Genomic DNA, 57,671 nt, shown 5'->3' with positions numbered 1-57,671 from the left:
TATGTTATTTATGTTATTGAAGCCTAAAACCGCAAAAGAAAAGTTGGCGGAGGGCAATGACAAACAGGGCATATCGCCTTATAAGAATGGGGTATACATGCTCCTTATAGCAATTATGATCTTTAGCGGAATCATGTTTGTTCAGTATTTTTCTGTGGTTCCATTGTATTATAAGAATATTCACTTCTTATCTGAAGATATCATAGGCCTTATCCTTTTCTTGAATGGAGCTATCATCGTATTCTTGGAAATGCCTTTGGTGGGATGGCTGGAGAAAATCAAAATTTCAAAAACCATGGCTATATTTTGGAGTATGATTTTCTTAGCGCTAAGCTTTGTGGTACTGAATATGAGTTCCTGGGTAGGAGTTTTGGTCATAGGAATGATCCTCATGACTATTGGAGAGATGATTGGTTCGCCTTTTGCGAATTCCCTAGCTTTGGAAATGTCTCCCAAAGGTCGAAAAGGCACTTATATGGCATTGTTTAGCATGAGTTTTTCACTTTCTCACATATTTGGACATAATGGGGGAATGAACCTAGCCAATGAGTTTGGTTATGATATGACCTGGTATATTATGTTTGTAGCCTTGCTCATGGTGGGAGGCATGAGTCTTTGGTTGCATAAATTGGTTCGAAATAGGTACATTTGAATATGAAAAACATCCTATTGCTTTGGCTCGTATTGAGTCTTGCGGCCTGCCAACATACCACCGAAAAAGAACCCATTACCTCAACTCCTGAAAAGAAAGAGAAAACATTTCCTGTATTGGAACCCAACCGATATAATGTTGGGTTCCTTATTATGGAAGGGGTTTACAATACAGAGCTTACGGCTCCTTTCGATATCTTTCAACATACCATTTTTAGAAAGAACATCAAACCTATGAATGTGTTTACTGTTGCCGATACCGATGATCCCATCGTTACTTTCGAAGGTATGCGAATTCTACCCGATTTCAATTACAAAACCGATAGTCTTCCCAAGATTGACATTTTGGTGGTTCCCAGTGCCGAACATCATTTAGACACCGATTTGGAAAATGAGGAGATGATCGCCTTTGTTCAAAAAGTGGACAAAGAGGCCCAGTTCGTCACGTCTCATTGCGATGGAGCCTTTGTATTGGCCAAAGCGGGATTACTAGACGGATCCGTTTCTACCACCTTTCCTAGCGATATCGATGCCATGCGTGAAATGTTTCCCGATTTGGACGTGAGGAAAGATGTTTTGTTTGTACATGACGGAAAGTACATCACCTCAGCCGGAGGGGCTAAAAGTTTTGAAGCCGCCTTATATCTATGTGAATACCTATACGGAAAGGAAATAACACAGTCGTTGGCAGGAGGACTGGTGATCGATTGGAACTTGGACGATGTCCCTCACTTGGTGATAGCAGAAGACTAAACGGACTTCACCTCGTTTTTGGAAACAATCTGTGAGAGGACAATTTGCGTTTTACATTCACCATAGGTGATTAATTGATCGATGAATATTTCCAAGTGTTTTTGGTTTTTCAAGATCACTTCCATCACAATATTTTCGTTCCCAGTGACTCGATAACAGTTAATAACCTCATCGTAGGTCTTCACCTTCGCTAAAAAGGGTTTTAGTTTTCCCATAAATGCTCTTAACGTAACGATGGCTTTTAGTTGATAACCGCTTTCAAAAGGAGAAACATCGGCATAATATCCTTGTATTAAACCCGCATCTTCCATCTTACGAATTCGCTCTGCTACAGCTGGGGAACTAATGCCTACTTTACGTCCAATTTCGGCATTGGATTGTCTAGCATTTTGTTGTAAACAACTAAGGATTTGCCAGTTGAGGGAGTCAATCTTCATTTTTGAAATATTTTAACGCAAATTAACACATTTTTAAACCAAAAGAACAATTCTTCTTTAAAACTTAAAGATTTATGTCCTTATTTGTTACTAAATTTGATACAATTGCTAGAAGAAGACTTTATTTATTATGTTACCCAGCGTTCCAAATCACCTACCGCAATCGCCTTTATATCAAAAGGCTATAGAGATTTTTACCCTATCCCGACGAATTTCTCACTATTACGTGGACGATCTTAACCAGCTTCAACAAAATGGAGCGGAAAATCCGAATATCTATTTTACGGGTGATATCGTACAACAATCGGTTTCCTTAGCACCGGAAATCTTGAAGGCCGAAAATCATTCGCATACCAAAGATAAGCACAAATATGCGGCTTCCATTACACGTTTAACCAATCGTTTGTACAAAAACTGTGAACGTTTGGAGAGAACACACAGTAACGGAAGGGATTTTCTACCCATTCTCAGGGCAGAATTGAAAAAATTCCGCAAACTGCAACGAAGCTGGATGCTTAGCTTGTAGCGCTATTTCAAACCATTTACAAATTCGGTGAATTCACGATCGTTCCTAAAACGTTGGAACGCATCCTCACCGTCTATGTACTTACGTTCCGAAAGTCCTTTTTCCTTGGCTGAATACAGATGCTCCAACATTTTGGTTTTATCGTTGAGCAAAGCATAGTCCTTCGCCAAGAGAAATTGTGGATAGGGCGCTTCTGGCGAAAATATTTCCAATAAGCGATGACAGTAAATCGCTTTTTCAACATCCTTTTCTATCAATTTGTTGTTAGCGGTTTCTATGGCCGCAGCGAACAACATATTCTCTACCCGTGCGCCTAATTGTTTCAAAGCGGCGTCTGAGGCTTCCGAATAATCCTCACGCAACTTCTGAACTTCCTTTTCCCACCACTTCCACTTCTTGGGCAGGGTCTTGGCACTAATTTCACGTTGGAATCGATCGAAGAACACCATTTTAACGCGTTCCTCTTCCCCTTCAATAGTTCCTCTCAGCTTTTCTTGTCTTTTGTACTCCTTGCTCTTCTTTAAACGCGCTATTCTTTGGGTAATGCTATCCAGATTGTAGTAGCGTCCAAAATTTCGCTTTAGTCGCTCATATTCTTCCACAGCCTTGGGGAAATCGGAGTTTCCCTCTGCCCGTTTTCCATCCAAATACCATTCTTCATATAGAAGTTGAATCAGTGCATCATTTTTCGGCTTTCGGTTCTTTTTATACGCCTGTAATTCTAGAAATCCAATGGCCTTGGCCAATTGTGAAGGTTCTGGCCATTTATGGGGATCATCGTTGGTAAACAACTCATTCTCCAAATTCATCTTCTGTAGAAACACCTGTGTATTGTACATTTCATGGTAGTTCATATCCAATGCCCCCACCAAGCCTACATAAGAAAATGAATGCGAAGGATTGGGTGTATGATCCGGTGTAGGTGATAAACCAGCACCGCAAGCGATCACACCTTCAATCTTATTGGTAAGCACCGCAACAGTAGAAGCCAATCGCGAACCGCCTGAAAACCCGGCCGTATACACTTGGTTCTCATCAATATTGAAGGTACTAAATACCGTATTAAACAAGCGATTGATGATATCGAAGTTGTTCTTGATGTGATTCCGCGTCTGATTGGAACAGATCAATATATGATTGTATCGCTCCGCTGCCTCCACAAACAAGCTCACCCCTTGTTTTCCCTGAGCGCTCGGATCGAATATGAATATGGCCGACGATAAGGTATTGGGATCGTAATTCTTGGGTAAGTACAGCGCGTAGCTTTCATCTGTCCCACTTACCGGAACATTGTCTATTACCTTCCCTTTTTCAAAGACCTGTTCTTGGGAAAACCCGTACAATCCATGAAATAAAAGTAGGACTACTATTATTTTTTTCATCGGTATCACAGAACCAAAGTACTATATTTATGCTAGAAACAATCACTAGTTACCTATCTAGTTGACTTACTTCTTAAATTCCAGATTCAAACTTTCTAAGCAACTTCATGTATGGTCACTTACTTAACAATTCTTAGTTGAGTCCTTTTAAAAATTCGATAAATTCGGGATCGTTCTTATACGCTTGGAAAGCCTCTTCATTCTCAATATACTTTCTTTTGGTAAGTCCTTTTTCCTTTGCTAAATAAAGGTGTTCAAACATTTTCTCCTTGTTATTAGCTAAGGCATAATCCTTAGCCAATAGAAACTGTGGATATACTTTTTCAGGTTGCATGGTCTCCAATAAATGATGGCAATAGAGGGCTTTTTTCATATTCTTATCACGTAAACCTACTTGGGCATTTTCCACAACAGCAACGAATAACATATTTTCTATTCGGGCTCCTAATTCCCTTAATACCAATTTATCTGACTCGGAATATTTTTTTCTGAATTTTTCAAGTTCCTTTTTCCACCACTTGAATCTTGTAGATTGTGATACTGCATTGAGTTCCTTTTTTATTCGATCTAAAAACACATTTTTCACCTTATCCTCCTCCGTCTGGATATCGGCTCTTAATTTCTCTTCTGTTTTGAAAGACTCTTTGCTTCGCAATGACTTAATCTTTGCTGTTATAGAGTCTAAATCATAGTATCGTGAAAAATTACGCCTAAGCCGTTCATAAACCTCCACTGCCTTAGAGCACTCTCCTCTATTCTCGGCTTCTTGTCCATCTCTGTACCATTCTTCATATAAGCTCTTAATTATCGCCTTGCTTTTAGGCTTTCTGTTTTTTTTATAGGCTTGTAATTCTAGAAAACCAATGGCTTTTGATAATTGTTTGGGTTCTGGCCATTTGTGCGGATCTCCATTGGTAAACAATTCATTTTCTAAATTAATCCTTCCTAAATAGGCTGTAGCATTATACATTTCATGATAGTTCATATCTAGAGTCCCCACGAGGCCTACATAAGAAAACGTATGAGATGGATTGGGTGTTTCTGGTGCATTAGGGGAAAAACCGGCACCACAGCCAATGACGCCTTCTATTTGGTTCGTTAGTACTGCAACCGTAGTTGCCAATCGAGAACCTCCTGAAAAACCAGCCGTATATATCTGCTTTTCATCAATAGAAAATGTGCTAAAAACTGTATCGAAAAGCCTGTTGATGACATCGAAATTGTCCTTATTAAAATTTTGTGTGAAATTAGAAGATACTAAGATATGGTTATAGCGTTCCGAAGCTTGTATAAATTGCTCTACGCCAAATTTCCCACGCGCTGTTGGTTCAAAAATAAAGATGACGGAAGATAAGGTGTTTGGCTCATAAGAGGACGGCAAATACAACGCAAAGGTTTCCTCTGTTCCGGGTACCGAAATGGAATCTATTACCTTTTCTTTCTCAAAAACTGTTTTTTGGGCAAATACACCCGACAAGCCCAAAAATAATAGGGCGACTACCATAATTCTTTTCATCAATAGCATAAGACCTAAAGTAGCCCATTCGTAATATAAAAAAATGTTAATTAACTAACTAGTTGGCTTACTTCTTAAATTCGGGATTCGAATTTCCGAATCAACTTCATGTACCTTTTTAGTTCTTCCCCAACTTTGGCTCTCAGTAGATAAAGACCAATCATATTGGGAACCAACATGGCAAAGATCATAGCATCGCTAAAAAGAGTGACAGATCCCAATGTAATAGCGGCACCCACAACGGTAAACATGCAGAAGATTAATTTATAAGTGTATTCCTTTTTCTTACTATTCCCAAACAAATAACTCCAAGCCTGATAACCGTAATAAGACCATGAAATCATGGAAGAAAAAGCAAAGAGAATTACGGCGACCGACAATACATAGGGAAACCAAGAAACTCCACTTTCTAGGGCTGCCGCAGTAAGCAAAACCCCTTCCTCATCACTAAGTACAACCCCCGTGGTAATTTGACCCGTGATGATTAATGCTAAAGCAGTCATGGTGCATACCATCACCGTATCTATAAAAGGTTCAAGGAGTGCAACCAATCCTTCACTCGCGGGATATTTTGTTTTTACAGCACTATGTGCAATGGCCGAACTCCCTATCCCAGCTTCGTTGCTAAAGGCTGCTCTACGAAAACCTTGTATAAGCACTCCTACAAATCCACCGGTAATTCCTTGCGGATTAAAAGCACCATCCCATATCGACTTAAGCGCACTTGGGATTTCACTAAAATTTATACCCAAAATGGTGAGCACGGCCAATAAATAAATAACCACCATAACAGGAACCACTTTGTCTGTTACCTTGGCTATTTTCTTGATTCCGCCTATAATAACGACTCCCACCAATATGGCCATAACCAAACCGAACAACCATCCTTTTCCATGTATGAAACTACCTTGCCCGCCAGTTACATGTTCAAATAGTTTAAATGCTTGGTTTACTTGAAACATATTTCCTCCGCCAAAGGACCCTCCTATACACATGATGGAAAACACTATTGCCAGGACCTTTCCCAGTCCGGCTAAGTTCTTCTCTTTGAGCCCATTTTTTAAATAGTACATCGGGCCTCCAAAAATGGTCCCGTTGGCATCGGACTCCCTATACTTTACTCCCAAGGTGCACTCTACAAACTTAGAGGCCATGCCGAGAACACCCACCAAAACCATCCACAAAGTGGCCCCTGCACCCCCTATGGAAAGTGCTATAGCCACCCCAGCAATGTTCCCCAGCCCTACAGTCGCAGATACCGCTGCGGTTAATGCCTGAAAATGGCTCACCTCTCCCTCCCCTTCAACCCGAATGGTCGCTGGATGATCTTCATCACGGTAGTGATCTGAAGATAAGACAGAAACTTTTCCACCTTCTTCCAACGCATCGTACTTACCGCGTACCACCCTAATCGCAGTAATAAAACCTCTAATGTTAATCCCTTTAAAATACGCGGTGAAATACCCTGCTCCCAATAGTAATACAATTAATACCCATGGGATTCCGGTGGTATCCGTCAGGGGAATTTCCGCGAAGATTGCATTGGTAAACCAACTTGTGGCTTCACTGAACTGCTCGTTTATTTTTTGATCGAATGTTTGTTGGGAACTTAGGAAAATGTGCATATAAATCTTTTTCCCAAAAGTGTAGTAAAAGCGAACACCGTAAAAGGTTACTCATTGCTTAAAAATAGAAAGCACCATGGTTAACCATAGTAAAAACAGTGGTTTTAAAGGGTGGCATAGTCTTCCAGACCATGCTCTTTGGCAAAGGCAATTAATTGTTCTTTACCCTGGGCTCCACTTATATTCAGTATTTTCTTTATCTGATGAATATGAGTTTGAAGACCATCCACACTAATATGCATAGCCTCGGCAAGTTCGTTATAGGACTTATCATTTCCATAGGAGGCTAAATTTCCCAAAACCTCTTTCTGGCGTAGCGAAAGTTCAACTTTGTTGGCATCCTGTAAAGCCTTCAGTTCTTTTTTTAATGTTTTTATAGTATCCAAATGGCTTTCATTGGCCAAATCCAACCTTTCTATAGTGGCTCCCAAAGCCTGATTTTCTTCTTCCAGCTTTTGAGCCAAGGACTGTTGTTGTTCCTTTTCGGTGAGAAATTTCCAACTGTAGAGCAAAATAGAAAACAGTAAAATAAACAGGAACTTAAAAGAAATGGCCGTCATACTTCCTATCTGTGCCCAAAAATCCTGATTGATCACCTCCAGGGCCCTATCCTGAGGAATAATACGGTGGGTAACAGCTACAAGAATCAACAGGAACAATACCACGGTAGGTAAGTACATAAATCGCATGTTCCGGGAAGAGAACGCATTGTTCAACTCATATAACAAAGAAAAGGCTACCAAAATAGAAATCGGAATGTCTATTAACCAAATAAAATTATTACTGATGCTTTCATTATTGTAGGATGTTGCCACAAAGACAAAAGCAATCATTCCCAACACCACCGCATAAAGCCCTATAAACTCTTTTACACTAAAACGGTTCACAAGGCGCACCAGTGGGCTGCGTTTCTTTGCATGTTCAATAGAAGGAAGTGAAAGAATGATAAACAAGGAATTGGCCAAAGAGATACATACGCCCCAGTAAATAATAAACTTGCTAACCGCCTGCCATCCCAAACCTATGGTTAATATGGCATTCACCAATGCACCTACACCCCAAGCGAAAATGGCCAGTCCAAACCATTTAATTCCCTGAATCTCGGAGGTGGTATCCCTGCGCCGTTTTTCTTTGATGAAAATTCGCTGAATGACCACGGCCGTGATTAAACAAACCACAGCGGTAACAGTATATTCGATTATCGTGTGCACAATTCAGTAACTGAATAGCTAAAGATAATCGAAAATTTCTTCAGATAATTGCAAATAAAAGAGGACTGGGAACAGCCTTACATATTACGACGATACTGCCCTCCTACTTCGAACAACGCATTGGTGATCTGACCCAAAGAAGCATATTTACAAACCTCCATCAAAGCTTCAAAAATGTTCTGATTATTGATCGACTTCTTCTGAAGGTCTTTCAACAAATCAGCAACTTTTGTCTCGTGATGCGTATTAAGGCCCTCTACCACTTCAATTTGGTACTGTTTCTCCTCTTCGGTGGCACGAATTACCTCAGCTGGTAATACCGTAGGTGACCCTTTACTGCTTAAGAAAGTATTCACACCAATGATAGGGAATTCACCCGTGTGCTTCAAGGTTTCGTAGTATAAACTCTCTTCCTGAATCTTACTGCGCTGGTACATAGTTTCCATGGCGCCCAATACACCACCACGTTCGGTGATGCGATCGAATTCCTCCAATACGGCTTCTTCTACCAAGTCGGTCAACTCTTCGATGATGAAGGATCCTTGGATCGGATTCTCGTTCTTCGCCAATCCCAATTCCTTATTGATGATTAACTGAATCGCCATCGCACGACGTACACTTTCTTCGGTAGGTGTAGTAATGGCTTCATCATAAGCATTGGTATGTAGTGAATTACAGTTATCGTAGATCGCATACAATGCCTGTAAAGTAGTTCTAATATCGTTGAAATCGATCTCCTGTGCATGCAAGGAACGCCCGGAGGTCTGAATGTGATATTTCAGCATTTGTGCCCTTGGATTCGCACCGTATTTGTGTTTCAAGGCTTTGGACCAGATTCTTCTGGCAACACGACCAATCACCGAATATTCTGGATCGATTCCATTACTAAAGAAAAACGAAAGGTTAGGTCCAAATTTATTGATGTCCATTCCGCGGCTCAAGTAGTACTCCACATAGGTGAATCCGTTGGCCAAGGTAAATGCCAATTGGGTAATAGGATTGGCTCCAGCTTCGGCAATGTGATATCCACTAATTGAAACCGAATAGAAGTTTCGTACTTGCTGCTGAATGAAATACTCCTGCACATCTCCCATGAGTCGCAGGGCGAATTCCGTAGAGAAAATACAAGTGTTTTGTGCTTGGTCTTCCTTTAGGATATCTGCCTGAACAGTTCCACGCACCTGTGTTAAGGTTTCTGCCTTTATCTTTTCGTATACATCGGCTGGAAGTACCTGATCTCCTGTTACCCCCAACAACATCAATCCCAATCCATCATTTCCTTCAGGAAGATCTCCTTGGTACTGTGGACGGGTTTTTCCTTTATATAGTTTAGCAATCTTGGCTTCGATCTCTGCCTCCAATCCTTGCTCTTTGATGTACTTCTCACAATTCTGATCGATCGCAGCATTCATGAAGAAACCAAGCAACATAGGGGCCGGACCATTAATGGTCATGCTCACAGAGGTCATTGGGTGACTTAAATCGAACCCAGAGTACAGTTTCTTGGCATCGTCTAAACAGCAAATGGAAACTCCTGCGTTTCCAATCTTCCCATAAATATCAGGACGGTGTCCTGGATCATTTCCATAAAGGGTTACACTGTCGAAAGCTGTAGAAAGGCGCTTCGCTGGCATTCCCAAACTCACATAATGGAAACGGCGATTGGTTCGTTCTGGTCCTCCTTCTCCTGCAAACATCCTCGTAGGATCTTCTCCTGTCCTTTTGAAAGGATACAATCCTGAGGTAAATGGGAATTCTCCAGGTACATTTTCCTGTAGGGTCCAACGTAACAAATCACCCCAAGCCTGATACTTCGGAAGGGCCACTTTTGGAATCTGTGTATGCGAAAGGGACTCGGTATGGGTATCGATTTTAATTTCCTTGTCACGTACCTTGAAGGAATAGACAGGGTTTTTATATCGATTCACCTTTTCGTCCCAACCGGTAATGATTTCCCAATTGTAGGGATCCAAATTCATCTTCACACGGTCAAATTCCTTTTTCAGCAAATCGACCAAGGTGGAATTATCTTCAGTAATAGAAGCATTTAACACATCTTCGTCAATACCATGCTTAGTAAGGCTAAGCTTGGTATCGGTAGCAGACTCTAAGGTTTTGTAGATTCCGTAGAGCTTTTGGGCTACTTCAACTTGTTCTGTAGCACGAACATCATAGGCTCTATTGTTTTCGGATATTTCAGAAAGGTATCGGGTACGAGCAGGAGGAATCACGAATATTTTTTCGCTCATCTCGTCGGTATTCTCGAAGGTACTTTTAAGATCCGCCTCTGTCTTCTCTACCAACTCATCCATGATCGCCTTGTATAGCTGGTTCATTCCCGGATCGTTGAATTGAGAGGCAATGGTTCCGTATACGGGTAAATCATCTTGAGGGGTATCCCAAAGGTTGTGATTGCGCATGTATTGCTTTTTCACATCGCGAAGGGCATCCAAAGAACCTCTTTTGTCGAATTTATTGATCGCCACTAAATCGGCAAAATCCAACATATCGATTTTTTCCAACTGGGTTGCAGCACCAAATTCAGGAGTCATTACATATAAGGAAACATCGCTATGATCCAAGATTTCGGTATCGCTCTGTCCTATTCCTGAAGTTTCAAGAATAATAAGATCGTATTCCGCAGCCTTTAATACTTCAATGGCCTCGGCTACATATTTGGAAAGGGCCAAATTGCTCTGGCGGGTAGCCAAACTTCGCATATACACTCGTGGTGAATTGATTGCGTTCATTCGGATACGGTCTCCCAGCAAAGCTCCTCCCGTTTTTCGTTTGGAAGGATCTACCGAGATAAGTCCGATGGTCTTCTCAGGGAAATCGATGAGGAATCGGCGTACCAATTCGTCGACCAAAGAAGATTTACCAGCTCCTCCTGTTCCTGTGATACCTAATACAGGGGTGCTGATGGTTTTATTTTTTTTGTGAATAGCGTCTAAAGTATCCTTGGCCACATCTGGGAAATTCTCCGCAGAAGAGATAACACGTGCAATGGCACCTGGAACTTTTTCGGAAAGACGATCTACTTCTCCATTTAGGTTATCTCCTATCGGAAAGTCCGATTGCTGCACCAAATCGTTGATCATTCCCTGCAATCCCATCTCGCGTCCATCATCTGGAGAATAGATACGGGTGATTCCGTATTCCATAAGTTCTTCAATTTCTGAAGGAAGGATGACTCCTCCGCCTCCACCGAAGATTTTGATATGACTAGCTCCTTTTTCCTGCAGCAAGTCGTACATATACTTAAAGTACTCGTTATGTCCTCCTTGATACGAAGTCATGGCAATGGCATTGGCATCTTCCTGAATAGCCGTATTTACCACTTCCTCTACACTTCTGTCGTGCCCTAAGTGAATGACCTCTACCCCTGTAGCCTGAATGATACGACGCATGATATTAATGGCTGCATCATGACCATCGAACAGGGAAGCCGCGGTTACAATTCTTACTTTATTTTTTGGAACATAAGGCGCTTGTTGCTGCATTGATAAAATAGGTTGAATTTTGAAGTGCAAATTTACGAAATTCGCAATAAATCGGGGGTTCTATTCGGAATTTAACGAGTTGGCGATACAAGCCTCCTTCCATTGAATGCTTAGACCATCCCAGAGGCCCACCTTATGAGATTTTACGATGTCAATTAGCGAAAATAGCTTACATTTGTGGTTGGTTCCGTAATTACGTCTACCATAAATGATTCGGAAGAAAAACATCACGCACCTATTTATCGTACCGCTCATGGTACTTTTGGTGTTGCTTCCCACTGTCATAAACTCAATTCACAACCATAGTGAGGATGACGAACATCTAAACTGTAAGGAAACCGCGGCCCATATTCATGAGGGTCATTTTGAGTGTTCCCTTTGTTTTGTATTACTTACGCCTTCGGTACATACTCCCTTTGAAACTTTTGAAGTTTTTTCTACTTCTATCATCGAAGAGGGGCCCGAAAGCTTTTATCACACGTCTCATAGTTCATACGTCTTAAACTTTAGATTCCTAAGAGGCCCACCTTCCCTTTCTTAAATATTCCAATCAAATCTCGACTTAGAAGTAGCAAGCGAAACCCCCTATTTATCCTAGTCGAGTACTGTTATATTCTAAACAGAGGATAATTAAAGAGATTAATGCGTTTACGTATTTTTTTATTGGCATGTGCCTTACAGTTTGCGGCATATGGCCAACAATGTGATTTTACATTATCGGGTAAGGTTATTGACCTTCATAATAATGCACCACATGTCGGAGCTATGATTTACATCAAAGAACTTAGCAAGACGGCCATTACAAATGAAGAAGGGTATTACGAGTTCAACAGATTGTGTTCTGGCAACTATACCCTTACTATTTCTCACCCCGAATGTACTACGATAACAAGAGACATTGTTCTTAGATCGAACATGGAACGTACCTTCCGTATGGAACACCATCTCGAAGAACTTAACGAGGTAATCGTTCAGGGAACTTCTCAGTACAATAAGTTGACTTCGGTGAAGGAAGTAGGACTTTCTAATGCAGATTTGGAACGCAATAGCGGAAAATCATTGGGAGATGCCTTGAATGAAATTAGCGGTGTATCCTCACTTAATACGGGTAATACTATAGTGAAGCCCATCATTAATGGCTTACATAGTAGTAGAGTTACTATCATTAACAACGGAACCCGTTTGGAAGACCAAGAATGGGGTGTGGAACATGCCCCAAATATCGATATAAATGCATCCGACAAGGTTGTTGTGATTAAAAATGCCGCTGCATTACAATACAGTGGTGATGCCATTGGTGGTGCCATTATTTTGGAACCCAGTCGAGTAGTTGTTAAAGATACATTGTTTGGTAAAACCTTACTTACCTTGGGATCTAATGGAAGGGGTGGCGTTATTACCTCCCAACTCACCAAAGGATTTGAGAGTGGATTTTTCGGACAAGTACAAGGAACTTTACGGCGTTTTGGGGATTTTGAAGCACCCGATTATGTCTTAAGCAATACTGGGGCAGATGAGAAAAGCCTTTTCACTCGTTTTGGGGTGAATCGATTTACCTATCGTTTGGAAGGGAGCTATTCTTTCTTCAAAAACAAGATAGGAATTTTAAGAGCTTCTCATTTGGGCGGGCCTATGGACCAATTTATGGCAATTAACAGTTCAGAGCCATTAATCATTAGAGATTTCACTTATGATATCGATGTGCCCCGACAGGAAGTTACCCATCAAGTATTCAAACTTAAGGGTGATAAGAATTTCGGAGAACATTCCAATATAGCCTTCCACTACACCTACCAGCAAAACGATCGATTGGAATTCGATATCCGCCGTGGGGATGATGCGGGAAAGCCTTCTGTAGACCTTAACCTAAAGACGCATACCGTTGGCATCGACTTTAAAACAAGACTCTCCGATGGATTTAATTTCAAATCAGGTATTGTCGGTGATTATCAGGAAAATTTTCCAGACCCATCTACGGGTGTACGTCGACTCATACCAGATTATGAAAGATATCATATGGGCGCCTATGCTATTGGTGATTATGAGGCAAACGACAAATTGCTTGTTGAAGCTGGAATTCGTCTAGATTATACGCACATGGATGTATTTAAGTTCTATCGCACCTCCCTTTGGGAATTGCGAAACTATGATGAGCTTTTTCCAGAATTGGTCGTTGAAGATTTAGGGACTCAAGTACTCACCAATCCCGTACTTGATTTCACAAACGTATCTGCAACAGCAGGAGTTTCCTATGAATTTTCTGACCAAATTAGGGGATATTTTAATTATGCGTTGGCATCCAGGGCTCCTAACCCTTCTGAATTATTCAGTGAAGGGCTACACCATTCTGCTTCCCGAATTGAGCTGGGAGACTTACGATTCAACTCTGAAGTTTCGAATAAGTTTTCATTGACTCTTGAAGGAAAACTCAATGGGTTTCAATTCACCCTAAATCCATATGCCAATTTTATTGAAGACTTTGTAGTCATAGAACCCACAGAAATACAACAAACAATCCGTGGAAATTTCCAAGTTTGGGAATATCGCCAAACCGACTCCTATTTTTTGGGAGTTGATCTAGATACTTCCTTATCTCTTACGGATCATCTAAACTGGGAAAGCCAATTTTCGCTCGTAAAAGCGTATGAAGTTGATAACGACCAACCTTTAATCAACATACCTGCAACCCGATTCGCCAATAGGTTAACGTATGAAAATCCGAGCCTAAACAACTTAAAAATGGCATTGGGAGGCACCTATACATTTAGGCAAAATGAATTCCCTAACAACAATTATGATGTGTTTATACCTGAAACCGACAGTATTGAATTGTTAGATATAAGCACACCACCCGATGGATATTTTCTACTGAATTTTAGTGCTGAATATCCATTCACAATAAAAAACAAAAGCAAACTTGTCCTTGGACTGTCTGTAGAAAATCTACTGAATGAATCGTACAGAAATTACTTAAATCTATTCCGGTTTTATGCGGATGATCTAGGACGCAATATTTTATTAAACCTTAAAATCAATTATTAATTACAAAAAAGAGACTAATGAAAACTTTTAAATTTTTAACGCTATTATTATTTGCTGCTACCTTTTTCGTAGCATGTAACAATGACGACGATAATACTCCTGAAGAAGTTAACGAAGAGGAGGTTATCACAACCATGACAATTACTTTGACTCCACAGGGTGGTGGAACAGCGGTTGTTATGCAAACTCGTGATGCAGATGGTGATGGCCCAAACCCACCTGTAGTTACTGTAGTAGGTGATTTGACAGCTGGAACTACGTATGACGGAGCTGCTGTTTTCTTAAATGAAACTGAAACCCCAGCAGAGAATATAACTACGGAAATTGCTGAAGAAGACGAAGAACACCAAATTTTCTATGTTGCCGGAGCTGGATTGGATGTTACTACTGCATATTCTGACCAAGATGCCGATGGAAATCCTGTTGGATTAGCTTTCACGCTTACTGCAAATACTGCAGGTGCAGGAACACTTACGGTTATCCTTCGTCATGAGCCTACAAAGCCAAATGATGGAACTCCTTCAGATGCTGGTGGAGAAACTGATATTGCAGAAACTTTTGATGTAACCATCAACTAAGATTCGAATATTATATCTTGAAAAAACGGCTACCACGAGTTGGTAGCCGTTTTTCTTTGTCATCTATCGAAAAGAGCTTTTGGTTTAGGAAAATTCAATCCCCTATACCGATTAAGTTAGTATCTTTGGTTAAATCGATATAACAGACTTTTATGATAAAGAAATTATACTTGTTGATAGCACTCGTTTTTGTATCAACTTCCTGTGACGAGCTTCAAAATGTTGTTAGCACCTTACCCCAAGGAGATGGCGGTATTAGCGATGCCATGATCGGGAATGGTTTACGACAGGCCCTTGATTTTGGAATTGACAAGCAAGTACAAAAGCTTACCCAAAAAGACGGTTTTTATAGAAATGAATTGGTAAAAATCCTACTTCCTGAAGAATTACAGAAAGTAGACAAGGCACTTAGGGATATTGGCTTGAGTAGCTTGGCAGATGAAGGCATCAAGGCCTTGAACCGCGCCGCCGAAGATGCGGTGAAAGAAGCCACTCCCATTTTCGTAGATGCCGTAAAGGGAATTACTTTTAACGATGCCAAAAACATTCTTTTGGGTCCAGATAATTCTGCCACCAATTATTTGAAAGGAAGAACGAATACCGCACTTTACAACAAGTTTAGCCCGGTGATTCAGAATTCTTTTGGAAAGGTAGGTGCTGATCAGATTTGGACAAACATCATTAACAAATACAACACCATCCCTTTTGTGAACAAGGTAAATCCAGACCTTACCGATTATGTGACTAATGAAGCTTTGAAAGGGGTGTATACCATGATCTCAGTCGAAGAGAAGCAAATTAGGACCAAAATATCTTCAAGAACGACCGATTTGCTTAGAAAGGTGTTTGCCCTTCAGGATTAAGTATGCAAAGATTTGAAATAAGGAAAGGCTCCCAATAAGCGCGAGCCATACCAGCTAAAATATTCGCCATCGACCAAACGGACGGTGGCGTTTGTTTTTTGTTGCAATTCTTCCACATCTTTCTCTTTGAAGGGATACGGTTCTGAAGACAACAAAATGAGATCGGCCTGGTTCATATCTTCTAAGGTAACTTCGGGATAGCGCTCCTTTTCCAACACATTTTCAAATCGGTTAAGGCGTAACAGTGTATTGATAAAGGTATCCTTTCCCGCTGCCATATAGGGCTTCTTCCAGATAAGATATGCCACTCTTTTTTCAGGCTTATCTGCCATAAAAACGTCAAAATCCTTTATTGCCGAACTAATACCGTCGGTCAGTTCTCCAGCTGCTTGGGACACTCCCAGCAGTTCCCCGAGACGGGTCATCATATCCAAACTATCTTCAATACTCACCATATCGCTTACCCAAACGGGTGCGATTTCCTCGCATTTTTCTACAATCTCTTGGGTGTTTTCCTCTTTATTGCAAATAATGATGTCGGGTTGGAGATCGGCAATCTTATGGAAATGGACATTCTTGGTCCCTCCTACCACTTTTACCTCTTTTCGAAGCTCTTCGGGATGCACACAGAATTTAGTAACGCCTACGATACGATCTCTAAGGCCCAAGTGAACCAATAATTCGGTTTGAGACGGAACCAAGGAAACAATGCGTTTAGGGGTTTCGGAAAATTGAAGGGTCCTATTTAATTGATCCTTAACGCGCATGGAGTATGGCTTCCATTTGCGACTGAAGTTCTTTCGCACTGGTGCGAGCAGCTTCAGCAAAATCGGTACCATTAGACTTATAAATGATGCCGCGGGAGGAATTGATAAGCAATCCTATTTGTTCGTTCATTCCATACTTACACACTTCAGATAAACTACCTCCCTGTGCTCCTACTCCAGGCACCAGCAAAAAACTATCGGGGATGATTGTACGGATATCTGCCAAAAACTCAGCTTTGGTAGCACCTACCACATACATTAGGTTTTCTGAATTCTCCCAAGTTTTCGAGGTCTCAAGCACCTCCTTGTAAAGTTCCTTCCCTGCTACTTCCTTGGTTTGAAAATCGAAGGCGCCCGCATTGGAGGTAAGTGCCAAAAGAATGGTATGTTTATCGGTAAACTCCAAAAAGGGCTCCACGCTGTCCTTACCCATATAGGGTGCCACGGTAATAGAGTCGAACGCCAGATCTTCAAAGAAAGCCTTGGCGTACATTCTAGAAGTATTCCCTATATCGCCACGTTTCGCATCTGCGATTGTATAGACTTCGGGATATTGGGTATTGAGATACGCTATGGTTTTCTCTAAGGACTTCCACCCTTTCAATCCATACGCTTCATAAAAAGCAGTATTCGGTTTGTAGGCCACCGTCAAATCATGGGTAGCATCGATAATTGCCTTGTTGAAGGCAAAAATGGGGTCCTCTTCTTCCAACAAATGTGTTGGTATCTTTGAGAGATCAACATCAAGACCTACACAAAGAAAGGACTTCTTCTTATGAATTTCGGAAACAAGCTGTTCGGTCGTCATGAAGTAATTACTTCGAAATTAAAAGGTTTCCCCAGATTCTTTGAGCCTCTCGGTATTATCTACCAATTGCAATTCGTCTATGATCTTTTGGATATCCCCGTCTATAATATTCCCCAAATCGTATAGCGTAAGATTAATACGGTGATCAGTCACCCTTCCCTGTGGATAATTGTAGGTTCTAATTTTCGCACTACGATCCCCACTGGTCACCATAGACCCTCTTTTTGCGGCATCTTCCGCTTGTTTCTTGGCCAATTCCAGATCGTACAATCGCGAACGCAATACCTTAAAGGCTTTTTCCTTGTTTTTATGCTGGGATTTCTGGTCCTGACATTGCGCTACCAACCCCGTTGGTTCGTGCGTTAATCGTACTGCCGAATAGGTAGTGTTTACAGACTGACCTCCCGGTCCTGAGGAACAGAAATAATCGATACGAACATCTTTTGGATCTATTTCTACATCGAATTCTTCAGCCTCCGGAAATACCATCACTGTTGCAGCGCTGGTATGTACGCGCCCTTGGGTTTCGGTTTGTGGCACCCGTTGTACACGGTGTACTCCTGCTTCGAACTTTAGGGTTCCGTAAACATCTTCCCCGGTTATCTCGAATTGGATTTCCTTGAATCCACCACTGGTACCTTCGCTAAAATCGACAACGCTTACCTTCCACCCTTTGCTTTCGCAATATTTGGTGTACATCCTATGTAAATCCCCAGCAAAGATACTGGCTTCGTCTCCACCTGTTCCGGCTCGAATTTCCATAACCGCATTCTTGGCATCTTCGGGGTCTTTAGGAATCAATAAAAACTTGATTTCCTCCTCCAGTTCTGGTAAACGTTCCTTGGCTTCGTCCAACTGCATTTTGGCCATCTCTACCATTTCTGCATCGCTTCCATCCTTAATAATCTCTTCGGCTTCCTCATAATTGCCATGCAGTGTAACGTACTCATTCCGTTTATCCATAAGTAACCTCAAATCCTTATACTCCTTATTTAATTGAATATATCGTTTCTGATCGCTTATGATATCGGGTTGTATAATGAGATCGCTTACTTCGTCGAAGCGTTGTTTTATGATTTCAAGTTTTTCTAACATAGGTCCGTAATAATCGGTCAAATTTACAATAATTTCAGGTAACAAATAAGGGGATTTTGGGAGGATCGGCAGGTGAATGCTATCGTCCCGAACAGGGGCTTTACAGGTATTGTGTACCCCGCAATTCCAATTGCGAAAAGCGCAAAAACAATGTAAAAGAGGCAATCAATAAAAATCGTGCAATGTACTGGCCGGAAACAGAATCGACAAAATCGTAATAGCCTACACCCCGGAACATCTCGGCAAAAGCGAGGATAAGATGAAAAAACACGTAAATGATGGAATTCCGGCTGTTTTGCTGATTGTTATATAGGAAAGCGATTACTCCTAATAAGAACATAATACCAGAACTAAAGCAAATCGCAACAAACAACCTAACGCTACTCACGTAATTGTATAAAATATCGAGAAAGGAATACATGAGCCAGCCTATGACTAGGGTAGCGAGTATCCAAGAGGCCAGAAACCATCGATCTGGCATTCTGAACTCCAGTTTTTTAAAAATCAAAATTCCGAGAAAAATAAACGAGACTCCATTTACGATCATGGAAAGCGTTGCAAAAACATCGAGTTCGTACCAAAGCGTTAATAAGCTAGAAATACTATAGCAAACAGCAAATGCCAAAAGCAAACCGTTCTTTTTAATGGCAAAGAGTGCGATAAGCAAGAATGAAACCAAGCTTACCATCATCCGCATTCCGCGAAAATAATAGTGATCTTCGTTGGGGTGAAGCGCTAAGCTAACGCCCAAAAGCACCAATGGGATAAACACATAGATTATCCAACGATTTGGGGGTAATAACGTTGATTTCAGAAATTGGGTTATTAGTGTTACGAATTCAATATACTAATTATGATCTATTCGACCCTATTTGCTCTCCTGCTTTTTTGTCCATTATGGCATGATTCAAAAGCATGGAAAGAGCAGCTATAAGCAAGAATCTAGCGATATACACAGCGATGTCTCCATAGACGATATCGTAATATCCCAAGGCACGGAATACTTCAGAAAAAATCAATAAAAAGACAAAAAAAGTAAAGAACAGCGTTACCTTACTACTATGTTTATGGTTGTACAAAAGTGCTAAAAACCCTACTAGCGCAAGGGCCATGGACCCTAGCAGAATAAACAGATAGTGTAAGCTGTTTAAGGCGAATTCCTTAAGGATTAGCACCAATTCGTAAAGAAGATATCCATTAACTCCAATTAAAACCACAAAAGCCATTAAGAGCGCAGTGTTCATTCCCTTAATAGTAACCCTTCTTATCAAGGAGATAATGAGTACCAAGTAAGCTACTAAATTAATGATCATCGCCGCCGTGGCACTGGTTGCATCCTCATACCAAATGGTGAGGATACTGGATATTCCATAAAAGAGCATGAAAGTAACCAATACACGGTTTATCCTACCAGATTGATAATAGAGCAACAAGGTTAAAAAGAAAAAAATGATGACTCCCCGGCTCAGTCTATAAGTAAAGAAATCGCCAGTTAAATGAATATAGATGCTCACTAACAAGAAAACAATTCCGAGAATGGTAACTATTGCCTTGTAGTTTTTATGTAAAAACCCCACTCGCATTTAGCTCAAAAAACGCTGTTGTTCTATTTACGAAGATAAAACAACACAATATTTGGTGCGAAAAATAGGAATTTTCTTACAATAATTACTACGTGGAAACACTCATTTTTTAGGAGTGTCTAAAACAGTCTTCTGCTCAGGGCTTCCTTCTCTGTCTTCTTCAGTAACACATAATGCGTCAATATAGCTGCTCCAGCTATTAATAGGGCTCTGGAAACATAAATTACCATAGTTCCCATTTCAAAATAGTACCCCATGGCACTAAGTACTTCGGAAAAAACAATACAATAAATGGCGACCGTGAAGACAAAAGAATTCTTGGTACTGTAGGTGTGATTGTACAACAGTGTGAGAAATCCTGTAGCGATAAAGCTCATCGCGAACAAAAGAATAGCTACCAAATGAGCAGGGCTCAAGGTATATTCCTGTATCATGAATATCAATTGATAGAGCATATACACATTCACCAGGATGAGAATGATGGATACCGATGCGAAATAGAAATTCATTTTCTTGAAGCTCACTTTAGGGAGCAAAGCCCTGACAAACATGAAGTAAGCTACGAAATTGAGGAACATGGATAGTGTGGCGAAAAGGTCTTCCTCATACCATAAAATCGCAATTCCCGAAAGACCGTAGAAAAATAGGAAAAGCGCCAACAACGTATTTACCTGCTTCTTTCCATAAAAATACATAAAGCCAAGGAAGAGAAAACAGATTACTATTCGTGTAATCCTATACAAATAGTCATCCTCATAAAAGGCCTTTGCGTATATACAAAATGCCAACAGAATGACTGAAATAATTTTTAAAATCGGAAGATAGTTTGCTTTCGTTATACTGGGGAGCATACCTAAAAAAAGGGTTAACTAGTTAATAATCAAATGTACCATATTTTGATTTAATGGTTAATTTCTTGGAATCAGAGGCTTCTACCCTTCCAATAATTCGAGCCTCTACCCCATAGGACTTCGAAATATTAATGATATCGGAAGCGATATTTTCGTCCACATACAATTCCATACGATGCCCCATATTAAATACCTGGTACATCTCTTTCCAATCGGTACCACTTTCCTCCTGAATGAGTCGAAATAGTGGTGGCACGTCGAACATATTGTCTTTAATAACGTGCACATCGTCCACAAAGTGCAGTACTTTGGTTTGAGCTCCCCCGCTGCAATGTACCATCCCGTGGATTTGTTGTTTATTTATTTTGGAAAGTATTTCTTTTATGATCGGAGCATAGGTCCTCGTAGGCGATAGCACCAACTTACCTGCATCCAACGGACTGTCCATTACGGCATCCGTTAATTTCTTTGAACCGGAATACACCAAATCTTCTGGCACCGCAGCATCATAACTCTCCGGAAATCTTTCGGCTAATACTTTATGAAACACATCATGTCGGGCCGAAGTAAGTCCATTACTTCCCATGCCTCCATTGTATTCCGTTTCATAATTGGCCTGACCAAAAGACGCCAGCCCCACAATAACATCGCCTGCTTGAATGTTCGCATTATCTATTACATCTTCCCGCTTCATGCGAGCCGTAACGGTAGAATCTACAATGATAGTACGCACCAAATCCCCAACATCTGCGGTCTCACCTCCCGTGGAACGAATGGTCACCCCAAATTTTTCCAAATCAGAAATAAGCGCTTCCGTACCATTAATGATGGCCGAAATGACCTCTCCTGGCACCAAATTCTTATTTCTTCCTATGGTTGAAGACAAAAGGATTTCATCTACAGCACCTACACAAAGTAAGTCGTCGATGTTCATAATGAGTGCATCTTGGGCGATTCCTTTCCAAACCGATAGATCACCCGTCTCTTTCCAATACATATACGCCAAGGAAGATTTTGTTCCCGCCCCATCGGCATGCATGATCAAGCAATGATCTTCACTTCCCGTTAAATAATCGGGGACAATTTTACAGAAGGCTTTGGGAAACAGACCCTTATCTACATTTTTAATGGCATTGTGCACATCTTCTTTTCCTGCAGAAACCCCTCTTTGGGCATAGCGCTTCGAAATATCTTGGCTCATTCTGGTGTATTAGTGAGGCAAAAATACACAATGAAAAAACGTCCCGAAAATAAGGGACGTTTTTTTATTCATAAGTTGTTAGTTATTTTGTTATTCCCAATCGGGCATGAACGAATTGGTAAACAGCAACTTTCTTAATTGAAGCACATCGCTGAACACAAACTTGTAAATATTTCTCTGGGAAACGCCATCGTTTGATGTATTCATAAATATAACCGCGCCTTCGTCCGGAGAGTACCGTGCATCCAGATCATTGGTGCCTGATGGCTTATCGGTAGCCAGCTCCGTAGCGATTGCCGTATTAAAATCATATTCGAAAATCCGGCTATCCAATTGGCGGTATGATGCACTTTCAAAACCAGACACATCCCATGTATACAGCAATTTAGTACCATCTATGGAGAAATCTACTCCTCCCACAGCACCTGGTTGATTCTCAATAACCACGGCTACTTCACTATTATCGCTAGGATCTATGATAACAATTCGTGCATTATAACCGCTAGCATCGTTGGTCTTAATGGCAATAAAATCATTGGCTTCGTTGGTGTCTATCTCTGAAATGAACCTATCCGGTGCCACTTGGTATTCCAAAGAACGACCTGTTCCCGTGACATTTATGGAATACATTTTATTGAGGTTCGCATAGTAAAGTTTCTGCCCTCCATTGAACCAAGCAAAGTCTACTTCATCTTGTCTAAAACCAGCAACAGGCACTTCGTTGGTAACCCGATCTACTTCGGTTCCATCCAAATTCATCGTAAACAGATGGGTATCTGCTCCTACAGTTCTGAGGAAAGCCAATTTATTGGTTTGAAGGTTTTTTCTTGGCCTAAAACTATTTTGAGTAGAAGCCGTAAGCTGGAAGACTCCTTGATCTGGATCCCCATTTTGTTCCGATATATCATCCCCAGAAAAAATGACATTGTTATCTCCTTCCTTGCGAACAAAGAAGAAGCGTTTATCTATTAAATTTACCGTAGTAAAACTGCTCAATGCACTCTCTACGGGCGCGTTCACATCGTCCGAAGCGGTTACCTGCCAGAAATAGTTGGTCCCCACACTCAATCCCGATACCGAATAGGTCGTATCCTCAAGGTTTTCGGCCATCATGATTTCATTGGTCGTTCCGTTTCTCAGCTCGAAGGTATACACAATAGGATCTGTATCATTCATGGAAGAGTTCCAAATGAAATCCACTTGCGTATCAATTCCATTGGCATTATCTGCTGGAAATACTAATACAGGTGCCAAAGGCTCTATATTGTTCACCGAAGATTCCAAAAGCTCAAATACGACATTTATGGTTCTTCCATCCTGCACATTGGCAGGTTCAAAACCCGTGATGAAATCGTCCACCTCTGCCTGTACCGAGTAGTCCCCTACCTGCACCTGCCCAAGGGAGAAGTTCCCATTCTCATCTGTAAACACTGTGTTGGTTACCGGATTGGTGGTAATCTTTGCATTGGCAATCGGGGTATTGGACCCTTCCATAACCACCTTCCCTTCTAATGTTCCCGATCCTGTTTCGGCCAGTCCATCTTCGGAGCAAGAATTAAACACTACACAAATTCCTGCTATAAGACCTAGTATATATATAATCTTTTTCATTTCTAATTTACCTTAGTTAGAATTACCAATTCCCTCAATTTCCAATGGTGCTGTCCTCTTCTTTTTACCAAGAGAGAAACTAACACCCAAACCAAAGTTGTAATAATAATCGTCCCTTTTTCCGTTTTCCAGACCATCCAGTTCGTCTGTAAAGAGAAGGTCAGATTCAAAGAATCCACGTATTGCCCATCGGTCCGTTAGTTGTGCAATGACACCAACCCCGCCTTGTACTTTAGGCGCGGGATCTAACTTCCCAAAAGGAGATTGTGTGCTCGCGGGGTCGAAAAGTACTCCACCCCCGCCATATACAAATGGCGTAAAGTTATCGTATGGCAATACAATATATTCTAAGTTTAGATCCGTACTGAAGAACTCTTTGTCGAAATTGAAACTACTTTCAAAATTCTGATAGGTGAAATTCGCATTGATGTTGAAATGGTTGGCGAGTTTATGCGAATATCCCAGAGAGCCTCCATACGACAAGGGTTTCTTTTGATAGTCACCATTCATAATGGTTGCGAAACCCGAAGCATTCACCGTACCATAGAAATCGCGGGCACGTTGGCGTCTGCTGTACAATAACGTGGATTCTTCTAAAGCTTTTTCTTCCAAATAGGCATCTACCAGCCTTTGGTTGGTATCGCCTCCTTCTTGGGTGCTCCACAACTGGTCCATGATACCTTCTATAATTAACGATTCTACAGCCTTTTCAATAGCATCTTTCATAGCCAATTGTACGGGTTCGTTTTTCGTCATCCCCGTTTCCGCTTCCAATAATCGTTGGAAATTCACATAACGGAACAAACTGGCATCGACAGCCTGTGAAAGTATGGTTTTGGAAACGTAGACCGTTTTAAGAATTTTACCATTGGCCGTAGAAACCGCCCTTAGGTAAATGGTTATTCTATCCTGACGGTACTGGGTAGAACCACCCACTCCAAAATACCGAGCGCCTACTCCTCCCGTTACGATATTAGAATCGTAGGAAACAATTCCCCCTTCCAACAAAATCCCTGCAAATAACAAGGGAGGTAATTTGGGTTCGTTGGGATTGGTCGTTTTTCTGAACTCATCCCGAGTGGTTCGAATGATATTTCTTTCGTTCAATAAGTTGTTAAGGTTCTCCCTTTCAATGGGAGTAAACCATTTAGAATCTTCTAAGGCCTTTATAAGCATGGTCGTGGCACCCTGACTCACCGCCGTACTAAACGTACTTCCGTTTTCCACACTTTTATATTGCCCAGTCTGATCCTTAAAATTATACACCCCAACCACTACAGGTTCCTGTGGTAATGGAAAATCTTCCAGAATCTGACTTCTAGGGGTACGTTCCCCAATACGAGCGTTCTCCGGTTTATAGGGTTGGTTGAAATAGGTGCCGCAGGCCGTGAATAGCTGGCTTGCAACCAATAAATAGAATAGCTTCTTCATTAAGAATATATAGGTTGTTGTTAATTAGGAACGATGATCTGTGTCTGTTCCCCGGTGGAAGTATCCAGAATATTAATGACGAGACCTTCTCCCGAATCGAAAATCTCCAACTCTAAACTTCCAAACGTAAAGGTTCCTTCCTCGAGGCCATCTCCTAATTGACTGGAAAAAATACTTCGCTCCAATTGGTTGAGCAATTGTCTGTTTAGATCATCGGTAAATTCCTGTAAATCGGTTCGTTCGTCATTATCGTTAGGATCCGTAAAAGAATTCTGGGCGTTCGCCGCATTAAGAAGCCATTGATGATTGAATGTATCCCCTCCAAATGCGGGGTTCACGGGTTTGTACACCAATTGTTGCCCAAAGGCAGCAAAGGAAACAAACAGTATGGATAGGGTCAGGATTGTTTTCATATCTATAAATCTAATACTTTTTAACCAAACTCCTACTTTTCCTCAATTGGTTAAAGTACGTATTGGTTCTCCATATGGCAGATTGCACCATCTGGTCCAAAAAATCTGCTCTTGGGTTTACAAAAAATTGAAAGATGATGGCATCTCCTACCTGCACCTGTATTTTGGTGCTTGTGCCTAAGCCAAATACCTCATTCACCACCACGACTTCTTCACCTTCAATTTGATTCAAATTATACTGCTGCGCATAGTCTCTATAAAAATCCCTACCAGGTTTGGTTTTGGTATTTTCTACCACAATCCCTTTGAGGACCACTCCATCGGCTCCGCTGTATACCTTGTCATCCGAGATAGAGTTATTCTGTTCTACAATTTTATTTTCTACCTCAGTGTCTTTTATTTCATTCATTATAATTCGGTCTTTCCCAAGAATTCTATCATCCTTGTCGTAAATGAGTAGCAACGCAATGGTACGCGTTTGCAATTTGGCATTTACATTTAAAGTAGGAAGGCGTTTCTTTTCACCAGATCGCAATACAACACGATCGGCTTTTTCGTCTTTGGAAAGGTTGTTACCAATAGAATCGTTTTTGAATATGCTTAGAACATACCGCAACGACTTATCACCATCGGTTTTGTTGATAGCAAAGCCGGTAACATCATAAAACTCTCCGTTAGAAACAATATCGATCTTGGCCTCGATTTCGGCATTGTAAATCTGGGCGTGACACCCGGCGGAAAAGAGGGAGAAACACAATAAAGCAATGAGAATCGCAGCACGATCCATGATATCTGCTAGTTGAAGTTTCTAATAATGATGGACTGGGAATCCCCGGTCATATTGATCTTCATTTCTTCAGAAATGGAATTTTTCCCGTACAGGGTAAGGTTTTGCCCATTTCCATCCTGAATCAATTGTAAGTTGTGAACGCTACTACCACTGCTGAAGTCTACAAAGCTATGGCGATCTCCATTCTGGATCACCGTTTCGTTAATAGCTTCGGCCTTTACATTAAGGTAAATATTGTTAGCGTCTCCTCTCTGAAGAAAGTTGAAGGATACACTATTGGCATCCGTGTTTGCAGTGATTCTGTTATCATCCCCAATCTGCTCGATAAAAATTGCGCTCGACGCAGCTTGTTGTGTACTGGTTTGGGAAATTGCAGTCGAAGAAACACTTTCCCGTTCCACACTTCGTAGCAGTGCTTCGGAATTATCGGTGCGATACGTCTGCCCCAACGCAGTTCCACAAGCCATTACGCCCGCAAAGATTAATAATATGGTTAGTTTATTCCACATAGCTGCAATTATATGCTTTCTATAAATATACAAAATAATTAAAAAGGGTAAGGGCGGGAGTTCCACCCTTACACCTTTTTGTAAGGAGTTAAAAGCGACTATCCTTTTTCTTAGTTACTCTGTGTAACTACGGAACCGTTTCCGTTTCCGAGTTGCGTAACATAGCTGGAGTGTCCAGTTCCCGTTTGAGAAACTGTACTTGTGTTACCAATTCCGTCCTGATACACGTTACTGTAATTGTCATCACCAGTTTGTGCTACAGTACTGGAATTGAATAATCCATCTTGGTATACAACACTATCGTTGTTATTTCCTGTTTGGATTACTCCACTAATGTTATAATCTCCTGTTTGGTCAACATCACTATCGTTATCGTCACCGAACTGCTTTACGTCACTAAAGTTTCCGAATCCAGTTTGGTCTACTTCACTGTAGTTTCTGTTACCACTTTGGAATACGCTACTATTGTTGAGCGTTCCATCCTGTTCAACGTAACTTTCATTGTCGTCACCGGTTTGAGCAACACCAGAAGTATTGCTTGTACCGTCTTGGTCCACGTCGGAGTAGTTTCTATCTCCGTTCTGGATCACCAATGATCCGTTACCAGCTCCCACTTGCGACACATACGCTTCGTTATCGTCACCATTTTGGCCAACTCCACTTCCATTGAAGTCACCCGATTGGTAAACAAAAGCCGTATTAGAGTTCCCCATTTGAAGAACGTTGCTAGTGTTATTGGCTCCATATTGAAGGACGTCACTATCGTTATCGTCCCCTATTTGGTCAACATCGGAGTTGTTCATGTACCCAACCTGTGTCACATCGGAATCGTTACCGCTCCCGAGCTGATACACATCGCTGGTATTCATTTGCGCATAGGACACTCCTCCAATGAGAAGGGCTACCGCATATATTAGAACTTTTTTCATAGTTAGAAAGATATATTAGGTCCTGCAGATTCTTAGGCCCACAGGACCTTTAAAAATTGGTTAGTTACTTTGTGATACAGAACTGCTGTTTCCGTTACCGAACTGTCCAACAAGACTGTTGTGACTAGATCCGCTTTGGCTTACAGTACTGAAGTTAGAGTCACCAACTTGAAGCGTACGGCTAAAGTTGAATACACCACCTTGAGTAGTATACGCTTCGTTCATATCTCCTTCTTGTCTATTTTGAGCATCGTTGTCATCTCCTGTTTGAGAAATGTCTGCGATGTTATCGTTTCCTACTTGGTAGTTTCCGAAGAATCCTCCGTTAGCAAGGTTACGGTTACCGTCCTGAGAAATAGAAGACCAGTTTCTGTCTCCGTACTGTCCAGTACCAGAGTCGTTGTCGTCTCCATCCTGATCGTTAGAAGCCGTGTTCATGTTACCATCCTGACGGATACCCCAGATTAATCCAGGTCCACCACCTTGGTTACGGTTACCATCCTGATCGGAAACAGCAGAGTTATCGTCACCAGTCTGAGTAGTGATGAAGTGGTTCATGTTTCCAGTTTGGAAAGAGTTAGAGAAGTTTCCGTTACCATACTGCTGAGTAAGGTTGTCGTTGTCATCTCCAATCTGACGAACCCCGAAGTTACCTCCGTTAGCAATGTTTCCATTACCCAATTGGTCGATAACAGACCAGTTACGATCACCTTCTTGTGACGTACCAGCGTTGTTGTCATCTCCAATAGAGGATGTAGATGAGTAGTTCTCGTTACCTAACTGACGCGTACCCCAGATTAGAGAAGGACCACCACCTAAGTTACGGTTACCTTCTTGGTATACATCAGCGTCGTTATCAGCACCTACTTGATCTACATCAAAATCGTTGTCATCACCGATCTGATCTACGTCAGAGTCGTTGAATGAACCACTTTGAGTTACTTCGGAAGCGTTTCCGTCTCCAGTTTGATCTACATCAGAAAGGTTCAATAAACCTGCCTGACTTACAGAAGAACTGTTCCCGCTACCTGTTTGGGTAACTGTACTGATGTTCCCTTGTCCAAAAGCGATCGCTACACAGAAAAGAGCGGCCACTGTTAATACTAAATTTTTCATAATTCTTGTTTGTTTATTAAAATTTGGTTAATTAAATACTTATTTATTATTAGTTACTTTGAGTTACTACAGAACCGTTTCCGTTTCCAATTTGGTCTACAATACTAGAGTGAGAAGATCCTGTTTGGCTAGTGTTAGCGAAGTTGAAGTTCCCATCCTGAGTAATACGGCTGAAGTTGAACACACCGTCCTGAGTTGCAGTAGCGTCATTACCATCTCCTAACTGAGTATTCTGAGCGTCGTTGTCATCTCCCGTTTGAGAAATAGCAGCGGTGTTACCGTTACCTACTTGGAAGTTACCATAGAAAGATCCATTGGCGTCGTTACGGTTACCTACTTGTACGATGCTAGAAATGTTTCCATCTCCAAACTGACCTGTTCCAGAGTCGTTATCGTCTCCATCTTGGTCACTCGTAGCAGAGTTTCCATTTCCTTGCTGACGGGTTCCCCAAAGGAAGTTTCCGTTGTTACGGTCTCCGAACTGAGTAGTGTTTGCGAAGTTATCGTCTCCTATTTGAGTAGTAGTGTAGTCGTTCTCATCACCAATTTGGAAAATACCAAAGTTTCCTCCATTGGCCATGTTACGGTTACCTGCTTGATCGATAGCAGCAGTGTTATCAGCACCTACTTGAGCTGTACCGGCGTTGTTATCGTCTCCTACAGAAGAAGTAGTAGAGTAGTTACGCTCTCCTTGTTGTACAGTTCCCCAGTTTAAAGAAGGACCTCCTCCTAGGTTACGGTTACCTTCTTGGTACACATCTGCTTCGTTGTCTGTACCAACCTGATCCACATCGAATTGGTTGTCGTCACCAATCTGATCTACATCAGAATCATTGGTCACACCTGATTGATCAACTTCGGCAGAGTTTCCGTCTCCTGTTTGGTCTACATCAGAAAGGTTCATAAAACCACTCTGGTTAACAGCCGAGCCATTGCCATTGCCCGTCTGGGTCACAGTGCTCACATTCATTTGCCCGAACATAGTCGCTACGCACATGATGAAAGCCGCACTTAACATTAGTTTTTTCATAATTAAATTGATAAAGGTTAATAAATAATTGTTAAACAATAGATTACACATATTATAAGCCGCTCAAATTAAGCGGTAGAACGTTGTGTCGTTCATACAAAAGCGTACGAACAACCCGGGGCTGTTTGGGATAATTTATGTTGAGGAGAATGCAATCCGTTGAAGGGTTATGACTAGTTGTGATTTTGCTTTTCAACGGTCAATTGCATTTCAAAGATGTGAAAAAAAACCGTAAGTTATATACGTACTAATACGTACACATTCGGGGTCGAAAACGTTTTGTAAGAATTTACGCGTTAAAGGAATTTTGGTTGTTGGATGACCCACATTAAAAAATCGGCGAAAGGCACAAAAAGCACCTAAATTTCGAAATGTTAATTTTTTGTTAAAATTACCGTAGTTTTCTTACAATTCGAAAAATGCCGCTTTTCTGCTTGAAAATCAGATATATAAGTACTTAGCTACTCATTTTCATAGGGTTAAGGAATACCTTTCGGTGTAATTTCCTACATGTCTATAAAAAGAGAAAGCCCCGCGATTTCTCGCGGGGCCCTACAATTATTTGCCAACAATTATTAATGTGTAAACAATAGTTCCCTGTACTTGGTCAATGGCCAAATTTCGTCATCTACCAAGAGTTCTAATTTATCGCAGTGATACCTAATCTCATCAAAGTAAGGCTTCACTTTATCACAATAAGCGAAGGCGCGTTTTTCTGTATCTTCTAGCTTATTGGCTTTTTTGCGTTCGTTGATCATATCGGTGATTCCTTTATTGATCTTAGCGATGTGTCCACTTATGGCTTCGATAAGCTCCATTTGCTCACCAGCGTACTTCTTAAAGCCTTTACCATAGATATCCTTCAATCCCTGAACATTTTCAATTAAGATGTTCTGATAATGGATTCCCGTAGGAATTACGTGGTTTCTCGCTATATCACCCAATACACGCCCTTCTATCTGAATACGCATGGCGTACTCCTCTACCTCGATCTCATGGCGCGCTTCGATCTCTACCTTACTCATGATACCTAGTTCCTCGTACAATGCGATGGTTTTCTTAGACACTTGGGCCTTCAATGCCTGTGGAGTGGTTTTGTTGTTGCTCAACTTTCGCTTCGCAGCTTCCTTTTCCCAGGCTTCACCATAACCATCTCCTTCAAAACGGATGCGCTTGGAATCCTTAATATATTGTTTCAATACATTGAAGATCGCATCGTCTTTCTTCATTCCCTTGTCCTTTATAAGTGCGTCCACTTTCGATTTGAAATCGATAAGCTGCTTCGCCATGATTGCATTCAATACAGTCATAGGCTTAGCACAGTTCGCTGTAGAACCAACGGCTCTAAATTCGAACTTGTTTCCTGTAAAGGCAAATGGAGAGGTTCGGTTACGATCGGTATTATCCAATAGGATCTCCGGAATCTTCCCTACCACATTCAATTTTAATTCGGTCTTATCTTCTGGAGATAATTTTCCGTTCTTTAGTTTTTCCAATTCGTCCAATACAGCTGTTAACTGAGACCCGATGAATACAGAAATGATCGCTGGAGGTGCTTCGTTAGCTCCCAATCGGTGATCGTTACTCGCACTGGCAATGGCAGAACGCAACAATTCTTCATATTCGTTTACCGCGCTAATCGTATTGATAAAGAAGGTAAGGAACTGAAGGTTTTTCATAGGAGTACTTCCCGGGCTCAATAGGTTGACACCCGTGTTGGTCGCCAAAGACCAGTTGTTGTGCTTACCACTACCGTTGATTCCCGCGAAAGGCTTCTCGTGCAATAATACCTTAAAGCTATGTCGGTCTGCAACCTTGTTCATCACATCCATTAATAAGGAGTTGTGATCAACAGCAAGGTTGGCTTCCTCAAAAATAGGTGCCAACTCAAACTGGTTAGGAGCTACCTCATTGTGTCTCGTCTTTACAGGAATTCCCAAAAGCATACACTCGTTCTCCAAGTCTCTCATATAATTAAGGACACGGGTAGGAATGGAACCGAAATAGTGGTCATCCAATTGCTGCCCTTTTGCAGAGGCATGACCCAATAGGGTTCTTCCAGCCAAATTTAGATCCGGTCTGGATTTTGCCAACGCTTTATCAATAAGGAAATATTCCTGCTCCCATCCTAGGGTAGGATTTACCTTGGTTACATTTTTATCGAAATACTTTGCTACGGCGGTGGCTGCATGATCTACGGCCTGCAACGCACGTAACAAAGGGGTTTTGTTATCTAAAGCTTCTCCGGTATACGCAACGAATACAGTTGGGATACACAAGGTCGTTCCATAAATGAAAGCTGGGGATGTAGGATCCCAAGCGGTATATCCACGTGCCTCGAAGGTATTACGGATTCCTCCATTTGGGAAGGAAGAAGCATCTGGCTCCTGTTGTACCAATTGTCCACCTCCAAACTTTTCTAGGGCACCACCACCGCCAGTAGTTTCGAAAAAGGCATCGTGCTTTTCTGCAGTAGAACCGGTTAACGGCTGGAACCAGTGTGTATAGTGTGTCGCTCCTTTGGAAATTGCCCATTCCTTCATTCCTGTGGAAATCTGGTCGGCCACGCCACGGTCTATTTTAGAACCGTTCTCTACGGCATCGATTACACTTTTGAATGATTCCTTGGTGATGTACTGACGCATCGCCGCTTCATTGAATACATTGTCGCCAAAAATGGCGGAACGACGTTCCGCCTCATTTACCTCTACCAAAGGTCTGTTTAGGCTCTCTTTGATTGCTTGAAATCTTAATGTGGACATTTTTTATGTACTTTTTAAGGGTTTGGCTCTGAATTGATTCAGAAATTTCAATTTAACGAGGCAAAAATATACTTTTTGGAGAGATACCCCCTATTTTTTTAGGGTAAGTTATCAAAAAAGTGAAAAATTATGTTGACAACCCCCTCAAAATTGAAGATTTTCAATAATTAGTATAAAAAATTGAATTTTTAGTAGGTATTATTTGATAAAAGCAAGACTTACAAAGACTGCATAGGCAATTACTATAAGCAATCCTTTATAACGCCCTATGCTAAAACGCTTGGGCAAGAAGGCTAAAGGAATAAGAACAGCCGCAAATCCTACCATCCAGAATATATCATGCGTAAGTACCTTGACCCCATCCTGGGTTAGGACTCCAGTTTCATCCATCATGGATATAGGCTGAATAATAGCTGTGATTCCCAGTACGGAAGCAATATTGAAAATGTTGGAACCGATAAGGTTCCCCAACGAAAGTGCTTTTTCCTTTTTAAGGGCCGCAATGACCGAAGCAGCCAACTCTGGAACACTGGTTCCTACAGCAATCATGGTAACGGCAATAACCCCTTCGCTCACACCCATAGTCTGAGCCAAGTCTACAGCTCCCTTTACCAAAAGTTCACTCCCACCCCAAAGGGCCAATCCACCAATGACCAACCAAAGAAAGATCTTGACCCCCGATACTTTTGCCAAGGTATCGTCAACCTCTTCAGAAACCTCATTCTTATTTGCCTTTCGGGCTCGGGCGATTAAAATCCATAGATAGGTAATCAAAGCAAGGACCAGGGCTATTCCTTCGGTCGTATCTATTTGGTTGTCGTTGTTCAATAAAAAGTACAGGGCAATGGAGAGCAACATCATCACCGGCCAATTGAACTTATAAAAGTCTTTGTCTATGGCCAAGGGAGCAATCACGGCTGTAATACCCAAGACCAATCCAATGTTTGCAATGTTACTTCCTATGACATTCCCTAAGGAAATGGAAGAATAACCATCCATGGCGGCCTGTACACTTACCAATAGCTCCGGTGCCGAGGTGGCAAAGGAAACTACAGTGAGACCAATAACCATTCTCGAAAGATTCAACTTAAAGGAAAGGGCCACAGATGCCCTTACTAGAAATTCTCCACCTACCACCAACAGGGTAAGTCCCAATAGTATGTACAGTACACTCATAAGCTAGCGCGAATATACCATTATATATAGGTATAGAATATATCCCCCTATCCTAGATTTCAATTTTTTTTTAACAAACACACAATACATAACTACTTTAGCAGTTATTTAACTACAAAAATAGTTGTATAACTATAAAAATAGTTTTAAGTTTGCTTATCATCAATCACAAAACACGTTTCATGAATAAGATTTTAACTGTACTCTTGGTTACGGCCTTAGTCCTTTCTTGTCAAGAAAAAGAGAAGGATCTGTCGCAGGTGAGCGGAAGCAAACTGGATCGGTTGGCCCCTTACCTTCAAGAGATTTCTTTGCAGGGCTTTTCGGGTTCTGTACTGGTAGACTATAAAGGAGAGTTATTCGCCAAAGGATATGGAAGCAACAACAGGGAAGCCAGCATCCCCAATACCGAAGAAACCGTATACGATATAGGTTCCATTACCAAACAGTTTACCGCTGCAGGTATTCTGAAGTTGGAAATGATGGACAAATTATCATTAGGCACCACCCTTTCCTCCTATTTCGAAAATGTACCCGACGACAAAAAAGACATTACCCTCCATCAATTGTTATCCCATTCCTCAGGGCTTATCGAATCGGTTGGCAATGATTACAATGCCATTTCCGAAACGGATTTCCTGAATCGAGTTTGGGGAACGGATCTATTGCATGCTTCAGGTTCTAAATACCACTATTCCAACATAGGCTATAGCTTACTCGCACTTATTTTGGAGAAAGTATCCGGGCAGTCGTATGAACAATTCCTTTCGGAACAGCTATTTAAGCCAGCTGGCATGAAACATACAGGATACTCCCTCCCTAATTGGGATCCGAAAACGGTTGCCGTTGGTTATCAGAGTGACAGGGCATTGGGACGACCCAATGAGCAGCATTGGGATGGCGATGAACCCTATCTACATCTAAAGGGAAATGGGGGTATTCTCTCTACCGTGGGCGATATGTATAGGTGGCACCAAGCTCTGCTAACCGATGATCTTTTAAATGCTTCGGCCAAAGAAAAATACTACCATCCCCATATAAAAGAGGATGAAGACGGACGATCCCACTATGGATACGGATGGGTCATCGTTCCTACGCCACGAAACACCCAACTCATTACCCACAATGGTGGAAACAGCGTATTCTTTGCCGATATGCTCCGCTATCTCACCGAAGATATTACGATCATCCTCATGTCCAATAGCAGTTCGGGCCACACCGAACGGGTTGCTATGCAGATTGCCGGATTGCTGTTGGTAGAGGATTTTGAACCCCTACTCCCAGAGGATATGGAGAATGAATTGGAAGAATCGGAAATAGACGACTTTGTAATGGATACATTTTTGGCCATTCGGGATGGCAATCCAGAAATGTGGGAGTCCTTATTAAACGAATATGCTTCTGAAAACTTTCTGAATGCCGTACCCATGGACACCCATTTCAAATACCTCGAAAAGATTAAAAAACGTTTAAAGGATGGAAAAATCTCCGGGATCTTAGTCGAAGATGATGAAATCCTTACCGAAGTAAATACCCCAACAGAATCCCTCAATCTGTTCCTTGGTTTCGTAGAAACACAACAAGGCGAATTAAAACTGGATGGCATTCAACTGGAAGAAAGAAAATAACATGAATCGAAGGACTCGTAACATATTTGTGCTACTTATCACCAGCTTGCTGGGATGGCAACTCTTTGCCAATCCAGAAGTTCGTATGGAGGATAAATGGAGGATACGTGAAGCCCTTGAAATTAGAAATACCGTGGGCGAATCCATTTGGAAAGGAATAAGTGATGTTCCCTTTGCCATTCTATTGGTTACCGATACGCACGAGTTCCTGTTCCATCACCCCTACCCTTCCAATGACTTTGCCTTATTGGAAAAGGATCCCATAACGGGTAGTGATATCTATTTCAGAAAAACACAATTCTCCATTCATTTCGAAGCCACCTTTCCTGCGGTGAATGGATTGAGTTGTGTGGTCATAGGACTTCCAGAAAATACCCAAAGTAAAACCACGAGTCGATGGATTCTCACGTTATTGCATGAAAATTTCCATCAATTTCAGGCAAGGCACCCCGAACATTACAAGGCCGTAAACGCATTGGATCTATCGAAAGGGGATGCATCTGGAATGTGGCAACTTAACTATGGTTTTCCGTATGAAGATGAAAAAGTCAATGAACTTTATGAATCCTACACGCAGACACTCATAACTTGTTATGAGTATTTGGAGAGCCCCAAGGGACAAGCCTACTACGATCAATACCAAAAGGCGAGGGAACACTTCCTGCAAGCTGTTTCCCAAGAAGATAGAAAGTATTGGTCTTTTCAACTATGGAAGGAAGGTATCGCCCGTTATACAGAATATCGGTATTTGATGGCCTTGGCATCGTATACCCCTAGTAATGAGTTAAAAAACCTTAAAGATTTCACACCGTTTGAGGAACTTACAGTAACTTTCATCCAGAATCAGTTGGACCGTATTCGGGATTGGAAATTATCCGACCAACAACGCATCGTAGTCTATTCTTTGGGAATGGGCGAAGGCATATTAATGGATCGGTTTGAGCCTTCTTGGCAAGAATCGTACACAGAAAAAGGAATGAACTTATCATATTTTGAATAAAACAACGCGCATGGAACGACTTACAAACAAAGAGGAAGAAGTAATGCAAGCCCTTTGGGCTTTGGAAAAAGCCTTCGTGAAGGAAATCATAGAACGCTTGGAGGGCGAGAACCACTACAACACCATTTCTACCATTGTTAGGAACTTGGAAGAAAAAGGGTTCGTTTCCTATAATGCCTTTGGGAAAACGCATCAGTACTACCCATTGGTAAGCAAGGAAGCCTATGCCAAGAAGTTTATGAACTTCGCTTCACAACGCTTCTTCAACAACAGTTACAAAAGCATGGTGTCTTTCTTTGCAAAAGAAGAAAAGATCAGTGCTGAAGAATTGCGCGAAATTTTAGAAATCATCGAAAAAAAGAAATAACATGGAATTTTTGAATCATCTCTGGCAATCGGCAATCCTACTTTCCATGTTCTATATGGTGTACGTATTGTTGTTACGAAAAGATACCTTGTTCGTGGCCAAACGCCATTTTTTCATCGGCGGTATTTTGGTAGCCCTGCTTTTCCCCTTTGTTGAAATTACCCAGACCATCTATATGGAAGCCCCTGTGTTGGAACGTATCGCCATGCCGTTGGACACGACCCCTTTTGAAGCTTCTGGCCCTGTTGCAGTTACCGAAACCCAAAGCTGGGATTGGCCCTTGATTTTATTGGGAATTTATGCACTCGGTGTGTTTGTTTTATTAGTACGCTTAGGCGTACAATGCTTTAGCCTTATTCAGCTCATCCGTTCTTATCCAGTTGTAAAAAGAGGAAAATACCGTTTTGTTCAGGTATCCGAATCACTTTCCCCTTTTTCGTTTTTCCAATACATCGTATACAATCCCGAAATGCATACGCGGGAGGAATTGGAAATGATACTACAACATGAAAAAGTACATGTTTCACAATGGCATTCGTTGGATCTCCTTATGGGGAATCTAATTCAAATCCTTCAGTGGGCAAACCCTTTCTCATGGTTGTACAAAAGAAGCATGGAAGAAAACCTAGAGTTTATTGCCGACGGAAAAACGGTAGATCAGGTGGCTTCCAAAACACAATACCAACTAACGATGGTGAAGGCTTCTGCGTCATGGAAGGCCCCATCATTGACCATTCAATTTTATCAATCATTCATCAAAAAACGAATCGTTATGTTAAACAAGCAGCATTCAAAAAAGCGAAATGCTTTAAAGTCATTTATTGTACTGCCCCTATTGGCCCTATTCCTTTGGGGATTTAATGTAAAGCAGGTGGTACAATATCAAGAACCTGAAGTGGAACAAGAAGTAAAAACCGAAGCTTCAGAAGAAACCGAATCCGTCCGTTCGCAAGTCGAAGAAGAGCGTCCTGTATTGGCAAGAAGAATTGCTCCCGAATCCAATGTGGCGGAAGTCGCGGACAATTCCTTGGAACAAGAAGAGGAAATAGAATTGGCAGAGGTGGAAGAAGTAGCGGAAACCGAAGTATCTGAAGCATATGAAAATGGCTCAGAGCCTGTCATAGCATCAGTTCCAATGACACAATCCAGGGTAGCCCAAGTGGCTCAGTTCCGATATAGAATTCACAAGGACATTACCGACGGTGAATTGAAAATTATGAAGGACGAATTGAGGGAGGAGCATGGCATCGACCTCAGTTATACTTTGGTTCGCAATGGCAATGGTGAAATTACCAACATAAATATGAACTATACCGGTAATGGAAGAAATGGCTCCTACAGTATTTCTGAAGATGATGACACAGGCATCACAGAATTCGAGTTTTATATGCTCGACGATGGAGAGACCGGTTTTTATTCGGAAGCAATGCGCCAACGCAGGGAAGAAAGGATGAAAGAACGGATGGAGGAAATGGAGGTGCGAAATAGAGAGCGCATGGAGCGTAGAGAAGAGGAATTAAAAGAACGACTGGAAGAACAGGAAAGAAGGCTGGTTGAACGAAGTGAGGAAATGAAGGAGCGCACGGAGACCTTAGCTAGGGAACGTAGGGAAGAAAGAAAAGCACGCAGTGAGGAAATGAAGATACGCAGCAAGGAACTTAAGGAACGCCAGAAGGAGATTAGGGAGGAAATGAAGGACCGCAGAAAAGATATGCGGGACAGATCCCGAAGTGTTGCTAGGTCAAAAAGCCGTGACAATCTGCGCGTATACAGTAACGATGGCAATTATGTAGTGATTAATAAAAACACTACCAATGCCGAATTGGAGCAAATGAAAAGTGATTTGGCCGCTAAGGGGGTGACCTTCACCTTTAAAAAAGTAAAGCGAAACTCGAGAGGGGAAATCAATAGCATTAAGGTAGAGGTAAAAGATGGAAATGGGCGTTCTCAAACCTCTATTCGTTCCGATACCGATAACCCTATAGAAGATATTGTAATAGAGTACTAGACTCAATTTCTATGTATTAGCTACGAAACCCTCGCTTGGCGGGGGTTTTTATTTTGTATTTTTGAATATGAAAAAATCAATCTTCAAAGCGCTGGCAAAATTCAATAAAGCGGTACTGCCCAGTTTTACCAAGCGTCAACTGGATTTGGCCAAGGCGAATAAATTTCAGTTGGCACTCTTTGGGTATCGATTGTGGGTCACTAAAAATGCGTTGGATTAATACTGAAGCACGGACGCGACTTCGTATTTTTTGAGGCGTTCCCTACCATCGAGGAAGTCCAGTTGCATGATAAAGTTGCACTGCACTATTTCCCCTCCTAATTTTTCAACTAGATTACAAACAGCTTTTGCTGTACCTCCAGTCGCGAGAACATCGTCATGGATTAAGATCTTTTCCCCTTTTTCAATGGCATCCTCGTGAATCTCGAGCGAATCCCATCCATACTCCAATTCATAAGGTTCTACAATAGTAGCCGCGGGAAGTTTACCTGGCTTTCGAACAGGAACGAAGCCTACACCAAGTTTTTGAGCCAATAGCATACCGAAGAAAAAACCCCGCGACTCTACCCCTACGACCTTATCGATCTTTTTCCCCTCGGTCAAGGCCAATAATTGCTCCAAACAAGCGGCACTTGCTTGGGCATCGCCCAATAAGGGAGTGATGTCCTTGAACAAAACACCGGGTTTTGGGAAATCGGGAATGATACGGATGTAATCTTCTAAATCTAGCATGGTTAAAATTAGGCAATAAAAAATTGTTGGCAAGGCAAAAGATCGCTCTTTTACCGCTGCCCACAATGCAAGGGTGTTTGGAGTGTGGTGACTACTCTCGCTCTAGGATAATCGCTAAAAATCCTATGGCGAAGCACAGCAACAAACTCCAGAAAACTAAGGCTCCTACTCCCATAGTTCCCAAGTTAGGAAATAATTTTAAATAGAAAGTGATGAAGGTAAAAAAATCAGAAATGCTAATTTTTGTTTAATCTTTTAATTTAAAACTTAAACATTTTGTATATTTAGACATTAAAAATGCATTATGGCACAGAAAAAGAAAATAACTGCAGATCATCTCATTTCCATTTATATGGAGCATGTATTGGAAAACAGTGCTGCTCCCGCCTCGGTATATTCTTTTGCCAAGGACAACGGATTTGAAGAAACAGAATTCTACAAATTCTTTGGAAGCTTCCGCGCTTTAGAGAAAGGTATTTTCCAGGCTTTCTTCGATAACACAATCAAGACCCTTCACAAAAGCAAAGACTATGAAAACTATGACGCCCGCAACAAACTATTGAGTTTTCACTTCACCTTCTTTGAGTTGTTAACGGCCAACCGCAGTTACGTGGTTTATGCGCTACAGGGAGGAGGGCAAATGCTTAAATCCATGGAAGTACTTTCTGGTGTACGCACTTCGTATATGGAATATGTTTCAGAACTGGACCTAGGATTACCTTCTATAAAACAAGAAACACTGCATCGGATACAACAACGATCCCTAAAGGAATCGGCTTGGGGGCAGTTGTTGCTAACCCTTAAGTTTTGGATGGACGATACTTCACCTGCCTTCGAAAAGACCGACATTTTTATTGAAAAGTCGATTCAGGCAAGTATGGACCTCATCGATACGACCCCATTAAAAAGCGTATTGGATTTCGGAAAGTTCTTAATTAAAGAAAAAACACCGTTCACTTCATGAAGACCCTAGATTCTATACCTACCTCCAAGATTCAGCGTGCCGGAAAGTTAGTACAAACAGGTGCTAAGGTTGGGGTGAACTACATTAAATACTATGGGGATAAACTCACCAAATCTCCAGAAGAGGCAAAGGAACGCCTTAATCAGAATAATGCAGAAGACATTTATGATGGCCTTAAACAGCTTAAAGGAAGTGCACTTAAAGTAGCGCAAATGTTGAGCATGGAAAAGAGCATCTTGCCACAAGCCTATGTAGAAAAATTCTCGTTGGCTCAATTTTCCGTTCCCCCACTCTCCCCTGCTTTGGTCATAAAAACCTTCAGAAAATATTTTGGGAAGCATCCCGATGAGATATACGACAGCTTCAATTCTCAATCCGTAAATGCTGCCAGCATTGGGCAGGTGCATGTGGCCGAAAAGGACGGTAAGAAACTAGCCGTAAAAATTCAGTATCCCGGCGTAGCTGAGAGCATTTCTTCCGATTTGGCAATGGTAAAACCTGTTGCCATTAAAATGTTCAATATACGAGGCAAGGATTCTGACAAGTACTTCAAAGAAGTGGAAGATAAACTGATAGAGGAAACCAACTACATTCTTGAAATAGATCAAAGCAAGGCCATAGCCGAAGCGTGTCAGCACATTCCCAATCTTAAATTTCCTTCGTATTACAAGGAGCTTTCTTCGGAAAGGATCATTACGATGGATTATATGAAAGGAGAACATTTATCCGAATTTGTCGCCCATAATAAAGACGAAACCATCGCGAAACAACTGGGACAGGCCCTTTGGGATTTCTATATGTACCAGATGCATCATTTAAAGAAAGTGCATGCAGATCCGCATCCTGGGAATTTCTTGATCTCACCCGAAGGAGCACTCATCGTTTTGGATTTTGGTTGTATGAAAGAAGTTCCAGAAGAATTCTACAAGCCCTATTTCGAATTGGCTCAGAAAGAGAGCATGTCCGATCCCAAAATCTTTTCGGACAAGTTGTATGAACTGGAAATATTGAAGCCGGAAGATTCTCCCGAAGAAATCGCATTTTTCACCGATATGTTCCACGAAATGCTTAGTGTGTTCACCCAGCCCTTTCACACGGAAGTTTTCGATTTTTCTGATGCACACTTTTTTGGGCGCATTGCCAAATTGGGTGAAAAATACAGCAAAAGCACCGAGCTACGAAAAATGAACGGAAATAGAGGATCAAAACATTTTATCTATATCAACAGAACCTTTTTCGGGCTATATAACCTAATGTTCGACCTAAAAGCGAAGGACATAAAAATCAACAACTTTATGCATTGGGTTTAGGGCAAATGAAGCAGTACCATGAAAATTCTAATCACAGGCACGACTGGGTATATCGCCAAGAGACTAGCGCTAAAATTGCTAGAATCTGGCCATGAGTTGGTGTGTTGTGTTAGGGATCTAAGTCGTATCCCCGACGAAATAGAAGATCATCCCAATGCCACCTTTCTTAAGGTCGATTTCTTGGACATAGCACAGGTTCGACTTCCTGTGGGTATTGATGCTGCATACTATCTCATACATTCCATGTCACATTCTCATGAGGATTTTGAAAGTTTGGAAGAAACATGTGCGAAAAATTTCAAAACCCTTGTAGAAGAAACGCAATGTAGACAGGTGATCTACTTAAGTGGTATTGTGAATGGAGATGCCTTGTCCAAACACCTTCGTTCCCGTTTTAAGGTGGAAGAACTCTTAAAAAGCAATCGTTATGCATTGACTACCTATCGCGCGGGAATCATTGTCGGTAGTGGAAGTGCATCCTTCGAAATCATAAGGGATATTGTAGAGAAGCTTCCTATTATGATTACTCCAAAATGGTTGCATACCCGATCGCAACCCATCGCCATACGCGATGTCCTTACCTATTTGTCTGAGGCCTTGGATAAAAAGGAACTCTACGACAAGTCCTTCGATATCTATGGTTATGAAGTACTATCGTACAAAGAAATGTTGCTTCAGTTTGCCGAAGTACGGGGGTTGAAACGATACATTTTCACCCTACCCGTCCTTACGCCGAAGCTTTCGTCCTACTGGCTCTATTTCGTTACTTCTACTTCCTTCCCCTTGGCCAAAGCTTTGGTAGAAAGCATGAAGGTCGAAGTTGTTGGAACCCCGAGCAATATCAACGACATTATAAACATTCGTCCTATCTCTTACAAAGAGGCCGTGACCCGTGCTTTCCAAAAGATCGAGCAAAATGCTGTGATTTCCAGTTGGAAAGATGCGGTGAGTAGTGGTGTATTTCAGGATCAATTGGCTCAGCATATTGAGGTACCCAGCTATGGCTGTTTTAAGGACATTAGGTCCCGCACCATTCATGACGAATCCTATACACTGGATAAAATCTGGCGCATTGGCGGAAAAAATGGATGGTACAGCTTTAATACCCTTTGGAAAATTAGGGGCTATGTCGACAAACTTTTTGGAGGCGTTGGCCTTCGAAGGGGACGTACCCATGAATCCTACCTAGAACCTGGGGATCCATTGGATTTTTGGCGGGTGCTGCTCGCCGATCGGGAACAAAAGAGGCTCCTGCTTTTTGCAGAAATGAAATTACCCGGGGAAGCTTGGCTCGAATTTAAAATAGTAAAAGACAAATTATATCAACGCGCAGTTTTTCGCCCCAAAGGGGTATGGGGACGGTTGTACTGGCTTATGGTACTACCGTTCCATGCCTTCGTTTTTAATGGAATGATTAACGCACTTGTAACCAAAACTGAATTGAAAAAACAGCACTTACCCCCTAAAACATGTCCCGTTTGTGAACGCCCTTTCAACTGGCGTAAAAAATGGGAAAGGGACTGGGAAAACGTAATTTATTGTAGCAAAAGATGCAGCAACGAGAGAATAAGGCTATAGTATGGTATCGCAATCATCTGCGCACGATCGATAATGAAGTATTATACCGTGCTTGTAAAGAACATGACAAAGTGGTCGCTGTATACTGCTTCTCACCCACATTATACGAAGGCACGCTGTTTGGTTTCCGAAAAGTAGAAAAATTTCGCGCTCAGTTTATCATTCAATCCGTAAGGCAGCTAAAGCAGGAATTGGAGGACCTTAATATCGATTTACTGGTGTACCATGAACTGCCATCTCAAATAATTCCGAAGGTATGTGCCGATCATCATATAAATGCCCTTTATCTTCAGAAAGAGTGGACTTCGGAAGAAGTGAAGGAATTGGATTCGGTAAAGCGAGTTCTTCCTCAGGAAATTTCAGTTCATGAAATCTACAATCAGTTTCTATATCATCCCGATGACAATCCTCTACATATCGAAAGTATTCCCAAAGGGTTTACAAGTTTTCGGAAGAAAATGGAGAAGAAAGCAATCATTCGTCCTACCACTTTTACCGCAAAGAAAGATAAAACCAACCGAATTGAAAATCCAACAAGCATCCCTTCATTGGGGCAATTGGGGTACCCAAATTTCGAAACCCATCCACATACGGCCTTTCCCTTTAAAGGGGGTGAACGCAGTGCTGTGGAAAGATTGGAATCTTACTTTTTCGAAACAAAACGATTGGGAGTTTATAAAAAAACGAGAAATGGTTTAGTAGGGTCGGAATACAGTTCCAAATTCTCCCCATGGTTAGCCATTGGATGTGTTTCGGCCCGAACCATTTACTGGAAGGTGAAAGAATTCGAGGATCGATTCTTCAAAAATGAATCTACCTATTGGTTGGTTTTCGAACTTATTTGGAGGGATTTTTTCAAATACATCTCATTAAAACACGGTAATGCCATTTTTAAACGGAGTGGGATTCTTCATAAAGACTATGCGCGCGGAAATGAACCTTCAAAAATAGAAGCGTGGATTCATGGATCGACCCCAGAACCTTTTGTAAACGCCAATATGGTTGAACTGAAAGAAACAGGCTGGATGAGCAATCGCGGAAGACAGAACGTCGCCTCCTACTTTGCCAAAACTTGTGACTTGGATTGGCGTATAGGCGCTGCCTATTTCGAAAGCATGCTCATAGACTATGATGTACACAGCAACTACGGCAATTGGATGTATGTCGCGGGGGTGGGTAATGATCCTAGGGATAGGGTTTTCAATGTCCGACTGCAGTCCGAACGATACGACCCTTCGGGATCTTTTCAAAAACGATGGTTGCAACCTACCTTATTTTAAATCATGTCGAAAACCGCTAGTATCTTATTTCCTCATCAATTATTTAAGGATTCCCCAGTTATAGAAGAAGGGATTCCTGTTTATTTGGTAGAGGAATATTTGTTCTTTGGTCAATACAAATTTCACAAGCAGAAAATCCTTTTTCATAGGGCTACCATGAAAGCTTATGAGGATTATTTAACACGCAAGGGATTTGAAGTTCGTTACATAGAGGGAACCAAGAAACATTCAGATGTCCGAAAGCTTATCCCATGGCTGGTCGATGAAGGCTTTGACGCACTCTTAATCATTGACCCTACCGATAATTGGCTGGAAAAACGCATCAGATCTTTTGAAGGGAAAATAGATATACAATGGTTCGAAAATCCATTGTTCATTAACACCAAAGAAGAGCTATCAAGTTTCTTTAAACCTTCCAAAAAGAAATTCTTTCAAACGGCCTTCTACAAGGAACAACGAAAGAAACGAAATATTCTCATGAATAATGGCACCCCAGAAGGTGGCAAATGGACCTACGATACGGAGAATAGAAAAAAGTATCCGAAAGGAAAAGCTCCTCCCATGGTGCATTACCCAGAATTTGGGAACTATAATAAAGAAGCAAAAACCTATGTGGAACAGTACTATAACGGCAATTACGGTGCCTTAGAAAGTTCCATTACTTACCCAGTCACTTTTCGAGACGCAGAGGATTGGTTTTATCAATTTTTACAATTCCGTTTTCATGATTTTGGTGTCTATGAAGATGCAATAGTTGCTTCCGAAAGTATTTTGAACCATAGCCTTCTTTCTCCCTTGATTAATGTAGGATTGTTGCATCCCATGTGGGTAATAGAGCGGACAGTATTGTTTGCGGAGGAAAACAAAATCCCCATTAATTCCACCGAAGGACTGGTACGACAGATTATAGGGTGGCGCGAATTTATAAGGGGCGTGTACGAAGTAAAGGGAACGGAAGAACGCAACCGCAATTTTTGGGGTTTCACTCGAAGGATTCCCAAAACCTTTTACACCGGAGACACGGGAATACCTCCCATAGACACGACCATTAAGAAAATACAGAAAACCGCTTATGCCCATCATATAGAGCGCCTTATGATACTGGGAAATTTCATGGTGCTATGCGAGTTCGACCCCGATGAAGTCTACCAATGGTTTATGGAACTGTTTATAGATGCTTACGATTGGGTGATGGTCACCAATGTATATGGGATGAGCCTTTATGCCGATGGCGGACTCATGTCTACAAAACCGTACATAAGCAGCAGCAATTACCTCATGAAAATGGGAGATTATGCCAAAGGGGATTGGCAACAGACTTGGGACGGACTCTTCTGGAACTTTATGGACAAGCATCGGGATTTCTTTTTGAGTAATCCGAGATTGGGAATGCTCATACGAACCTGGGACAAGATGGATTCTGAAAAAAGGACACAACATCTTCAGAACGCAGCTTCATTTTTTAAAACACTGGATACACATGCCTAAAGAACGCATCTCCATAGTATGGTTAAAACGGGACCTGCGGCTGCAGGACAATGAAGCCATATACAATGCCTTGCAATCGGGCCATCGAGTGCTTTTCCTATATGTGTTTGAAAAGATTCTAATGGAAGACCCTCACTACAGTGAGCGCCATTGGAATTTCATTAAGGATTCCATCGCGGATATGAATGAAAAGTTGGCTCATTTCAAAACACAAGTATTGACTGTTGAAGGCGACCTTGTCGGAACCTTCAACCGATTACAAGAAACCTACGTTATTGACGGTGTGTACTCGCACAGGGAAACAGGATTGCTTGTCACCTTCGATCGGGATAAGAAGTTTGCCCGTTATTGTAGAAATCACCTTATAGCATGGATTGAAAACAACAACAATGGTGTAGAAAGAGGATTGAAAAACCGGGAAGATTGGTTTGAACGTTGGAATAGCTTCATGGAACAGCCTCAAATTGTATTCGATCCACCAGAGGCTTCATTACTCACCCGTTCCGAAATAACAGATTTAGCCACCCATTTTTCAACAGCATCACTAGAGACGCTAGAGGCACCTTTTCAGAAGGGAGGCACCACTCAAGGCTGGAAATACGCTAAATCCTTTTTTCAGGGGAGACATAGAGAATACATGTTCCACATTTCCAAACCCGGCGCTTCGCGAAAGAGCTGCAGTCGTCTATCTCCATATCTAGCTTGGGGAAATTTATCGGTTCGTGAAATCTATCAGTATGGAAAGAAAGTAAAATCGAATGTTTCAGACAAGCGTCATCTTGGTGCTTTTCTTTCCCGATTGCGATGGCAGGCCCATTTCATTCAGAAGTTCGAAATGGAACATACCATGGAGCAAGCAAGTGTAAATAAGGGATATCACAAATTGAAAAAACAGATTTCTCTTGCTTATCAAAAAGCTTGGCGTGAAGGAAATACTGGTTTTCCTTTGGTCGATGCCAGTATGCGTTGCCTAAATACAACGGGGTACCTCAACTTCAGGATGCGCGCCATGCTAGCTTCCTTTTTCACCCATATACTCTGGCAACCCTGGCAAGATGCTACACAACACTTATCCCAGCAATTTCTGGACTTCGAACCCGGCATTCACTTCCCCCAATTGCAGATGCAAGCTGGGGAAACAGGTATAAACAACCTTCGTATTTACAATCCCATTAAAAATGCCAAGGACCATGATCCCGAAGGAGATTTTATTAAGAAGTGGGTTCCCGAATTGGCCCGTTTGGACATTCAATTCGTCCACGAACCCTATTTAATGACTCCCATGGAACAACAATTATATGATTTTAAGTTAGGCAGGGACTACCCCAAGCCCATTGTAGAGATAAAAGAAACCCGAAAGCGCGCAAGCGATGTACTATGGGGCATTAAAAAAGACCCTGAAGTGAAAAAGGAAAGTCTTAGGATTCTGAAAAAACACACCATCCCCAATAGGAATAGAATGTTGCGCAACGAATAATAGCAAAGACACCATGATTTTTAATACCACACATAGGAATGATGAGGACAAAAAGCTTATAGACGAGTTGGTAGGAAAGGCATATACCTTTTGGCAAGCCATACGTCTAGGTGGAACAGGTTCTAAACGTATGATCATCGACGAGGTAAGCCCCAACCTAACTTCTTATCTCAACGCCGTAGATGACCTCAATTACGGTAGTATTGAGTTACGCCCTAAAGGCATATTGGTACATTTCATCAAGGGCCTAAAGAATTATACATGGCCTATCCCCTATTACCGCTTGGTGATTTTTAAAACCGATGGTTTTAGTATTCACTCCAGTGGCGAATTTATTCGGTTTCGTGGGAACCTAACCTATCGAGAAAATAAGACGTTCATAGATAAACTCATGGACAAAAATATAACATTCAATCAAATCTGAAATTCATGGAATTGACCGATAGGGATATAGATAGAATTATTGAAATGGCTTGGGAGGACCGAACCCCTTTCGATGCCATTACCTTGCAATTTGGACTGAAAGAGGAAGAGGTCATAAAGCTCATGAGACGGGAAATGAAACCGAGCAGCTTTCGGTTATGGCGTGCCCGTGTTCAAGGAAGGAAGACCAAGCATTCCAAGAAAAGGGATTTCGAAAAGGGACGCTTTAAATGTACGCGTCAGCGATCCATATCAAATAATAAAATCACAAAACGAAATAGATAAAAAGAAGAAAAATGAAAAAAATTGCCATCGTTGGAGGAAGCAAAGGAATAGGAAATGCCATTATTCATCAGCTATTGGAAACACATGAAATCGTAAATATAAGTCGATCGGCCCCTGAAATTTCGCACCCCAACCTAACCCATTACGAGTGTGATGTTTTAGTGGATGATCTTCCTGAAATGGAACATCTGGACGGACTTGTGTATTGTCCGGGGAGCATTAACCTAAAGCCAATTAACCGCCTTAGTATTGAAGATTTCAGATCCGATTTTGAAATCAATGTATTGGGTGCTGTTAAATGCATTCAATTTTACTTGAAAGCGTTGAAAAATGGCAACCAACCAAGCATTGTGCTCTTTAGTACGGTAGCTTCGAAATTAGGAATGCCTTTTCATGCCAGTATCGCTACAGCCAAATCGGGGGTAGAAGGATTGGTACGTTCGTTAGGAGCGGAACTGGCACCCACTATTCGGATCAATGCCATTGCTCCTACCGTTACCGACACCAGCCTAGCTGAGAAGATTTTGAGAAATGATGCCATGCGGGAAAAAATGGTAGAGCGTCATCCCTTAAAGAAATACCTGAACCCAGACGATGTAGCCTACATGGCGGAATTCCTATTATCGAAAAAAAGCAATTCCATGTCCGGACAGGTTTTTGAATTGGATTGCGGGATCGTTTCGATTAAAAACTAAAAAAGGGTCGAAGCAATTACCGAAGCTGCAAAGCGGCTTCCCGTTACCGAAGGATGAAAGCCATCGGGACCGTAATAACTGTAATCACCTGTGTTATCCTGATAGGATTTCCAGTCCCTTCCCACAGGACAGAGTAACGATCCTGTTTGGATGGCGGCATCGGTATAGTTTTGGATCACCCCCGGGAAGGATTCGTAGTAAGACAGGGAAGGCCAGACCATAAAGAAAGCCAGTTGTGCACCTTGCGCTTCGCAAAGGTTCTTTATTCTTGTGCCGTATTCTATCAATACCGATCTGCCATAGGGTTGGGAGGAAGGGCCTTGTTGAATCACTACAAAGTCATATTGACCAGTGCCGATTAAAGATTGTATGGTACCATCGTTCCAGTGATCGATAAGTGCATAATTGGGCAGTGCTACACTTCTGGTTTGGATATTTACTCCCCGATTGCGAGCCTCATCTGCCACCAATGAAGGCAGGGAATTGGAATAGGTTAAACTATTACCAATAAACAGCACCGAATAATCATAAACTTGAGAAGAGTTCCCCGTGCCCGCTCCAACACTATCTCCTGTAGATCGGTCTTGAGAATCGTCCGTAGAACAGGAAATGAGCGCGATTACCATCCATAAAATCTTCACAGTTTTCATAGGTTTTCAGATAATTATGGAAAAATAACGCTATCGCCCTCAGTTCGGCATTAATTGATAAGAACCTTCTATTTTTTGATGTGAAATATAAAAGCTTAGTATACAATCCCTACTCATCATCTATAATGTGCTGCTCCCTGAGCCAATCGGTAATAGCGCTTAGGAATTGAGGAGACATTTCCATTTCGCCGTACACGTGCTTTTCCACCCGCTTTCCCTTATGCCTAAAGAAGAAATGATCTTCGTCCGCTAGCACAACCAAGTTATAGTTTCTGTTTTCAGCCTGCTGCAAAGCGTTGAACATAGGCATGAAGTTTAAAGCTACAGAAGTTTGGGGGTCCGCACCTCCAAACAGTGCAAGAAATGGGATTTTTATCTGAGTCAAATAATCGGCGGGATCGTTTGTATAAAAATACTGATGCCATGGTGTTTTATATCCATCCAGTAATTGATCTATAAACTCATGGGTAATCCTTTCGTCATTTTCTTCCAATCCGTGGGCCAAAAGGAAGTCCTTCCCTATGTTATAGTAAATAGAATCGCTCTTATAACCATCCTTAATGAACTCAATATATTGCTCCCAAACCTTCCCTACATCGGCGCTCACTTCCTCGGACATTTTCAATCGTTCCCTGTTGTGCCTCCCTTGATCCAACTCTATCGCTTTTCCTGAAACCCCAGCTGGGCCAAATACGATAACCCAATCAATGCTCTTATCTTCTGCAGCCAGCATGGAAGCTATTATGGAGCCTTCGCTGTGGCCCATCAATCCAACTTTGGAGGTATCCACCGCTTTGTGAGCATTCAAAAATTCATAGGCATACGCTACATCGTTGGCAAGGTCGTGCGTAGTGTAGTTCACTTCCGACTTAAAATCCCCGGTAGACTTACCCTGTCCCCTTTTGTCGAAACGGAGCACTGCCATTCCATTTTTAATAAGTTCGCTCGCTATTTGTTTAAAGATGGGGCTTCCCGATATTTCTTCATCCCTTGTATGGGGACCGCTGCCCCAAATGAGGATGGCTGCCGGAAACTTCCCCTTGGCATTGGGATACTCGATTTCACCAGCCAATTGAATCCCTTCTTCGGTCGTAAGAACAAAATCTTCTTTAATGGTATGTTGCGCATAACATACACTGAAAAGCAATAGTAGAAAAATGAAAAAAAATCTAAATAATACTACAGACATAATCGTGTGTTTTTTTATTTTGGTAAAGCTAGATTCAGAAATAGGATCTAAATGGGATGCGCCCCTCCTTTTTATATCCTTTTTTTATCCTTTCGCGCATATAATGGCCGATACATGAAACTAACAGAGTCCATAGAAATACGAGAATCCTCCAACGAACTGGTGCTAAAAACCAAACACGGTGAGCGTTTGGTTAAGTTAGAAAATCAGATTATGAAGATTCTTCAGCTCCTTGCGGAAAAAGAAGGAATTATTGTATCTAAAGAACAGTTTATAGAAGAGATTTGGAGTGGTAATTCCTATACAGGAGAACAAGCACTTACACGAAACATTTATAAACTCAGGGAAATTTTCAAACAAAATGGCATTCATGAAGTAATCGCCATAGAGACCATCCCAAAAAAAGGATATCGGCTGGTGCTTTCTTCTTCAGAAAAGAAAGAAAACAAAGAAAACAGAAACAAACTTTTGCTCTGGTATGCTGCCCTTCTGGTATTGATTCTACCTATTATTCTTGTCCCAATAGTACAAAAGCACAAAAACTCTGAAAGTCCCGAATTACTTAGATATGATACTTCAAAAGACACGGTTATATTTTTGGAAGGATCGGAGGAGTTGAAAGTCTATGAAATAGATACTATTAATGACACCCTCGTAGAACTGAAAAAATAATAGTATTTTTATCTAACCTTATTGAAATAGAGTTGCTTATCCGCTATACGGTTTCCCCAAAGCATGTATTCTTCAAAAGGAAAATTTAATCCTATTAAAAAGCAAACCATGACGACCATTCAAAATTTCTCAGAACAAACCGTACAAAAAGAGAACGCTATTTTCGACGCGTTTAAAAACCTTCAAGAACAGTCCATACATCGAGTTAAAAAACACTCAAGGTTCAGCCCTTGGGATATGTGGGCAAATTAACCCCTGAAAGTAGATACTAGAACAGCGAAGCTGCTCTTTATATCAAAATCATGAGGCTTGGCTTCATGAATCCATTCCTTTATGGGTAATTCGAAAAATCCGAGGATATAAGGATTAACTTTAAGATCATATCATGTTTAATCTCAAAAAAAGAAAACACTATGATTACAGTTCATCTTTTCTCGAAAGCGCTCGAAAATAAACCCGAAGGAGCTTTCAAAGTTTTAAATGAAATACGGAAACACAAAGTTTCTGAATTCAAAAAACAGCAAAAATTTGCCAATTGGGATCCTTGGGGAGTGTAGCTCCTATTCACAAATCACCTATTCAATTTAAAATTATAATTATGACAACAGTTAATCAATTCTCGGAAAAGCTAACCGATAACGATCAAAAAGTACTTAAAGCACTTTACGATTTAAAAGAAAGAAAAACCGAACAGCTTAAAAAGCATGCAAAATTTGCAGCTTGGACGGTTTGGCACGAATAAAAATGATATGAAATAGCGAGTCTAACTAGATTCAGGCTCGCTTTTCTTCCTTTGAACCCACCCTTTTCCATGAAAAAGATCGATGTTTCCCAAATTAAAGACCTCCTATTAAACCATCCTATTGTAAATAAATGGCCGGAAATAGCCACAATTATCAACAAAATTTCCCCTCGAGAAGATTTCGCATCTTGGGATTATGCCACTTGGGCCTGCACCCTTGTAGGTGGTAAAGAGGAAGATTCGTTACCAGCAACAGCTGCAAATTACTGTCTTTTGCAAAGCATTCATTTGGTGGACGATCTATTGGACGAAGACCCCAAAGGACTGCATATAAAAGTGGGAGAAGGAACCGCAGCCAACTTAGCCTTGGTGTTTCAAGCCTTGGGAGATGACATGATACTAAATGCATCGATTCCAGCAGATACTCAACTGAACGTCTTACGGAACCATCATGAAATGATGTTACATACGGCCTATGGACAGAATGAAGACATTCAACTGGACGGAAGCGAGGAAGCCTATTGGCGTGCTGTGGACTTAAAAACGCCTCCCTTATTTTCCTCTTCCCTGTTTGTGGGTGCCTTATTGGGTGGAGCGGATGTGACATTGGCTACGCAGCTATCCGAACTGGGAAAACCCGTTGGTCGATTGATTCAAGTGAATGACGATTTACACGATTTGCTCCAAGTGGACGATGGACCCGACTGGGAACAACCATTCAAAAACATTGCTTTGCTGTATTGTTTACATGCAGATTATCCCAGTAAAGGACCATTTAAAAAGTTGCTCATCCAACCCAAAACAAAAGAAGTTATCCTTCAACTACAGCAGATGCTTATAGAAAGCGGAGCCGTAAGCTTTTGCATTTATAAAATGATTGAAATCTACAAAGAAGCACTTACCGATATTGAAAAACTACCCATAGAATACCAAGAAAAAGCAACTGCTCTTTTAAAGCAATACATGGACAAAATCGTGGCCCTATTTAATGGATTGGGTATTCCTATCGCCTATGAGGAATTGATCGATATTGCTTAATACTCATCCCTTCTTTCTTTATATAAAATGTACAACGGGTTTTCTAAAACCTTTCTAAAAGTGTTTGCTAGTTCCCGTTATTGCTTGTATTTTCAATCGCTGTAACGAAGATCAATTCACTTTTATTCACCTCACTTATATGCTACACGAACTGAACGAAATCATAGAAAATGCCCGAGAAGCCCAAAAAAGGGGACTGAAAAGCGCATTTGTTTCAGTTGTAGCGCTTAACGGTTCTTCCTATCGAAGACCGGGGGTGCGTATGTTGGTTCGGGAGGATGGTAAAATGGTCGGTGCGGTAAGCGGCGGCTGCGTAGAAAAAGAAGTGCTGAAGCAAGCGCAAAGTGTCTTTGCCGATGGCCGCCCTAAACTCATGATGTACGATGGTCGTGTACGTTTGGGTTGTGAGGGTATTCTCTACATTTTAATTGAACCCTTTATGCCCGAGGAAGGTTTCTTTGAAGCCTTTTACGAACAAAAAAAGCTGCGAACCCCATTCTCCATCGATAGTTATTTCTCCAAAGAAGAAACACACAGATTTAGTGGGGGAAGTCAATTCAATTTCTCTAACCAAACATCCTTCAAGGTTTCCCTTTTTTCTGAAGTGGATGAACTGGAAGTTTTTACACAAAAAGTATTGGAAGCTTTTCGCCTTATCATCGTGGGAAGCGAACACGATGCAGTGCAGCTCACAAAATTTGCGGCTGCCGCTGGTTGGGAAGTTACCTTAGTTGCACCACCCGATGATCCTAAAAGCGTATCGAATTTCCCTGGAGCATCGACCTACCTCGGCATTGACGAAAAAGCATTCGGGCAACTATCCTTCGATCCTCAAACCGCAGTAGTCCTTATGGCCCATAGTTTTGTAAAGGATTTAAAGTATTTATCGGCTTTACGGGATAAAAAGCTTACCTATATCGCCTTATTGGGGCCTGCCAAAAGAAGGGAACGACTTCTCAATGAGCTCCTAGACAAATATGGTGATTTGAGCGATGTCTTTTTAGAAGCCATCCACGGACCGGCGGGCATCAATATCGGTGCCGAAACCGCTCAAGAGATCGCCATTTCCATTATGGCAGAAATCCTTTCCGTTTTCCGAAATGAAAAACCCGTATCTTTAAAAGACAAATCCGGAAGCATCCATTAACCGTGTCACATACCGCGATAGTCGTCTTAGCAGCAGGGAGTTCTTCCCGATTGGGCAGTCCTAAACAACTTCTGGCCTATAAGAATACCTCCCTAATCCAACACACCCTAAACCAACTTGATGAAATACCCTCTTCGCAAATATTTGTGGTTTTAGGGGCGTATGTAAAATTTGTTGAAAGGGAAATTACAACTCCAGGTGTCATCACAATTTTTAATCCAGACTGGGTGGAAGGAATGGGAAATAGCCTTGCTAAAGCCATACAGGAAATCACCAAGCAACCTTCCTTTGAGCATGTTTTGGTTACGCTTTGTGATCTTCCTTTACTGGAAAAGAATTTCTATAAAAGCCTATTGCATTTTCATCAATCAGGCAAGAATGATATCACACGAACTGCCTATCAGCATGTAAAGGGAGTTCCGGTCATTTTCAACACAGAGTTTTTCCCTGAATTACAACAGCTCATTTCAGATGAGGGTGCGAAAACCGTGATTCAAAAACATAAAAACAGGGTTACAGACTTTTCATGGCCTGAACCCTATTTTGATATTGATACGATGGAATCCTATCAGAAGCTTTTACTCAAAACTTCCGAATAAGGATTTATCCTTCTACTTCTTTCACCTCTTTCCCCATGTATTTCACAAAGGGTTGTTGGGTAAGACGTTCCCCTGTTGCTGCCTTAATGGCGTTGGCGATGGCACCTCCTGCAGGTGGTAATCCTGGTTCACCCAAACCGGTGGGCGATAGTCCATTTTCAACAAAATACGTTTCTACCTGAGGTGTTTCCGTCATACGGATGAGTCGATAGCGATCAAAATTCGTGGCTGTCGGTGCTCCATTGGCAAAGCCAAAATCACTGTACATGGAGTGACCCATTCCGTCGATTACCCCACCTTCAATTTGGTTCTTGGCGCCGGTAGGATTTACAACAATACCACAATCTACAGCTACTGTTATCTTTTTCACTACTGGATTGCCGAAGGAATCCATTTCTATATCAGCTACTTCCGCTACGTGCGTATTATGGCTGTAATAGGCAGCAAATCCTTGGTATACACCTTCGGGCATCTTACCCCAATTGGATTTCTCAGCAACCAGCTTAATGGTTTCTTCCATACGTTCTCCAGAATACTCAATGCGTTCGTCTGTGTTTCCTTTCACATTTTGAAGGAGATCGATACGCAATTGTACAGGGTCCTGTCCCAATTCGGTAGCCAGTTCGTCAAAGAAACTCTGCTCCGCAAAAGCCAAGAAGTTTGTATAAGGTGCGCGCCACGCTCCTACCGTAATATTACTTTGGTAATTGCCAGTTTCCACTTTGTAGTTTTCAATACAACCTGCTGGGAAAAAGTGTGGAATTAATCCGTACATATTTCTGTTGATCGCAGCTTCCTTTAGGTGATATCCGGTAATCTTTCCGTCCTTTAAAGAAGCAGCTATTCTATATTTAATAGCGGGGCGATAGATTCCTGCTGCCATATCGTCTTCACGTGTGTAAACCACTTTTACTGGTTTGCTGGTAAGACTGGAAATCTCGGCAGCTTCCATTACGAAATCACCATACAGGCGTCTTCCAAAGCCACCTCCCATGCGGGTCATTTCCAAATAGACCTCATCTTCATTCCTTTCTAACATCTCGGCTACTCGTCGTGCTGTTCCCGAAGGTGTCTGAATAGGACCTACCAAATGTATCTTATCGGGCTTCACATCTGCGTAGAAATTCATAGGTTCCATACAGTTGTGAGGCAAAAATGGCGATTCATAGGTACGTTCAATGACCTTATCGGCATTCGCAAAAGCCACATCTACATTTCCATCGTTCCTTCTTTCATCAAATTTATTTCCGTCCAGGATTTCAGTAAGTTTCTTATCATGGTCTTCGGTGCTTTCCAATTCAGAATCATCTTCCCATTCTGCCGTTAAGGCTTTCTTCCCTTTCATAGCAGCCCAAGTGCTTGTAGCCAATACCGCTACTTTATCTCCAAATCGAACCACTTCTTCTACACCCGTAACAGCTTTGGCAGCCGTATCGTCAAAACTCACCAATTTCTTTCCGAATGCAGGTGGTCGCATAACGACAGCATATTTCATTCCGTCGGCTCTATAATCCAACCCAAAGAGTGGTTTTCCAGTGATGATTTTGTCGATGTCCACATTCACCGCATCGGTACCGATGATTTTATAGTCTTTCGGATCTTTCAGGGTTACATCTTCGGGAACTTCCAACACAGCAGCTTCTTTCACCACATCTCCATATCCTAAGGTTTCGCCTTTCTCATTGGTGATAACCCCTTCGGATGCAGTACAGGTAGAAGCATCCACTCCCCATCGGGCAGCGGCAGCGTTCACAAGCATTTGTCTAGCCGTGGCTCCTGTTTGTCGCAGGGCGTCCCATCCAAATCGGATGGACTGACTTCCCCCAGCTACCTGTCGTTGGTAATTTTTATTATCCAGAATTCCTTGGGCTACGTGTACGTGTTTCCAAGGCACATCCAACTCTTCGGCAATAATCATGGGCATGGAGGTTTTTACTCCCTGTCCAATTTCAGGATTGGGAGAAAAGATGGTTACCATACCGTTGTCGGCTATTTTAATGAAGGCATTAAAATCATTGAAATTTAAACTGGCAATATCTACGGGCATTTCAACCTCCGACTTACAGGCCGTAAACAGATTGAACCCTATGAGCATCCCTCCACTGGCAAGCGCCGTGGTCCTTAAAAAGTTTCTTCTACTGAAGGTAAACGTTGTATTTTGAGTTTCCATGGTGCTTCGTAATTAGTTGGATTTTTGGGCGGCAACAGCCACGGCTTTTTCAATTCGATTATAGGAAGCA

At 41.6% G+C, this 57,671-nt stretch carries 53 protein-coding genes (2 of these 53 running past the window's edge); 25 read left to right on the top strand and 28 right to left on the bottom strand.

Features of this window, described 5'->3' with window-relative positions; all coding sequences use genetic code 11:
- Both POV27_RS19340 and POV27_RS19335 read left to right on the top strand, forming a co-directional pair.
- Positions 1-652: the 3' portion of an MFS transporter gene (locus tag POV27_RS19340; protein WP_272864444.1), read on the top strand. Its footprint begins 557 nt before the window's first position; the window shows 652 of its 1,209 coding nt (coding positions 558-1,209); the start codon falls outside the window, past its left edge; the stop codon is at positions 650-652.
- Positions 653-654: 2 nt separating this feature from the next.
- Positions 655-1,404, top strand: coding sequence for a DJ-1/PfpI family protein (locus tag POV27_RS19335; protein ID WP_272864443.1), 750 nt, complete (start codon positions 655-657; stop codon positions 1,402-1,404).
- Here POV27_RS19335 and POV27_RS19330 read toward each other — a convergent pair.
- Positions 1,401-1,841 carry an Lrp/AsnC family transcriptional regulator gene (locus tag POV27_RS19330; RefSeq protein WP_272864442.1) on the bottom strand — a complete coding sequence of 147 codons (441 nt, stop codon included), beginning with the start codon at positions 1,839-1,841 and terminating at the stop codon, positions 1,401-1,403. The two genes, POV27_RS19335 and POV27_RS19330, sit on opposite strands and share 4 nt — an antisense overlap.
- Positions 1,842-1,971: 130 nt before the next feature.
- Here POV27_RS19330 and POV27_RS19325 point away from each other — a divergent pair, with 130 nt between their 5' ends.
- Positions 1,972-2,367 carry a hypothetical protein gene (locus POV27_RS19325; RefSeq protein ID WP_272864441.1) on the top strand — a complete coding sequence of 132 codons (396 nt, stop codon included), beginning with the start codon at positions 1,972-1,974 and terminating at the stop codon, positions 2,365-2,367.
- A 2-nt stretch (positions 2,368-2,369) separates the two neighbouring features.
- Here the strand turns inward: POV27_RS19325 and POV27_RS19320 are convergent, their stop codons facing one another.
- From POV27_RS19320 to POV27_RS19300, 5 genes are all read right to left on the bottom strand, one after another.
- The gene (locus POV27_RS19320; RefSeq protein ID WP_272864440.1) at positions 2,370-3,749 is read right to left on the bottom strand and encodes a hypothetical protein; all 1,380 of its coding nucleotides are present in this window, start codon (positions 3,747-3,749) and stop codon (positions 2,370-2,372) included.
- Positions 3,750-3,882: 133 nt separating this feature from the next.
- Positions 3,883-5,265 carry a TPR end-of-group domain-containing protein gene (locus tag POV27_RS19315; protein ID WP_272864439.1) on the bottom strand — a complete coding sequence of 461 codons (1,383 nt, stop codon included), beginning with the start codon at positions 5,263-5,265 and terminating at the stop codon, positions 3,883-3,885.
- A 74-nt stretch (positions 5,266-5,339) separates the two neighbouring features.
- Positions 5,340-6,890, bottom strand: a complete 1,551-nt coding sequence (locus POV27_RS19310; RefSeq protein WP_272864438.1) for an alanine/glycine:cation symporter family protein — start codon at positions 6,888-6,890, stop codon at positions 5,340-5,342.
- A 104-nt stretch (positions 6,891-6,994) separates the two neighbouring features.
- On the bottom strand, positions 6,995-8,101 hold the full coding sequence (locus POV27_RS19305; protein WP_272864437.1) for a helix-turn-helix domain-containing protein: 1,107 nt from the start codon (positions 8,099-8,101) through the stop codon (positions 6,995-6,997).
- 77 nt (positions 8,102-8,178) lie between these two features.
- Positions 8,179-11,604, bottom strand: coding sequence for a methylmalonyl-CoA mutase family protein (locus POV27_RS19300; RefSeq protein ID WP_272864436.1), 3,426 nt, complete (start codon positions 11,602-11,604; stop codon positions 8,179-8,181).
- A 642-nt stretch (positions 11,605-12,246) separates the two neighbouring features.
- On the opposite strand from POV27_RS19300, the gene POV27_RS19295 reads away from it, so the two are divergent.
- From POV27_RS19295 to POV27_RS19285, 3 genes are all read left to right on the top strand, one after another.
- On the top strand, positions 12,247-14,646 hold the full coding sequence (locus POV27_RS19295; protein WP_272864435.1) for a TonB-dependent receptor: 2,400 nt from the start codon (positions 12,247-12,249) through the stop codon (positions 14,644-14,646).
- A gap of 134 nt (positions 14,647-14,780) precedes the next feature.
- Positions 14,781-15,224: a type 1 periplasmic binding fold superfamily protein gene (locus POV27_RS19290; RefSeq protein ID WP_336375852.1), complete on the top strand. Its 444-nt coding sequence runs from the start codon at positions 14,781-14,783 to the stop codon at positions 15,222-15,224.
- A gap of 152 nt (positions 15,225-15,376) precedes the next feature.
- Positions 15,377-16,087 carry a DUF4197 domain-containing protein gene (locus POV27_RS19285; RefSeq protein WP_272864433.1) on the top strand — a complete coding sequence of 237 codons (711 nt, stop codon included), beginning with the start codon at positions 15,377-15,379 and terminating at the stop codon, positions 16,085-16,087.
- On the opposite strand, the gene POV27_RS19280 is transcribed toward POV27_RS19285, so the two are convergent.
- The 17 genes from POV27_RS19280 to POV27_RS19200 form a co-directional block, all read right to left on the bottom strand.
- Entirely contained in the window at positions 16,084-16,914 is an 831-nt protein-coding gene (locus POV27_RS19280) for an ABC transporter substrate-binding protein (RefSeq protein WP_336375851.1), read from the bottom strand. The two genes, POV27_RS19285 and POV27_RS19280, sit on opposite strands and share 4 nt — an antisense overlap.
- Positions 16,844-17,662 carry an orotidine-5'-phosphate decarboxylase gene (gene pyrF, locus POV27_RS19275; RefSeq protein WP_272864432.1) on the bottom strand — a complete coding sequence of 273 codons (819 nt, stop codon included), beginning with the start codon at positions 17,660-17,662 and terminating at the stop codon, positions 16,844-16,846. The genes POV27_RS19280 and pyrF overlap by 71 nt, the downstream gene beginning before the upstream one ends.
- 18 nt (positions 17,663-17,680) lie before the next feature.
- The gene (gene prfA, locus POV27_RS19270; RefSeq protein WP_272864634.1) at positions 17,681-18,757 is read right to left on the bottom strand and encodes a peptide chain release factor 1; all 1,077 of its coding nucleotides are present in this window, start codon (positions 18,755-18,757) and stop codon (positions 17,681-17,683) included.
- Between the two features lie 100 nt (positions 18,758-18,857).
- Positions 18,858-19,529 (bottom strand): hypothetical protein, encoded by a 672-nt coding sequence (locus POV27_RS19265; RefSeq protein ID WP_272864431.1) that lies wholly within the window; start codon positions 19,527-19,529, stop codon positions 18,858-18,860.
- Between the two features lie 79 nt (positions 19,530-19,608).
- On the bottom strand, positions 19,609-20,271 hold the full coding sequence (locus POV27_RS19260; RefSeq protein WP_272864430.1) for a hypothetical protein: 663 nt from the start codon (positions 20,269-20,271) through the stop codon (positions 19,609-19,611).
- A gap of 188 nt (positions 20,272-20,459) precedes the next feature.
- Positions 20,460-21,035, bottom strand: coding sequence for a hypothetical protein (locus POV27_RS19255; protein ID WP_272864429.1), 576 nt, complete (start codon positions 21,033-21,035; stop codon positions 20,460-20,462).
- A 178-nt stretch (positions 21,036-21,213) separates the two neighbouring features.
- Positions 21,214-22,392, bottom strand: a complete 1,179-nt coding sequence (locus tag POV27_RS19250) for an AIR synthase related protein (RefSeq protein WP_272864428.1) — start codon at positions 22,390-22,392, stop codon at positions 21,214-21,216.
- A gap of 90 nt (positions 22,393-22,482) precedes the next feature.
- Positions 22,483-24,003 (bottom strand): carboxypeptidase-like regulatory domain-containing protein, encoded by a 1,521-nt coding sequence (locus POV27_RS19245; protein WP_272864427.1) that lies wholly within the window; start codon positions 24,001-24,003, stop codon positions 22,483-22,485.
- 12 nt (positions 24,004-24,015) lie between these two features.
- The gene (locus tag POV27_RS19240) at positions 24,016-25,434 is read right to left on the bottom strand and encodes a CsgG/HfaB family protein (RefSeq protein WP_272864426.1); all 1,419 of its coding nucleotides are present in this window, start codon (positions 25,432-25,434) and stop codon (positions 24,016-24,018) included.
- A gap of 20 nt (positions 25,435-25,454) precedes the next feature.
- Positions 25,455-25,847 (bottom strand): curli production assembly/transport component CsgF, encoded by a 393-nt coding sequence (locus POV27_RS19235; RefSeq protein ID WP_272864425.1) that lies wholly within the window; start codon positions 25,845-25,847, stop codon positions 25,455-25,457.
- A gap of 10 nt (positions 25,848-25,857) precedes the next feature.
- Positions 25,858-26,634 carry a CsgE family curli-type amyloid fiber assembly protein gene (locus POV27_RS19230; protein WP_272864424.1) on the bottom strand — a complete coding sequence of 259 codons (777 nt, stop codon included), beginning with the start codon at positions 26,632-26,634 and terminating at the stop codon, positions 25,858-25,860.
- Between the two features lie 8 nt (positions 26,635-26,642).
- Positions 26,643-27,146 carry a hypothetical protein gene (locus POV27_RS19225; RefSeq protein WP_272864423.1) on the bottom strand — a complete coding sequence of 168 codons (504 nt, stop codon included), beginning with the start codon at positions 27,144-27,146 and terminating at the stop codon, positions 26,643-26,645.
- A gap of 110 nt (positions 27,147-27,256) precedes the next feature.
- Positions 27,257-28,075 (bottom strand): hypothetical protein, encoded by an 819-nt coding sequence (locus tag POV27_RS19220; RefSeq protein ID WP_272864422.1) that lies wholly within the window; start codon positions 28,073-28,075, stop codon positions 27,257-27,259.
- A gap of 60 nt (positions 28,076-28,135) precedes the next feature.
- Positions 28,136-29,191: a hypothetical protein gene (locus tag POV27_RS19215; protein ID WP_272864421.1), complete on the bottom strand. Its 1,056-nt coding sequence runs from the start codon at positions 29,189-29,191 to the stop codon at positions 28,136-28,138.
- 49 nt (positions 29,192-29,240) lie between these two features.
- The gene (locus POV27_RS19210; RefSeq protein WP_272864420.1) at positions 29,241-30,221 is read right to left on the bottom strand and encodes a hypothetical protein; all 981 of its coding nucleotides are present in this window, start codon (positions 30,219-30,221) and stop codon (positions 29,241-29,243) included.
- Between the two features lie 575 nt (positions 30,222-30,796).
- Positions 30,797-32,983: a glutamine synthetase III family protein gene (locus POV27_RS19205; RefSeq protein ID WP_272864419.1), complete on the bottom strand. Its 2,187-nt coding sequence runs from the start codon at positions 32,981-32,983 to the stop codon at positions 30,797-30,799.
- Positions 32,984-33,181: 198 nt separating this feature from the next.
- On the bottom strand, positions 33,182-34,159 hold the full coding sequence (locus POV27_RS19200) for a calcium/sodium antiporter (RefSeq protein WP_272864418.1): 978 nt from the start codon (positions 34,157-34,159) through the stop codon (positions 33,182-33,184).
- 182 nt (positions 34,160-34,341) lie between these two features.
- Here POV27_RS19200 and POV27_RS19195 point away from each other — a divergent pair, with 182 nt between their 5' ends.
- The 5 genes from POV27_RS19195 to POV27_RS19175 all read left to right on the top strand — a co-directional run bounded on the left by POV27_RS19195 (position 34,342) and on the right by POV27_RS19175 (position 39,382).
- Positions 34,342-35,787 carry a serine hydrolase domain-containing protein gene (locus tag POV27_RS19195; protein WP_272864417.1) on the top strand — a complete coding sequence of 482 codons (1,446 nt, stop codon included), beginning with the start codon at positions 34,342-34,344 and terminating at the stop codon, positions 35,785-35,787.
- Between the two features lies 1 nt (position 35,788).
- Entirely contained in the window at positions 35,789-36,787 is a 999-nt protein-coding gene (locus POV27_RS19190) for a hypothetical protein (protein ID WP_272864416.1), read from the top strand.
- A gap of 10 nt (positions 36,788-36,797) precedes the next feature.
- On the top strand, positions 36,798-37,154 hold the full coding sequence (locus tag POV27_RS19185; protein ID WP_272864415.1) for a BlaI/MecI/CopY family transcriptional regulator: 357 nt from the start codon (positions 36,798-36,800) through the stop codon (positions 37,152-37,154).
- Between the two features lies 1 nt (position 37,155).
- Positions 37,156-39,162, top strand: coding sequence for a M56 family metallopeptidase (locus POV27_RS19180; RefSeq protein ID WP_272864414.1), 2,007 nt, complete (start codon positions 37,156-37,158; stop codon positions 39,160-39,162).
- 67 nt (positions 39,163-39,229) lie between these two features.
- On the top strand, positions 39,230-39,382 hold the full coding sequence (locus POV27_RS19175) for an SsrA-binding protein (RefSeq protein WP_272864413.1): 153 nt from the start codon (positions 39,230-39,232) through the stop codon (positions 39,380-39,382).
- Here the strand turns inward: POV27_RS19175 and POV27_RS19170 are convergent.
- Positions 39,379-39,894, bottom strand: coding sequence for an adenine phosphoribosyltransferase (locus tag POV27_RS19170; protein WP_272864412.1), 516 nt, complete (start codon positions 39,892-39,894; stop codon positions 39,379-39,381). The genes POV27_RS19175 and POV27_RS19170 overlap by 4 nt on opposite strands.
- Positions 39,895-40,198: 304 nt before the next feature.
- On the opposite strand from POV27_RS19170, the gene POV27_RS19165 reads away from it, so the two are divergent.
- Genes POV27_RS19165 through POV27_RS19125 form a run of 9 tightly spaced genes read left to right on the top strand, consistent with a single transcriptional unit; the run spans position 40,199 to position 49,394 of the window.
- Complete coding sequence (locus POV27_RS19165; protein ID WP_272864411.1) at positions 40,199-40,858, top strand: TetR family transcriptional regulator C-terminal domain-containing protein; 660 nt, start codon at positions 40,199-40,201, stop codon at positions 40,856-40,858.
- Entirely contained in the window at positions 40,855-42,168 is a 1,314-nt protein-coding gene (locus POV27_RS19160) for an ABC1 kinase family protein (protein ID WP_272864410.1), read from the top strand. Before POV27_RS19165 ends, POV27_RS19160 begins: the two co-directional genes overlap by 4 nt.
- Before the next feature lie 18 nt (positions 42,169-42,186).
- Complete coding sequence (locus tag POV27_RS19155) at positions 42,187-43,746, top strand: DUF2867 domain-containing protein (protein ID WP_272864409.1); 1,560 nt, start codon at positions 42,187-42,189, stop codon at positions 43,744-43,746.
- Entirely contained in the window at positions 43,719-45,026 is a 1,308-nt protein-coding gene (locus POV27_RS19150; protein ID WP_272864408.1) for a DASH family cryptochrome, read from the top strand. The genes POV27_RS19155 and POV27_RS19150 overlap by 28 nt, the downstream gene beginning before the upstream one ends.
- Positions 45,027-45,029: 3 nt before the next feature.
- Positions 45,030-46,514, top strand: a complete 1,485-nt coding sequence (locus tag POV27_RS19145; protein ID WP_272864407.1) for a cryptochrome/photolyase family protein — start codon at positions 45,030-45,032, stop codon at positions 46,512-46,514.
- Positions 46,507-47,991 carry a cryptochrome/deoxyribodipyrimidine photo-lyase family protein gene (locus POV27_RS19140; protein ID WP_272864406.1) on the top strand — a complete coding sequence of 495 codons (1,485 nt, stop codon included), beginning with the start codon at positions 46,507-46,509 and terminating at the stop codon, positions 47,989-47,991. The genes POV27_RS19145 and POV27_RS19140 overlap by 8 nt, the downstream gene beginning before the upstream one ends.
- A gap of 13 nt (positions 47,992-48,004) precedes the next feature.
- Positions 48,005-48,415 carry a hypothetical protein gene (locus tag POV27_RS19135; protein WP_272864405.1) on the top strand — a complete coding sequence of 137 codons (411 nt, stop codon included), beginning with the start codon at positions 48,005-48,007 and terminating at the stop codon, positions 48,413-48,415.
- 5 nt (positions 48,416-48,420) lie between these two features.
- Entirely contained in the window at positions 48,421-48,699 is a 279-nt protein-coding gene (locus tag POV27_RS19130; protein ID WP_272864404.1) for a TIGR03643 family protein, read from the top strand.
- 11 nt (positions 48,700-48,710) lie between these two features.
- Positions 48,711-49,394, top strand: coding sequence for an SDR family NAD(P)-dependent oxidoreductase (locus POV27_RS19125; RefSeq protein ID WP_272864403.1), 684 nt, complete (start codon positions 48,711-48,713; stop codon positions 49,392-49,394).
- Here POV27_RS19125 and POV27_RS19120 read toward each other — a convergent pair.
- Both POV27_RS19120 and POV27_RS19115 read right to left on the bottom strand, forming a co-directional pair.
- Positions 49,391-50,044: an SGNH/GDSL hydrolase family protein gene (locus tag POV27_RS19120; RefSeq protein ID WP_272864402.1), complete on the bottom strand. Its 654-nt coding sequence runs from the start codon at positions 50,042-50,044 to the stop codon at positions 49,391-49,393. The genes POV27_RS19125 and POV27_RS19120 overlap by 4 nt on opposite strands.
- Before the next feature lie 109 nt (positions 50,045-50,153).
- Complete coding sequence (locus tag POV27_RS19115) at positions 50,154-51,233, bottom strand: alpha/beta hydrolase family protein (RefSeq protein WP_272864401.1); 1,080 nt, start codon at positions 51,231-51,233, stop codon at positions 50,154-50,156.
- A gap of 114 nt (positions 51,234-51,347) precedes the next feature.
- On the opposite strand from POV27_RS19115, the gene POV27_RS19110 reads away from it, so the two are divergent.
- The 5 genes from POV27_RS19110 (at position 51,348) to POV27_RS19090 (ending at position 55,431) form a co-directional block, all read left to right on the top strand.
- Positions 51,348-51,905 carry a winged helix-turn-helix domain-containing protein gene (locus POV27_RS19110; RefSeq protein ID WP_272864400.1) on the top strand — a complete coding sequence of 186 codons (558 nt, stop codon included), beginning with the start codon at positions 51,348-51,350 and terminating at the stop codon, positions 51,903-51,905.
- A gap of 598 nt (positions 51,906-52,503) precedes the next feature.
- Complete coding sequence (locus POV27_RS19105; protein WP_272864399.1) at positions 52,504-52,647, top strand: hypothetical protein; 144 nt, start codon at positions 52,504-52,506, stop codon at positions 52,645-52,647.
- Positions 52,648-52,716: 69 nt separating this feature from the next.
- Positions 52,717-53,685, top strand: a complete 969-nt coding sequence (locus tag POV27_RS19100; RefSeq protein WP_272864398.1) for a polyprenyl synthetase family protein — start codon at positions 52,717-52,719, stop codon at positions 53,683-53,685.
- Between the two features lie 64 nt (positions 53,686-53,749).
- Complete coding sequence (locus POV27_RS19095) at positions 53,750-54,832, top strand: XdhC family protein (protein ID WP_336375850.1); 1,083 nt, start codon at positions 53,750-53,752, stop codon at positions 54,830-54,832.
- Positions 54,833-54,834: 2 nt separating this feature from the next.
- A complete protein-coding gene (locus tag POV27_RS19090; protein WP_272864397.1) occupies positions 54,835-55,431 on the top strand; it encodes a nucleotidyltransferase family protein in 597 nt (198 codons plus the stop codon).
- Between the two features lie 4 nt (positions 55,432-55,435).
- On the opposite strand, the gene POV27_RS19085 is transcribed toward POV27_RS19090, so the two are convergent.
- A complete protein-coding gene (locus POV27_RS19085) occupies positions 55,436-57,601 on the bottom strand; it encodes a xanthine dehydrogenase family protein molybdopterin-binding subunit (RefSeq protein ID WP_272864396.1) in 2,166 nt (721 codons plus the stop codon).
- Between the two features lie 12 nt (positions 57,602-57,613).
- Positions 57,614-57,671, bottom strand: the 3' portion of a protein-coding gene (locus POV27_RS19080; protein WP_272864395.1) for a (2Fe-2S)-binding protein. The gene runs 401 nt beyond the window's last position; 58 of the gene's 459 nt are visible here — the last part of the coding sequence; the start codon falls outside the window, past its right edge; the stop codon is at positions 57,614-57,616.

The sequence above is a fragment of the Aureisphaera galaxeae genome, from assembly GCF_028561275.1.
Lineage (GTDB): Bacteria > Bacteroidota > Bacteroidia > Flavobacteriales > Flavobacteriaceae > Aureisphaera > Aureisphaera galaxeae.
The sequence above is the reverse complement of the archived record's forward strand: the minus strand, read 5'-3'. Positions and strand labels throughout refer to the sequence as shown.

Coding starts and splice junctions, on each gene's coding strand:
- POV27_RS19335 (WP_272864443.1), top strand. CDS start 655: ATGAAAAACATCCTATTGCTTTGGCTCGTATTGAGTCTTGCGGCCTGC.
- POV27_RS19330 (WP_272864442.1), bottom strand. CDS start 1,841: ATGAAGATTGACTCCCTCAACTGGCAAATCCTTAGTTGTTTACAACAA.
- POV27_RS19325 (WP_272864441.1), top strand. CDS start 1,972: ATGTTACCCAGCGTTCCAAATCACCTACCGCAATCGCCTTTATATCAA.
- POV27_RS19320 (WP_272864440.1), bottom strand. CDS start 3,749: ATGAAAAAAATAATAGTAGTCCTACTTTTATTTCATGGATTGTACGGG.
- POV27_RS19315 (WP_272864439.1), bottom strand. CDS start 5,265: ATGAAAAGAATTATGGTAGTCGCCCTATTATTTTTGGGCTTGTCGGGT.
- POV27_RS19310 (WP_272864438.1), bottom strand. CDS start 6,890: ATGCACATTTTCCTAAGTTCCCAACAAACATTCGATCAAAAAATAAAC.
- POV27_RS19300 (WP_272864436.1), bottom strand. CDS start 11,604: ATGCAGCAACAAGCGCCTTATGTTCCAAAAAATAAAGTAAGAATTGTA.
- POV27_RS19295 (WP_272864435.1), top strand. CDS start 12,247: ATGCGTTTACGTATTTTTTTATTGGCATGTGCCTTACAGTTTGCGGCA.
- POV27_RS19290 (WP_336375852.1), top strand. CDS start 14,781: ATGACAATTACTTTGACTCCACAGGGTGGTGGAACAGCGGTTGTTATG.
- POV27_RS19285 (WP_272864433.1), top strand. CDS start 15,377: ATGATAAAGAAATTATACTTGTTGATAGCACTCGTTTTTGTATCAACT.
- pyrF (WP_272864432.1), bottom strand. CDS start 17,662: ATGACGACCGAACAGCTTGTTTCCGAAATTCATAAGAAGAAGTCCTTT.
- prfA (WP_272864634.1), bottom strand. CDS start 18,757: ATGTTAGAAAAACTTGAAATCATAAAACAACGCTTCGACGAAGTAAGC.
- POV27_RS19255 (WP_272864429.1), bottom strand. CDS start 21,035: ATGTATTTTTATGGAAAGAAGCAGGTAAATACGTTGTTGGCGCTTTTC.
- POV27_RS19250 (WP_272864428.1), bottom strand. CDS start 22,392: ATGAGCCAAGATATTTCGAAGCGCTATGCCCAAAGAGGGGTTTCTGCA.
- POV27_RS19245 (WP_272864427.1), bottom strand. CDS start 24,003: ATGAAAAAGATTATATATATACTAGGTCTTATAGCAGGAATTTGTGTA.
- POV27_RS19240 (WP_272864426.1), bottom strand. CDS start 25,434: ATGAAGAAGCTATTCTATTTATTGGTTGCAAGCCAGCTATTCACGGCC.
- POV27_RS19235 (WP_272864425.1), bottom strand. CDS start 25,847: ATGAAAACAATCCTGACCCTATCCATACTGTTTGTTTCCTTTGCTGCC.
- POV27_RS19230 (WP_272864424.1), bottom strand. CDS start 26,634: ATGGATCGTGCTGCGATTCTCATTGCTTTATTGTGTTTCTCCCTCTTT.
- POV27_RS19225 (WP_272864423.1), bottom strand. CDS start 27,146: ATGTGGAATAAACTAACCATATTATTAATCTTTGCGGGCGTAATGGCT.
- POV27_RS19220 (WP_272864422.1), bottom strand. CDS start 28,075: ATGAAAAAAGTTCTAATATATGCGGTAGCCCTTCTCATTGGAGGAGTG.
- POV27_RS19215 (WP_272864421.1), bottom strand. CDS start 29,191: ATGAAAAATTTAGTATTAACAGTGGCCGCTCTTTTCTGTGTAGCGATC.
- POV27_RS19210 (WP_272864420.1), bottom strand. CDS start 30,221: ATGAAAAAACTAATGTTAAGTGCGGCTTTCATCATGTGCGTAGCGACT.
- POV27_RS19205 (WP_272864419.1), bottom strand. CDS start 32,983: ATGTCCACATTAAGATTTCAAGCAATCAAAGAGAGCCTAAACAGACCT.
- POV27_RS19200 (WP_272864418.1), bottom strand. CDS start 34,159: ATGAGTGTACTGTACATACTATTGGGACTTACCCTGTTGGTGGTAGGT.
- POV27_RS19195 (WP_272864417.1), top strand. CDS start 34,342: ATGAATAAGATTTTAACTGTACTCTTGGTTACGGCCTTAGTCCTTTCT.
- POV27_RS19190 (WP_272864416.1), top strand. CDS start 35,789: ATGAATCGAAGGACTCGTAACATATTTGTGCTACTTATCACCAGCTTG.
- POV27_RS19185 (WP_272864415.1), top strand. CDS start 36,798: ATGGAACGACTTACAAACAAAGAGGAAGAAGTAATGCAAGCCCTTTGG.
- POV27_RS19180 (WP_272864414.1), top strand. CDS start 37,156: ATGGAATTTTTGAATCATCTCTGGCAATCGGCAATCCTACTTTCCATG.
- POV27_RS19175 (WP_272864413.1), top strand. CDS start 39,230: ATGAAAAAATCAATCTTCAAAGCGCTGGCAAAATTCAATAAAGCGGTA.
- POV27_RS19170 (WP_272864412.1), bottom strand. CDS start 39,894: ATGCTAGATTTAGAAGATTACATCCGTATCATTCCCGATTTCCCAAAA.
- POV27_RS19165 (WP_272864411.1), top strand. CDS start 40,199: ATGGCACAGAAAAAGAAAATAACTGCAGATCATCTCATTTCCATTTAT.
- POV27_RS19160 (WP_272864410.1), top strand. CDS start 40,855: ATGAAGACCCTAGATTCTATACCTACCTCCAAGATTCAGCGTGCCGGA.
- POV27_RS19155 (WP_272864409.1), top strand. CDS start 42,187: ATGAAAATTCTAATCACAGGCACGACTGGGTATATCGCCAAGAGACTA.
- POV27_RS19150 (WP_272864408.1), top strand. CDS start 43,719: ATGCAGCAACGAGAGAATAAGGCTATAGTATGGTATCGCAATCATCTG.
- POV27_RS19145 (WP_272864407.1), top strand. CDS start 45,030: ATGTCGAAAACCGCTAGTATCTTATTTCCTCATCAATTATTTAAGGAT.
- POV27_RS19140 (WP_272864406.1), top strand. CDS start 46,507: ATGCCTAAAGAACGCATCTCCATAGTATGGTTAAAACGGGACCTGCGG.
- POV27_RS19135 (WP_272864405.1), top strand. CDS start 48,005: ATGATTTTTAATACCACACATAGGAATGATGAGGACAAAAAGCTTATA.
- POV27_RS19130 (WP_272864404.1), top strand. CDS start 48,421: ATGGAATTGACCGATAGGGATATAGATAGAATTATTGAAATGGCTTGG.
- POV27_RS19125 (WP_272864403.1), top strand. CDS start 48,711: ATGAAAAAAATTGCCATCGTTGGAGGAAGCAAAGGAATAGGAAATGCC.
- POV27_RS19120 (WP_272864402.1), bottom strand. CDS start 50,044: ATGAAAACTGTGAAGATTTTATGGATGGTAATCGCGCTCATTTCCTGT.
- POV27_RS19115 (WP_272864401.1), bottom strand. CDS start 51,233: ATGTCTGTAGTATTATTTAGATTTTTTTTCATTTTTCTACTATTGCTT.
- POV27_RS19110 (WP_272864400.1), top strand. CDS start 51,348: ATGAAACTAACAGAGTCCATAGAAATACGAGAATCCTCCAACGAACTG.
- POV27_RS19105 (WP_272864399.1), top strand. CDS start 52,504: ATGACAACAGTTAATCAATTCTCGGAAAAGCTAACCGATAACGATCAA.
- POV27_RS19100 (WP_272864398.1), top strand. CDS start 52,717: ATGAAAAAGATCGATGTTTCCCAAATTAAAGACCTCCTATTAAACCAT.
- POV27_RS19085 (WP_272864396.1), bottom strand. CDS start 57,601: ATGGAAACTCAAAATACAACGTTTACCTTCAGTAGAAGAAACTTTTTA.